The following is a 50,329-nucleotide window of genomic DNA, read 5'->3' as shown; positions in this document are numbered from 1 at the left end:
TTGGAACAGTGAAAACAGACAGCATATTTTATCGACTTTTTCAAGAATTTCCCAGCACCTTCTTTGAACTGATTGGTAATTCACCTACCACAGCCAACAATTATCAATTTTCCTCGGTGGAAGTGAAACAAACAGCCCTGAGAATTGATGGTGTATTTCTACCTCAATCCACCACTGAACCACCAATATACTTTGTGGAGGTACAGTTTCAAGCCGATGAAACGATTTACTCCCGGCTAATAGCAGAAATATGTTTATACCTGCGGCAAAATCAACCACGGAATAACTGGAATGCAGTGATTTTATACCCCAGGAGAAGCATAGACATAGCGGACACTAAACATTACCGGGAATTCTTCACCAGTCAAAGAATTAGACCTATTTACCTAGATGAACTGGGTGAGTCAAGATCCTTGCCCATTGGAATTGCTACAATTCAACTAATTATGGCATCTCCGGAAACAGCCATGAGAGAAGGTAGAGAGTTAATCCACAGAACTAAACAAGAAATTAACTCGCCACCGCAACAACAGCAATTACTGCAATTGATAGAAACAATTTTAGTGTACAAATTACCGAGAATGAGCCGGGAGGAAATAGAAGCTATGTTTGGACTAAGCGAGTTAAAGCAAACACGAGTTTATCAAGAAGCTTTTCAGGAGGGACAGGAAGAAGGAAAACGCCAGGGACAGGAAGAAGGAAAACGCCAGGGAGAGAGAGAAGGTGAACGCAAAGGAAAATTAAAAGCAGTTTCAGCAATGTTAGCCGTAGGTTTAACAGTAGAACAAATAGCCGCAGCTTTAGAATTAAGTGTAGAAGATGTCAGACAAGCTACACAACAGCCACCTGGTGGGGAGTAGAAAGAAAGCAAAAAAACATAACGTTGAGTTAATTATTGTTAATATTGGAAGCAGTGTTAGTACTTCGTTCTTGACTATCCATACCCTACCCTACCTAAGAGAAACTTGATGCTGCGACTAGAACATATCAGTAAAATTTATCCTACAGGCGAGGTTCTCAAAGATGTTAACTGGGAAGTCAAACCAGGCGATCGCATTGGCTTAGTTGGCGTTAATGGTGCGGGAAAATCCACCCAGCTAAAAATTATCACTGGGGAAATTGAACCAACCGCTGGCGAAATCATTCGTCCCTCCAGTTTGCACATAGCCTATCTCAACCAAGAGTTTGAAGTAGATCCAGCCCGCACAGTCACAGAGGAATTTTGGACAGTCTTTGCAGAAGCCAACCAAGTACAAATGTCCCTAGGGCAAGTACAGCGCGATATGGAAACGGCTACCCCAGAGGAACTGGATCAACTGATTAACAAACTAGATCGCTTACAGCGTCAGTTTGAAGCTTTGGATGGCTACAACTTAGAAGCACGCATTGGCAAAATTCTACCAGAGATGGGTTTTGAATCGGAAGATGGCGATCGCCTGGTCAGTGCATTCTCTGGTGGTTGGCAAATGCGGATGAGTTTAGGGAAAATTATCCTGCAAAAACCAGATTTATTGCTACTGGACGAACCAACTAACCACTTAGACTTAGAAACCATTGAGTGGCTAGAAAATTACCTCAAAGGTCTAAATACACCAATGGTGATAGTTTCTCATGACCGGGAATTCTTAGACCGCCTCTGCACTCAGATTGTGGAAACAGAACGGGGCGTTTCTACCACCTACCTAGGCAATTACTCGGCATACTTAGCACAAAAAGCGGAAAATCAACTAGCACAACTTAGCGCCTACGAACGCCAGCAGAAAGAAATAGAGAAGCAGCAAACATTTGTGGACAGATTTCGCGCTAGTGCAACTCGCAGTACCCAGGCAAAAAGCCGTGAAAAACAACTAGAAAAAATCGATCGCATAGAAGCGCCAGTAGCAGGCGTGAAAACCCTGCAATTCCGCTTCCCCCCCGCACCCCGTAGCGGAAGGGAAGTCGTGGAAATTAAAGATTTAACTCACATCTATGATGATAAAATCCTATTTTTGGGAACAAGTCTTTTAATAGAAAGAGGCGATCGCGTGGCATTTCTCGGACCAAACGGTGCCGGGAAATCTACGCTTTTACGGGTGATTATGGGGATGGAGTCACCCACAGAAGGCAGGGTCAAATTAGGGGATCATAACGTCATCCCCGGCTACTTTGAACAAAATCAGGCGGAAGCCTTAGACTTAAAGAAAACAGTCATGGAAACCATCCATGATGAAGTCCCAGACTGGAAAAATGAAGAAGTCCGTAAGCTACTAGGACAGTTTTTATTCACAGGTGATAGTGTATTTAAGTCAGTGGGTGCATTAAGTGGAGGGGAAAAAGCTCGTTTAGCATTGGCCAAGATGCTGTTACGCCCAGCTAATCTGCTGATTTTAGATGAGCCGACTAACCATTTAGATATTCCAGCCAAAGAAATGTTGGAAGAATCCTTACAAAACTATGATGGCACTGTGATTATAGTTTCCCACGATCGCTATTTTATCTCTCAAGTAGCCAATAAAATCGTAGAAATCCGGGACGGTGAATTTCGTGTTTACCTAGGAGATTATCATTACTACCTAGAAAAAATCGCCGCGGAAAAGGAACAAGCCTCATTAGCGGCAATAGCTGCTGAAAAGGCTGCTAAAAAAGCTGCTAAAGCCGCCAAGTCCTCTGGAAAAAGAAAATAACCAAACTGCTTATTAATAGCGGTTAAATAAGCAGAAATTCACTTGCGCTGGCGATTAGCAATGGTATTATTCGGATATTACAAAAAGTAAAGGGCAATTTGACTATGACCAAAGCACCTGTTGCTCCTGTGGTGCTAGTCATTTTAGACGGATGGGGCCACTGCGAGGACCAGCGAGGAAACGCTATTTTCGCCGCTAAAACTCCTGTGATGGAAAGCTTATGGAAAGCTTACCCCCACACCCTCATCAGCACATCAGGAAAGGCCGTAGGGTTGCCAGAAGGTCAGATGGGCAACTCGGAAGTAGGTCACTTAAATATTGGCGCTGGACGAGTAGTACCTCAAGAATTGGTACGCATCTCCGATGCGGTAGAAGATGGTTCCATCCTCGCTAACCCGGCACTTGTTAAAATCTGCCAGGAAATTCGCTCTGGCAATGGCAAGCTGCATCTAGTGGGGCTGTGTTCAGAGGGAGGGGTACACTCTCATATCAACCATCTCTTTGGACTACTGGACTTAGCCAAAAAACAGGAAATTTCACAAGTTTGTATCCATGCCATCACCGATGGTCGTGATACAGCCCCCACTGAGGCGATCACAGCAATTAAGCTATTGCAGCAGAAAATAGAAGAAAAGGGAATTGGGCGCATAGTCACCCTCAGCGGCCGTTACTACGCTATGGATCGCGATCGCCGTTGGGATCGGGTAAAACGCGCCTACGATGTGATGACACAAGATACTGCCATTGATGGTCGTCAGGCGGTGGAAATCCTAGAAGCATCTTATGCAGAAGGTGTCAAGGACGAGTTTATTAATCCAGTCCGCATTGCCCCTGGGGCTATAGAACCAGGGGACGGTGTGATATTCTTTAACTTCCGCCCAGACCGCGCCAGACAGTTGACACAAGCTTTCGTCAGCCCTGAATTTACAGGTTTTGCCAGAGAGCAAATTCAGCCCTTGTCTTTTGCTACTTTTACTCAATACGATTCAGACCTACTAGTAACTGTAGCCTTTGAACCGCAAAATTTGAGTAATATTTTAGGTGAAGTAATTGCTAATCATGGTTTGCGGCAGTTCCGCACTGCTGAAACCGAAAAATACGCCCATGTCACCTATTTTTTTAATGGCGGACTAGAGGAACCTTTTGTTGGGGAAGACCGAGAACTGGTAAGTAGTCCAATGGTAGCCACTTACGACAAAGCCCCTGCTATGTCGGCAGAAGCAGTTACAGATGTGGCCATCGCTGCTATTAATCAGGGTATCTACTCTTTGCTGGTGATCAACTATGCTAACCCAGACATGGTAGGGCATACTGGTCAAATAGAAGCCACCATCACAGCTATTCAAACCGTGGATCACTGTTTGGGTCGCTTACTTGGCAGTATCAGTAAAGCAGGAGGCACAGCAATTATTACAGCTGACCATGGTAACGCAGAGTATATGCTAGATGAAGAAGGTAATCCCTGGACAGCCCACACTACCAACCCAGTTCCCTTTATCTTAGTGGAAGGAGAAGCTATAAAAATCCCTGGACATGGTACAAACGTGCAAATGCGAAGTAATGGCAAATTAGCGGACATTGCACCCACCATTCTGGAGATTTTACAGATCCCCCAACCACCAGAAATGACAGGGCGATCGCTATTGATCCCAGCAGGATATGAGGTGCAGCGCACTCGCACCCCGGTCCAAGTGGGAATCTAAACAGCTTAGGAGTGAAGAGTGTTCTCACTCCTACACTTTTACTTGTCATACCAAGAAAGAAATTTGTTATAAGAGGGATTTACCATGACAATTACAAATGTTGTGCAAAGCGTTTGGGCACTTTCCGCCATTGGTTTAATTATTTTGGTGCTACTACATAGCCCCAAAGGTGACGGTATTGGAGCCATTGGCGGACAGGCCCAATTATTTAGCAGCACTAAAAGCGCAGAAGACACATTAAACCGGGTTACTTGGGTGCTGACGGTAATTTTTATGGGGCTAACAGTGGTTTTGAGTGCGGGTTGGTTACCCAAGTGAAAATAGGGAAATAGGATGATGGGCAAAAAAATCAATACCCAAAATCTAAAACCCGGTTAAAAATCAATACATTACCCTTACTAGCAGTTCTGGCTATATTAATTAGTGCAGGATTGCTAGTTGTTTCTATTAACCTGCCTTCTGTAGCCATCCCAGCAAGCACCGGCTTAAAAGTTTCTCCCCCCCCATCTGCTCATCCCCTACCGCCCACACTGGCGCAATGGCAAGATCAAAAAAATAGTGGTGACTACTTTGACCAAGTGGAAACAACCCAAGTAGGTTATTTAGTCTGGTGGCAATTTCCTGTGAAACTGTATATAGAAACACCAGAAATAAAAAATAATACTTATGCTCAAAAATGGTTTAACACTGTTTTTAAAACTGTGCAAGAGTGGAATGCTTACTTACCCTTAATGGTGGTGCAACAGCGGGATATTGCTAATATTGTTATTTTACGAAAAGCCCCGCCCCTGCAATTTTCCCCCGGTGATGGATTTCCCCGGGCGCGTTCAGCACAAACAAGTTATGAATTATATACAGATGACAATGTTTTATGCCACCGCTTTACTATTTTATTAAGTCCTAGCCAAACAGGGGTATATCTAGAAGCAGCAGCCCGCCATGAACTCGGTCACGCTTTAGGAATTTGGGGACATAGTGATTTACCAACAGACGCTTTATACTTTTCTCAAGTTAGCCACCCACCCCCTATTTCTCCCAGAGATGTGAACACCCTAAAGCAGGTTTATCAACAACCCACTTATTTGGGATGGTCATTGGTCAAAATAGAGGGAACAGGGAATTAGCGATTGCTTCCCGCACTGCGCTTCGCTTTAGTCATTGGCCATGAGCAAGATGGATATTTCATGCTCTGGGAATTAGAGACATAGGCTGCTGTGCTAGGACTTCTTGATATAATTCTTCTAGCTGGCTAATATTTTTACTCAAAGTATAGCGCTCTAATACGCGCTGTCTAGCTTTCTGCCCCAATAGGGCGGTTAACTCAGGATGATCTTGGAATAGTGGTAATAATGTTCTTAATTGCGATCGCGCAGTTTTAGTACTCAAAATCACACCAGCACCCCCCTCTAAAACTTCTCCATCTGCACCCACATCTGTGGCTAAACAAGCTATTCCACATGACATTGCTTCTAACAAAGACAAAGACAACCCCTCCACCAGTGAAGGCAAAATAAATACATCTGCTCCGCGTAAAATTTCGATACGTCGCTGTTCCTCGGCCACAAATCCCAACCAGATAATCCCTGACTCTAAACCATAGAATGGTTCCAAAGAAGACTTCAAAGGACCATCTCCCACAATCAGCAACTTACTGCTACTCTTCATTTGTGATTGCTTCCAGGCCCGTAACAGAGATTCAACGCTTTTTTCTGCTGCTATGCGACCTTGATAGACAAACAAACGTTCTGCTTGAAACTCGGACTTAACTGTAGAATCTCCCGGAGAGAACTTAGCAGTATCAACTCCATTGGGAATTACAACTACCTTTTTTTTCCTTACACCCATACGGGCTAACAATTCTCGCTGAATTTGGGAAAATACAATCACGCGATCGTAATGACCCAGAAAAGGTGCGTAGAGTTGATAAGCTAAAAGCTGTGTTCCGGAAATAAATTTTGCTCCTTTTCCCGCGAATGGTGTGTGAAAAGTAGCAATCAGAGGTAAATTCAATTGTTCACAAATTTCCGGTAGCACAAAGTCCAGGGTAGATAAAGTCAGGGAAGCATGGACTATATCTGGCTTAATTTCCCGTAACGACTCGGTTAATAATTTGGTCGCCTTAAAACTGGGAATTGTGTAAACCTGAGATTTATAGATAAAGGGTAGGGAAACTTCTTGGAAATTTGGCCAATTGTCAGGTTCAGGTTCTTCTTGGGCGAAGTGAAGAAAACTAACTTGGTGTCCCCGGTCTAGCAAGGCATTTGTAACTTCTCGACCGTAGGTGACATTACCACAAAAAGGTGATTTCTTTCCAATCCAGGCTATACGCATTCTTTATTAGTTATCAGAAAAGCAGGTTTGATATATCATTTTTGAGGTGCTTGTCTTTAATCCTGTTGTAATTTTCGGCTGCTTAAATTGCATAAAAATCCACACTACCCCAGTTAATAAGCCAAGCTTTTTTATGATTAAATCACTACGTTGACGCAATGTAATTATAAATATTAACTTGTTAATGACTTAACTCTAATAGGATATTAGTATGACTAATATCAAGTTGATAATTAGCAAGTCTATTGATAGTCTATGAAAATTTTTCCTTGAACTATTCTACCATGAAAGTACAAATTTTTTAGCAACTTGTGATCGCCGGAATGTATTGAATTATAGTTACCTCAATGACGACAACTACTGAGGGGAGTTATATAGTGTTAATATACCTCCTAAGAACACAGTGCCAGCCAATAGCAAAAAAACTGCCTGTAATCCCATCAAGGTTTCAGCTACACCAGCTAGTGCTAATGGCAAAGTCAGGGCAATATTAATGACATTATTTTGCAGACCAAACACCTTACCACGCATTTCTGGAGGAGTTTCCGTTTGGATAGTGGTTTGCATGGGAATACCCACCAGCGCCCCAAACACACCTAACAAAGCTACTAACAGCAGAATGATTGCCAACTGTGTTGTAAATATTGATAGACCCATCAAAGTTCCTGACATCCCTAAGCAACCACAGAAACTTATTTGGGAGTAGGAGAAGCGTTGACCAAACTGACCGAGAATTGTCGCCCCAGCAGCCATACCAATCCCACCAAATGCCAGTAAAAAACCAAACTGAGATGGTTTTAAGTTAGGAATTATTTCTGCCATCCGCACAGCGAGAACAGTTAAGGCTGCAAACACAGAAAACAAAATAGTCAGTTGTAGTAAAGCATTACGAACACGAGAATTAGCTTTGAGGTAAGAAAAACCATCCCGCAGGTCAGAGAAGACGTGAGGAAATTCTGTCTTGGGGGGGTGGGGTTTTTCTTTAGTTACCAACAGCAATAAAATAAATCCTGCCATGGCATAAGCACCACCTACTAACAGTTCTTTACCGAGTCCATCAATACCACCAATTTGTAGCCAAATTTTATCAGCGATCGCTAAGAGTGGTTCACCAATGGCAAACCCCACTATCACCGATGCCATCATTGTTGTAGTATACAGGGAATTAGCTGAAAGTAAATGCTGTTCTTCTACTACTAAGGGAATTGCTGCTTGTTCAGCAGGAGCAAAAAACTGTGTGAGTGTGGACACCAAAAAAGTCACCGCCAAAATAATGCCAAAACCTACTGGTAAAATACCAATGGGCTGCCAATCATGACTCAACCACAACAAAAAGGGAATAGATAAAACCAAGATCCCCCGCCAAGCATTGGTTGTGACCAGTACAGTTTTTTTCGACCAGCGATCGACAAATACACCAGCCACCGAACCAAACAGCACAGCAGGAATTGTAAAAGTCATCATTAAAGCTGATACCCAACCGCTAATACTTTGATCACTCCCCTGGAATTGAGTATTAATCAAACCAATCATTAGCACCAAATATACTTTATCAGCCATCTGGCAAAAAACTTGACCACCCCAAAGAGCGAGAAAATTGGGATTTCGTAACACGGGTAATAACCCTTGCTGTTGATTATCTTCTGATCCTGTTCCACCATCAGCACCAGACCCATCTATTGCTAGTGGTTCTGTTTCCTCAACCGTGGCTACTGACAAACTCTTGCCATTACCATTGATGAGGGTTAGAGATTCTTTGGTAACATCTGTTTTCTGTTCCTCATTTGGAGTCACATCTTCTCCCGGCTTGTCTTGGTTCTTTATTTGGCTGTTTGTAGACTGAGGAACAGCAATCAAATGATTTTTGCCTGTAGAAGCTGATGTTTTAGTCTGGTTTTTCGTGTAACTTGGTGACAAAGGTAAGATTTTTCTATCCACATCAGAGGGTTGCATCATGGTTAGCAGCAAAATAAGAGTCAATTAAGGTGGCAGAACGAATAGGGCGACCTAAATGATATTGAGCATACTGGCGCAAAATCTGCTCAACAGACAACCAGTTGTAATTTTTGGGGGTATCCATTGGTATTATCTCTGGTTGTGTTAGTTGTTGAAGCATAGTTAGTTCTGTAGCATTTAAGCGACAAGAAATTACTGGTATATCTTGTCGATGAACAACTGTTTGATAACCAGAGGTTGAGTTATGGGCTGATGAAGTGACACAAGGGTTAAGTTGATCTTTTCGCAAATTTTCCCAAGCTTGTAAACAGACTGTACCACCTGCCGGAACACTAAATCCCACTCGCCAGTTCGGGTCTGTAAAATCTGGGCTTAAGGAATGCTGATTTAAGCAACAGACCTGTACTTGAGGTGACAACCCTGCTAAAGCAAAAAATTCAAACACTCCATGAGCCAAGTAAGCATAAATACTAAATTTATCTGAGGGCAATACTTCCAATTTATGAAGATATTTATTTAGTAACTCATAAAGTTCTGTTTGCGGTTGTTCACTCAAAGCCTGACACAGGACTATTTCTGCCAAATACTGACCTGCGGCCAGTTTCCCCAAATCTTGAGCTAGACCCGGATAGGTTTTTACAGTTTGCGCTTGTGTAATTTTGTCAAGCGATCGCCCTTTGGCTATCAGTAATTCATTGACCACAAATATACCAGTCCTGCCGCCCAGGCTAGAGTTTTGCTTGCGTGCCCCTGGTGCCACTGCTCGGATTAATCCGAATTCTTGTGTCAAAATAGTCACTATTTTATCTGATTCTCCCAAGATTTGGGCTTTGAGATTAATCCCAGTTGCTTGATAAGTTCTACTCATTAGTCATTTGACCAAGGACAAAAAAACGCATGATTGGAACCTTAGACGATAAACAGCCCTTAGTTCAAGATATGGGGTTAAGACCTAGGCAATTTTAGGAAATTTTAACTGGTAAAAGTTCCTAACCACTCCACTAAATGTCAGCGAGGACATGGAAAATACTGGTTTAAACTCCTCCCATTGATTGGTGGGGTGTCTGACCCTTTTCCAGGTTATCGCGCTGGCGGAGCAAATGGATACTCCGGGACGTGCCTAATCTAGTAGCACCAGCTAAGATTAACTCCATAGCTTCATTGTAGGTGCGAATACCCCCAGAAGCTTTAATTCCCATGCTCTCTTTTGTGATTTCCTTCAATAGCCGCACATCTGCCACAGTAGCACCACCATTCCAACCCGTACTAGTTTTTAAGAATACTGCCCCTGCTTCCATAGATATTTCCGCAGCCAGTTTTTTTTCAGCATCAGTCAGCAGGTTGGTTTCCAAAATTACTTTGACATTTTGCCCAGTTGCTTGGCAAATTTCCGCAATTTCCCGGTGAACCGCTTCAGTTTTGCCAGCCTTCAACCAACCCAAGTTGATCATGACATCAAGTTCAGTCGCCCCATTTTCCGTAGCTTCTTCTGCCTCATACAGCTTAACAGCGGAGGTTGTCGCCCCCATAGGAAAGCCAATTACCGTACAAACCCGGGGCTGTTTACCGTGGAGCAGTTCTGCTGCTTGCTTCACATAGCAGGGGTGAAGACAAACCGCCGCAAAATTAAATCTATACGCTTCTTCACACCATTGCTCAACCTGCTCGGTGGTAGCAGTTGGCATCAACAGAGAATGATCGATAAATGGCGCAATATCAATATCAGTGTAGTCTGCTGCCATTGTGTGTTTTGCCAATCATAGTCATTGATTATTACAGTTTATAAAAAATTGTTATTTTTTTTATATTATATATTAAAGCATATTTATTACACTCATAGCAAACTTTTCCAAAGTGAGGTACATTTTTAGCGGGACTGTGTTAAGCAGCGAGCAGGATGCTCGCACTACAAGACGATCATTTACATTTGTACCTCACGCTTATTGAGAAAGGCTATATTAAAAAATCAAGAATAGTTTGGGCTAATGCTCTTGATGCCAAATAAGGTACACCATTACCAATGGTTTTAAACATATTGGTCAGCGACATATCCTCTGGAAGAATAAAATTTGCAGGTAAAGACTGAATAGCTAAAGCCTCCGCCACAGAAATGCGCCGGATTTTATAGGGATGTAAATGTACTTCATTATTACCATAGCAAGCTGTGGGAGAATAACGCCATCTGTGTAGACGTTTAAATGATTTTTTATAAACATCTCCCTCATCAACCACAGCAAATCTGGCTATACCAGACCTTGGTTTAAAACAATGTTGAGTATTGGGATGATTCAACACATCATTTTTTCTAAACCAGTGTTCAACTGTTAGTTGTTCAGGTATACCATCAGGGCAAGGTTTGATAGAATCTTGTTGGAAGGTTTCGCACTTCTGCCAAGGACAATTAAAAACCTGTTCTTGAGGATATAAAATTTTATTTTGCCAATTAAAATATCCCTCAGCTATTAGTTTACTCCCCCCCATATCCTTGAGGAAATTGTTTCTGAATCCAACCAGAATAATTCTTTCTCTATCCTGGGGTACACCGTACTCAATGACATTAATTAACTTTTCTGTTAACTGATAGCCTGCTTCCCTTAATTGCTGCTTTAGTGATTCAAAAAATAAGCGATGTTTTTTTGTGCGCCATAAACCTTTGACGTTCTCAAATAAAAAGAAGTCTGGCAAATTGCGACAAATTAATTCTATGTAAGACCCGGAAAGTTTACCGTTATCTCCTAAATTTCCTTTATTTTTTCCCCCGATGGAAAAATCAGGACAGGGGGGTCCACCAATGAAGCCAATCATATGATGAGACTTACGGCAATGTTTAACTAAATCACAGAGGCGTTGTGCTTCCACCCCTTCCATCAGTTGTCTTACATCTCCTGCTTCTCCATCGTGATATCCATATTCTGGCTCTGGGAGTTTCATAATTTCCCGCGAATAGCGGTATGCTTCCATAAATGGTGTAAATATTTCGTTGACGTAGACAATATTAAAACCGCTGGTTTCAAAGCCTAAATCAAGAAAGCCTGAGCCAGAAAAAAAGGAGAAAACACAAGGGTAAACACTCATAAAGATTAAGTTCAAAATTATCCCACAAGTTCAGCCTGTCCTTGTGTTGAGAAACGCTTTACACCTTGTTTGACAAAGCCTGGTAAAAAACCCATTTGCTGGTTGCGCTGAAAAACGCCTGACAAGGTTTGGCGTAAATTGTCAAAATTGAAAGCATTTCCCGACTCTAAAGATACTTCCTGCTGGGCAAAATATTCCACTAAACTTAACCCGGCTACTCTGGTCAGGTAGGCTGCACTCACACCCTGCACTGCACCACCAGCAACAAAGGTAACAGCATTACTTTTCAGAACAGTGCTAACAGCTTTTGTAGAAAGTTCCACTAAACCCAATTTCACTATCAAACTTCCCATTGTTCCGGCTATGGTTTGGGCTTGTTCTAGGGAAAACTTCTGTTGATAGATGTGACCTAAATCTATGACCATTTGAGCGTTAATGGCCGCAGTGGCGAGAATATCTAGGGCTGGTACTGGGTTGGCAAAAGCAGCCGCCGCAGTTATCCATTGATATTGTTCAATAATAGGGGCGGCGCGATCGCTCCTAATTTGATTTAAACAGTTTTTCGCTTCAGCCTTCAACAAGTTGGCTTTTCTCAAAGTAGTTGTCCACACCAGGTGTTGTCCTTGGTTTGCCAAAACTTGAATTAGCTGTTGTGTTAATTGCTGGGTATCTGGGGTTGGTTGTTCCATCCACTCTTGCACAGTACCATTAGCTTCATGTTTCCGGACTTTGATGGAGACGGGAGAGGCTGCGGTGGCTATTACATTTTCCCCCAGGCGCTGTTTTAATGACAGGACAATACCAGCACGTTGATCTGCTAAATACTGGTCTTGTTTGTTTAAAACTAAAATAGCTGGTAGATTTGCGGCTTGTAACTGCTGTAGGCTTTGAAATTCCGAGTCTGTCAAATCACCGTTAGTGACAAACAACAATAAATCAGATTGTTGCACTTCTGTTAAGATGGCTGCATCTGAATCTTGAGCTAATTCTCTAAATAAAGGCTTTGTTTCCCAAAATTTGACTTTTTGCTGTGTTTCTTGCCATCTGCTAGACTCTAGCACTTGAATTAAACTGCTTTTACCTACAGATTTACCACCAGTCACAGCTACTTGAATTTCTTGCCTGTCTAATTCTCCCAGCAGTTGGTCAACTTCTGCTTCTAATTTCTTTACGTCCGGGTGGTGTTCTGCTTCTATTGCCAGTTGGTTGATTATGGTTTTGGTAGTAGCGATCGCACTTGCCACCATTCCCCGCTCTACCACCATACCATTTAGCTGCTCTAAACTTTTTTGTTGGCGATGTTGCTGGAATAACCACCAACCACCACCCACAGCAAAGGCACTAAATAAACCAAATTCACTCAGCTGCACTATAGAATCATGCCAGCTTTGTAATATCCACAGGGAAAAGGATAGTCCCAAGCCTCCCACCAAAATCGGTCGCTGCAACTTCACAACCATGATTCTCCGCGCTTGTTCCAATGGTGTTTCTTTCAGAATAGATCAAAATATAGATATATATTCTGCCTTTTGATAAAACAAGACCCTGGCAACTCCAAGGTTTACAGGGTCTTGTTTCTTTTATTTGGTGGCGGGAAGTGGATTTGAACCACTGACCTTCGGGTTATGAGCCCGACGAGCTACCAGGCTGCTCTATCCCGCGTCGCCTCTTCACTTCTCTAGTATAAACATAAAGTTTGAAGTTTGGCAACTATAAAAATGATAATTCTCCAATTACTTCCAGACGCTTGTATTTTCCTAGAGTCATAAACCTTTCTGAGAGGCTTTCGGCGGCGCTGGGACTAATCCAACCCATTTGTTGGAGCAAGTGAATCGCCACGGCATATTTTGCTCGTTTGGCCCCATCCATGACTTTAATAGTCAATCCCATGCCTTCACCCAGTCTGCCAACACACTGCACTCCTTCTGCACCGGATTTACTAACCAGTTCCCCAGGAGCTAAACGCATCAGTTCCGTGTCGAACTCCCCTTCTCCCGCCACCATTGCTGGATGATGAGTCATGGCCCGGACAATGCGCTCCATATCCACATTGTTACTAGAGGCTAAAATTGCATACAAAGAAGCCATTTGACTGATTTGCATCAGATATGTTGGTGCGCCGCAATCGTCATGAGCGCTGAGAAATTCCTCAGATGGCATTCGCAGCAATTCTGCCACTTTACCCAAAATTAACTGCTGTACTGGGTGTTTACGTTCCAAGTAGTTATTTAGCGGCCAATGACGTTGTTGACAAACAGCTAACATTCCCGCGTGTTTACCAGAACAATTGTATTCTAGTGGGCTTTTTTTTCCTTGAGGAATGGGACATTGCAGTGCTGTGGGGTCAAGGTCAGCCCGCCAAAGAATATTAAATGCCTGTCTTACCTGTTCTATTTTTCCTTGGTGAGAACTGGCGATAATGGCTAAATCGCGATCGCTGAGATTATAACGTTCTAGTGTGCCTGTAGTGGTGACTGCCAGCGCTTGAAATGGCTTCAGTGCTGATCGGACAAATGCAGCAGTTTCTGAATTCCCGGCAACGGATAAAACCCGTCCGCGTTCGTCGCAGACAACAGCCTGGACTATGTGCTGCGATTCCACAATTCCTTCCCGTAGTAGCCGCACTTCTAGGGGTGTGGCTTGAGTTCGTTTTCCCATTGTCATGGGTTAATGCTTATCACCTTTTTTTATTAATTTGTACAATACGGCGGTCATGAAACTACCGTACAAAACCGCCTATTTGACTTTTGACTGCCAAAGGGGGGTATTAGTTGCTATTTACTAGTGATTAGTAGTTAAATACTAATCACAAATGAGGATTTATGACAATAGTTGCCAAACTATAGTACCAATCACGAACATTCCCGCCAAGGCAGCCAAGGTAAATTGTAACCGTTGCAAAATTGGTTTGATTTCGTAGGTGACAATTAAGCGATCGCGGACAATTACCTCTTCTGGCTTAGTCCAAGTTTGGCCGTCATACCAGCCAGACTCTTCATAAAATACCGTGGAATTGTAGAGGCGATCGCGCACGTACATCCAGCCCAACCACAACCGCACTAGTACCAACACCACCCCTAAACTTGCTCCTGCAGCACCACTGAGCAGAAAGTGGGCTAGTTGCTTTTGTGGGGGAAAACTAACCGCTGCTACTGGACCTGCCACCACCCAGGATAAACTCCAAATCCAAAGCATTTTTGTGATATAATCCCGCCTATTTAAGATGCAATCACAAAACAGCCAGGATGTTTTTAACTCTTCGTATTCATTGAGCGGTTGTTGCTCCATGGGAACTGGACAATGATTAACCGAAGGTCTAATCATTTTGGCTTACCCCCGCTTTGATTAGAATTTGCCAGGGAAATACGTTCTGCATGAACCCAGAATGCTTCTAAATTATAAAATTCTCTTTCAGTGGGCATCATAATGTGAACAATCACTTCGCCGTAATCTAGCAACACCCAACTACTATCGGCTTTTCCTTCTGTTCGCAAGGGTCGTCGTTGCCAATCACTTTCTACTTTAGCTTCTATTGCCTCGGCGATCGCCCTGACTTGTACCCTAGAGTAGCCCGTCATGATCACAAAGTAGTCTGCTAGATAAGATACATCTGCTACCCTCAGCAATAAGATATCATCGGCTTTGCGTTCTGCTCCTGCTTCGGCGATAGTAACAGCTAAATTATCACTCACCTCTTGGGTTTCAGCCTCTAGTCCTCGGAGTGCATTCTTGATCTCTGAGACAGACTGTAATGGGAAATTTCCTTGGAAATAATCAGACATTAAACCTCAGGTGTTGTATCCCTTTTGTTACATTTTTTCCAATCACTTACTTGCAAACAACAAAATTGAATGGCAAGTGTATGTGTTGGTTTTTTTGAATACTAACAAAAAAACAGGTGTCTATGGGGCTGGCTGAAGACTAATAGGATATATATCTTAATGGTGGTACAAATCAAGCAATCACCTTGGCAGTGTCTCTAAAGCTGACCCATTGTCAATATATATTCAATATATATATAATTTGAGACATTTCGCCACACCAGGTTATCGATTTGAAATACTGCCAGGATTTGAGTAACCAAGCAAAACCCTAAACCTCCTGCTTGCTCACGACTTGAGACTCAATTCCTTGACTACTTGCTATCACTGAGTAAAACAAATCTTCATAATTATTTAAGGCTTGCTCAAAGGCGTATTGCTCTACAGCATATTGACGACTGTTAAGACCTAACTCTTTTACTTTTTCGGGGTGATGGTACAAGTCTAAAATTGCTGTTGCTAAAGCGTCAGAATCTTCAGGGGGGACAATTACCCCCCCTTTGCTTTCTCTCACAGCTTGTGCTGCTGTGCCATTTTCGGGTATAGATGCCACCAATGCCCTACCACTGGCCAGTAGAGATTGAATTTTTGATGGCATATTGAAAGACACTACATTTTTCTTTTGCACCACCAAACCAACATCCGCAGCTGCTAACATTTCTGGTAACTGCTTCCGGGGTTGAAACGGCAGCAACAAAACGTTATCAGCATCACACTCTAAACAATGTTTTTGTAGTCGCTGTAATCCTTTGGCTTCACCCACAATCACAAAGGCAATATGAGGGATGTGCCGCAACAGAGAAGCGGCTTTAATCACGGTTTCTAAACCTTGTGTCAGACCAATGTTACCAGAATATAGCGCTACAAACTTGCCATTGAGATTATGTGCCGCACGAAAAGGATTATGTTCGGTAGAGAAGGGACGGATAAAATTCACATCAACCCAGTTAGGAATTTGCTCGATTTTCTCTGGTGGTACACCTTTGGATATCAGATTTTCCCTGAAGCCATCAGCAATAACGCTAATTTTTGTAGCGGTGCGATAAGCAAATTTTTCTAATGCAGTAAATATTTTGATCAGTAATTTATTTTTCAGCAGTCCTACATGAATGGCCGCTTCCGGTAGTATATCTTGAAGATTTAACACCACAGGACAACCCCTCACCCATCCTAAAAGGGCAGCGGGAACACACACAGGTAGTGATGGTGAAGTTGAGAGAATCACATCTGGTCGCCAACCCAGCAGGGCTGGTAAAAAGCTGGTCACCACAAAACTAGCATCTAACAATACTCGGTCTAACAAATTGGGTTGGGGACGAATTAATATATAGCAGCGATGGATTTGCACATTATTTTTGTATTCATTCAAATACCACTTACCCCGATAACCCTCGTAAATTTCCCGTTCAGGATAGTTAGGCATGGCAGTAATTACCCGCACCTGATGTCCAAGCTTGGCTAGTCCTTCCGCTAGTTCTGTCATCAGTGGGGCTATGCCAATTGGTTCTGGATGGTAGTTGTAAGAGTAAATTAAAATACGCATAGAAAATTATTGAGAAGTACCCTGGTTGTTTTCGTTCGTGAGCAGATTTTTGGGAAAATTTTTATTTTCCACTTTGATACTGTCATATCTAATTCTCTCTTGAAAGTGTCTCTTAAAACAGCGGTTATCATTGAAGATTCAGTAAATTTTGTAATCCTTACTTAAGTGTTTTTAATTGTAATCTGGTTAACAAAAACTCAAAAAATAGTGTCTATTTTCCGGTTTTATCTCAGTGTTTTACCGAAAAATATGTGAGCCACATTGTGAATATCAATCAATATATATTGACGAAGAGTATAGAAGACCGTATTCAGCCTGACTTTTATTGATGTGTTAAAAATTCGAGAAATTGCTGGTAATAAGCTGAGTAAGAAAATCATTCTTCTATCAATTCAATAGTTGACAGGTTGATTTGTAAATCAGTAAATATATTTAAGTACATTTATCGGTAATACCATAAATCCATGACTGGAGGTCACCAGACCACCCATGTTGCTATGAATGGTGTATTTTCTTCTGTTACACCATGGCTTTTACATACTTCAAAAATTTTGTCAACCGTGGGGATACTGGTCAACAAAAGAGGTGCCGTCAGTTATCATAGAGGATTTTTCCCCACGAATGAGGCGAATCATCACTGAAATAGCTATACTCCAAGGTGATACCCTCACTATATACTGAAGTTTTTTAGGGCTGGATTTTATGACATCCTACGCAACCTCCTTTGCCAAGGCGGAAATGAGTGAACTGCGGCGGTTAAAAGGCTTACTACCGCCAGAATTACAAAGCTGGGTCACGGTTGAAGGTACCACCGAGGTTAATCCACCTATGATCCGTTGCGAAGAAATTGGTAAAGACCAAGTGGAAATTCAAATCGACTTGGTGAAATGGGATGCTCTAGCAATGGATCAGCGTAATCTGCTATTCTGGCATGAAGTTGCTCGCATTCAAAATGATACTATTCCCAAAGATGGCTGGGAAATGGCAGCATTAGCCATTGGTTTAGGCGGTGCTGTGGGCGAATTGTGGGTACAGGATGGATTATTGCTAGTATTAGCCTTGGCTTTATGTGGCGTTTCTGGCTGGCGACTGTATCAAAAAAATAATGGAGAAAAGCAAATGAAAGAGTTGATCCTTGCTGATGAAAAAGCTATCACTCTGGCGACTCGCTTTGGTTATAGTCTCCCTAACGCCTACAAAAGTCTGGGTAGTGCTTTAAAAACTATGATTGATAACACACCCAGCAAGCGCCAACGGTCTCGCTACGAAGCCAGACTGTCTGCCCTCAAACGCAGCGCCAACAAGGCAAAGGCTAAATCTAGGACTACGGATGAAGCTGGACTGTAGAATGCAGTCTATCTCTGGGATGGGAAATACCCATCCCCAAATTTGACTACAGCTGATTTAACATTTTATGGGTCTGGGGGATAACCCGCACTTGTGCCACAAACTGCTTCATTAAAGCTTGCCACATCAAAACTTTTTCTGGAGCAGGTGCTAGTACAGGTGTTTCATTTAGTTGTTCAGAGGCTGGTAAGGGGGTAACAGGTTGTAAAAATACGGGGATATCTGGGCTGACACCTGCCACTAAGTCACCAGAACGTTGTAAATCATCTGGGTTGGTATTTTCAGCAATAATTATCTTGACAAAAACTTCTAAATGTGCATCCCAACATAATTGTAAAAATTTCGTATGTTCTGCCCAGAGGGTTTCGCCACTCACACTAGGCAGTTTTAAATCCATGCCCACAGAGTCTAGGTAGGGTAAAACCATGGACAACTGCTCAAAGCGATGTCCGCCTGACTCTAAATATATGGGTAAATCGGTCAGCGATCGCACTTGGGGCAAAAATTCTTTTAAAAAAGCTGCATGAAGAAGGGGTTCACCCCCTGTCAAGCTAATGCTATCGTGTAGAGAAGGTAAGTTTTGCCTTTCCACCCATTGCATTAAAATGGGCAGTGGGACAGGGTTTAAGTGAATTTCAAAGTCACGCAATCCAGGCGATCGCTCTACCCGACAGGTAGTCGGAGCATTCCAAGTGTAGGCGCTATCACAAAAGTGGCAGCGCAGATCACAAAAAGCAAAGCGAATAAAGATTTGGCGTGTCCCTACATTCAGTCCTTCCCCTTGAATGGCAGAAAAGACCTCAATCAGGCGTGCGGTAGGTTGAACCGTAGTTTTAACAGTCATGGGATAATAACAGCGCCATGGCGCTGGCTAGGCACAAAACAGGAGATAATACTTTACTTACTTCTGCTTCTATTGTGAATTGTCCCTGGCAATTTCCGCTCCCATTGTCATTAACTAACCATTGGTGTTTATACCTACTAATTAATTAATGTTTCTATAAAGTTACGTAAATTACCAGGGTAAAATAATTTTTGGCAGTTTAGTTTAAACTTACATAGCAACGAAAGTGCAGAGCTTCATGACTAGCCAACCCACACAGGAAGACTTTCCAGTTAGTTCCTTCCAGGAAACTATGATAGTGCAGGTTCCAGCGCGGTTAAGCGTGCTTGAAGCAGTAGGCTTTAAGCAGACCTACCAAGATTTAACCGAAGAAAATACACTCCCAAAACAAATTATCATTGATTTTCACCAAACCATATTTATGGATAGTAGTGGTTTGGGTGCTTTGGTGAGTAATTTCAAAAATTCCCAAGAAAAAGGAATCACCATGACTTTGCGGAATGTCACCCCTCAAGTCATGGCGGTGCTAAACCTGACAGGATTAGACAAAGTTTTTTCCATTGAGTCTATCGGCGAAGAATTACCCATAGAAACTGACAAACCTATAAATACTCTCAAAACTCATTCTGCCAAAGTAGAGCCACTACCCACCCCCACCACTCATCCCTCGGTAGCATCTTGGATGAAAAGATTCATAGATGTTATTGGCGCATTAGTAGGTTTGGTAATTACGGGATTTTTGTTTATTCCCATTGTCATCGCCATTCAAATTGATGATCCCGGTCCCATTTTCTTTGGTCAAATTCGCTGCGGTTGGATGGGTAAACGTTTTAAAATTTGGAAGTTCCGCTCTATGTGCGTTGATGCTGAAGCCAGGAAATCCCAAGTTGAGAATCAGGTCAAAGGTGCTTTTTTCAAAAACGATAACGATCCCAGAATCACGCGGGTAGGGCGGTTTTTGCGGCGCACTAGTTTGGATGAATTACCGCAATTTTGGAACGTCCTCACAGGAGACATGAGCTTAGTGGGTACTCGACCACCCACACCTGATGAAGTGGAACGCTACGAAATCCCAGAATGGCAACGTTTAGATGTTAAACCCGGTATGACTGGAGAATGGCAAGTTAGTGGGCGATCTACGGTACGTAGTTTTGAGGATGTAATTCGCCTAGATTTAAAGTATCAAAAAAATTGGAGTTTACTGTACGATGTGAAATTGATTTTGAAAACAGTGGTAATTCTATTTAATAAAAATAGTGGTGCTGTTTAGTTAATTGCTTTCATTTGGCATTTTTAGCGATTCCCAAACTTTTGATAAGTTTGGGTATTGCTGTGTTTGGCTGGATTCAGCTATTGGTTAGGCATTTTCAAAAATTTTAGATTCCCCATGATCGCCCTTACTAAGGGGGACTTTGATAGTTTCAGGACTTACGCAACATTGTGTATTTTTCTGGATTACATTTTGAAATGCGTAATGAAGTGAGTCATTTGGGCTTACTTCTAGATCATCAGGTATTTTATTAATATTTCTTAATATTTCTTAATATTTCTTAATAATCCATTAGGTGATTTGATATATTTTCTGCTATTATACAAGGAAGTTTAGGTATAAAAAGAATTATTCACAACTTCAAATAAAATGGTCAATCAACTTTACTATGGGGACAATTTAGAAGTTTTAAGACGTTACATTAAAGATGAGTCTGTTGACTTATGTTATATTGATCCGCCATTTAATTCTAAACGCAATTATAACCAAATTTATAACAATGTTGGCAAAGAGGATCAAGCCCAAGCTCAAGCATTTGTTGACACTTGGCAATGGGATGATCACGCTAATCAGGCGTTAAGTGAAATTCTTACCAATTATCATGGTTTATTTACTAAACAATGTGTTGATTTAATCTCTGGTTTAAAAAAAGTTTTAGCAACAGGAAGTTTACTTGCCTATTTAGTGAGTATGGCTTTAAGAATAACAGAGATTCACAGGGTTTTAAAACCGACGGGTAGTTTTTATTTACATTGTGATCCTACTGCTAGCCATTATTTAAAGTTAATTTTAGATGCGGTTTTTTGCTCTCAGGGTGGGGATTTTCTGAATGAAATTGTCTGGAAACGTACATCAGGTCATAGTGATTCTGGTAGGTACGGTAATGTTCATGATGTTATTTTTTACTATTGCAAAAGTCCAAAGAATACCTGGAATCAGGTGTATCAACAATATGATGAAAACTATATAGAAAAATATTACAGATATCAGGATGAGGATGGTAGAAAATGGATGTCAAGTGATTTAAGTGCTGCTGGACTATCTGGTGGTGGTTATCAATATGAATGGAAAGGAATAGTTAAACTTTGGAGATGTCCAAAGGAAACTATGGAAAAACTTGATTCTGAAGGTAGAATTTACTATACAAGAAATCGTATTCCTCGAATCAAAAGATATTTAGATGAAAGTAAAGGATTACCCATGCAAGATACTTGGAATGATGTGGAAGCTTTGCGTTCTTGGCATAAAGAACTACTAGGTTATCCGACACAAAAACCAGAAGCACTATTAGAAAGAATAATCCAAGCTAGTTCTAATGAAAATGATATAATATTAGATGCTTATTGTGGATGTGGTACAACCGTTGCAGTTGCCCAAAGACTAGAAAGACAATGGATAGGAATTGATATCACCTATCAAAGTATTAGTTTAATATTAAAAAGATTAGAAGATAGTTTTGGTTCACAGGTTTTACAAACAGTTAAACTCCATGGTATTCCCAAAGATATGGAAAGTGCAATAGCATTAGCCAATAAACCAGACGATCGCACACGTAAAGAATTTGAAAAATGGGCAATCCTAAACTACACTAATAACAGAGCAGTGATTAATACTAAAAAAGGTGCAGATAAAGGTGTAGATGGAATTGTTTACTTTCAGGGTGATCAAGATGAGCCTGAAAAAATAATTTTTCAAGTTAAATCGGGTAAAGTTAAGTCAGGGGATATCCGAGATTTACTAGGAACAATGACCATAGAAAATGCTAGCATAGCCATATTTATAACTTTAGAAAACCCCACTAAAGAAATGCTGAAAACAGCCAAATCTGCGGGGATATATCAAAGTAAATACATGAGTCATAGCTGCGATAAAATTCAGATTGTCACAGTTGAGGATATTATTAATAATAAACAAAGATTAAATATTCGTTTAAGTTATGAAGTTCTTAAAAGTGCTGAAAAACAAAAAGAAGTAAAAGTTCATCAAACAGAGTTAGATATTTAATTGTACAGAAAATACATATATAGTATTTCTCAATAAGCGTGAGGTACAAATGTAAATGATCGTCCTGTAGCGCAAGCCTACTTCGACTGCGTTCAGCAGAAGTCCTGCTTACTAATGATGTACCTCACTGGGGCAAAATTCGCCTTAATTTGTATAACCAGGTGTTACCGCATATCGTAGCCGAACAAATTGGGATCTACCTCAGTTAAGTTTAAATCTGCCAAACCATATTCAGCCCATCGTTGATCTACTAAGGCTGCTGTGTCTGGATCTGATTCTAAGGGGGAACCCCAAGGATGATCCGTTTCTGGTGGAATTTTGGTGGTAGCATCAATTCCCATCCGTCCACCTAAACCAATTTTCTCACTGGCAAAATCTAAGCTGTCAAAGGGAGTGTGGGGGAGAATGAAAACATCCCTGGAGGGGTCAACTTTGGAACTAATAGCCCATACCACTTGACGCGGATCACGAATGTTGATGTTTTTATCTACAACAATGACAAACTTAGTATAGGTAAATTGGGGTAAGGCACTCCAAAATGCTAAGGCCGCCCGTCGGGCTTGTCCAGGATATGCTTTGTCAATGGAGATAATGGCTGCTTTGTAACTCAAAGCTTCCATTGGTAAAAAGAAGTCCACAATTTCTGAGACTTGTTGTCGTAATATAGGGGTGTAAATGCGATTAAGTGCAATGGCCATCATTGCTTCTTCTTTGGGTGGACGACCGCTAAAGGTAGTTAAATAAATTGGGTTTTTGCGGTGGGTCATGCACTGAAAGCGCACCAATGGCGAATCTTCTACGCCTCCGTAGTAACCCATGTGGTCACCAAAGGGACCATCTGGTAAAACCTCCCCTGGGGTGATGGTTCCTTCTAAAACAAATTCCGAATCTGCGGGAACTTCTAAATCTACGGTTTTACATTTTGCTAAGTTAACACCAGAACCGCCATAAAGTCCCGCAAATAACCATTCTGATAAATCTACAGGGATGGGTGTGGCAGCAGCCATGATAATTAAAGGATCTACACCCAAAGCGATGGCAATTTCTAATTTTTTGCCACATTCTGCGGCTTTGCGTAAATGCCTCGCCCCTCCCCGCACTGATAACCAGTGAACAGTCATGGTATTTTTAGATTGCAGTTGCAAGCGATATACACCCACATTAGGTGTACCCGTCTGACAATCCTTGGTAATCACTAATCCCAAGGTGATAATCTTGCCTGCGTCACCAATATAAGGACGTATTAAGGGTAACTTGTTTAAATCTAAATCATCGCCTGTAGTAACCACTTGCTGACAAGCCGGGAAAAGGTCTCTTCCTGGTTTGGCCTTAAGCACATCAAAGAGGACTTTGCCGAAATCAATGGCTTGGGAAATCTTTTTGGGTGGTTTTGGTTGTTGCAGCATACTCAGCTTTTGACCCAAGGTTTCTAACTCTTGTGGATGCTGCATATTCATAGCCCAACATATCCTTTCTACTGTCCCCATTAAGTTCACCGCTACGGGAAATGATGCCCCTTTGACGTTTTCAAATAACAACCCTGGACCACCTCTTTGCAGCATTCGGTTGGAAATTTCGGCAATTTCTAATTCTGGGTCAACCAAAGCTGGAATTCTCTGTAATTGTCCTCTTTCTTCTAGAATTTTGATGAATCCCCTTAAGTCTCTTGCCATTTTTCTTATAAATGCCATATTTTATACATTTTACTATGCTTATTGTACCATAAAGCTTTTATTTATCTAAAAAATGGGTTGAAAACCCCGTCCTTATTCCAGCATATGATGGATTTGGGATTTTACTTAAGTAAAGTTATTTATATAACATTTACTCAACACATAAAATACAAGTATAAAATAAATTTTGTAGTGCAGGCATCTTAACCGCTAGTGTATTTATTTACGTAAAGTTTTTTGTATAACATTTTTTAAATACATTAAATACACATATAAATAAAATAAATCTTGTGGTGCGGGCATTTTACCCACTGATATACCTAACTTAGGTAAAATTCTGCATACTACAAGCTATTTACATAAAGTGGTACTTTTTTTTGACCAACCTTAAACTGTTCTTAAACAGAAATAATTGCACTTATTGCATGATATAAATTGAACAAACCAATCTACACAGTTAGAGGTACTATGAATTTCTCAAGCACCACTTTGTTACCCAGAGCATTTACTACTTCAGCACTAACAACTGCTGCTGTACTCGGCTCTCTCCTGGCTGCACCGGTCCAAGCTCAAGCTCAAACTATCAGTGGCGCGGGAGCGACTTTTCCAGCACCCTTGTACGAAAGATATGCTCGTGAAGTAAGAAAGAAATTTCCAGACCTGAAAGTTAACTACCAATCAATTGGTAGTGGTGGTGGTATTCGTCAAACCATTGCTGGAACCGTTGACTTTGGTGCTAGTGATGCTGCTATGACAGACGCGGAAATGGCCAAAGTTAAGAACGGTGTGATTTTAGTACCCACAGCAGGTGGTGCTGTTTCTGTGGTTTATAATCTACCGGGTGTCAATAACCTGAAATTATCTCGTACCACTTTACCAGGTATTTTTTCTGGTCAGATTACCAACTGGAATGACCCAAAAATTAAAGCTGATAATCCTGGAGTGAATCTACCCAACCAACCAATTAAGTTTGCGGTTCGTGCTGATGGTAGCGGTACAACCTTTATCTTCACCAACCATTTGAGTTCAATTAACGGTTATTTCAAGGGTAGAATCGGAACTGGAACAGCCCCTAAATGGACTTTGCCTAATGTTCTTAAAGGTAAGGGTAATCCTGGTGTGGCTGCTTTGGTTTCCCGTACTCCTGGTTCTATTGGTTATGTGGAATATTCCTACGCTGTGCAAAACAAGCTGAAATCTGCACTGCTGCAAAATAAGTCTGGACAGTTTGTAGCGCCTTCTTTGCAGACTGCAAACGCAGCTTTATCCTCTGTGAGTTTCCCTGATAACTACCGCATTTTTGTAGGAGACCCCAGCCAAGGTTATCCTATCGTTGGTTTGACCTGGATGATGGTTTATAAAAAGTATCCTACTCCCGCTAAGGCTGATGCGGTGAAAAAATGGATTAATTGGGTGTTGAACGATGGTCAACAATTCAATGATGACCTGAACTACACCAGAATTCCCTCTGCAGTCACTAATCGGGTATTGCAAACAGTAAATAGCACTGTTAAATAATCACCTCAGTTATTTTCTTTCAGCAGGGTGGGCTTATGGCTCACCCTACTAACACCAAATAGTTTAATGTTTTGGCTTTTTTATGGCAAATTCATCTAATTCAGACACAAATAATTCATTAGCTCTAAATAATGAATTGATAGCTAACGACGGGATCAAAGGTTGGTTTGACCAAGGGTTTACATGGCTGGTCTATAGTTTCACGACAATTACTGTGGCGGTGCTATTTCTGATCACCTGGATCATTTTTCAAGAGGCTAAACCGGCGATCGCACAGTTTGGTATACAGTTCTTGTGGGGGCAAGATTGGGATGTCAGCAATGAAATATTTGGTGCTTTACCTTACATATACGGGACTGTGGTCAGTAGTGCCATCGCCATTTTCTTTGCTTTTCCGGTGGGAATAGCAGTAGCATTAGTAACAACTGAAAAATTTTTACCGCCTTCCATACAAGCATTTCTGGCATTTACGATTCAGTTAATTGCCGCAATTCCCAGTGTGATTGTGGGTTTATGGGGAATTTTTATTTTTATTCCTGTCATAGAACCATTACAAAAGTTGCTGGGGAGTTATTTCCGATGGATACCGCTATTTAATACAGAATCTCCAGTGGGAACAAATATGTTAACTGCAGGAATGATTTTGGCTATTATGATTCTGCCAACTATGGCAGCAATTAGCCGTGATGTCCTACTAGCAACGCCTAAAGAATTACGTAGTGCATCTATGGCTTTAGGTGGTACTCGTTGGGAAACAATTTTCCGAGTGTTGCTACCTGCTGGGTTTTCTGGGATTGTTAGCGCCACTATGCTGGCTTTAGGGAGGGCTTTGGGGGAAACCATGGCTGTGACTATGGTGATTGGTAATTCTGGTCAAATTAGTCTTTCTTTATTAGATCCGGCTTATACCATCCCTTCTGTGATAGCCAATGAATTTGCCGAAGCTACCCCAGGATTACACATTGGTGCTTTGAGTTATCTGGGATTGGTTTTGTTTGCGGTGACTTTGGCTGTGAATATTGGTGCTGTTCTGTTGGTAAAGTGGGTGGGTAAGACCAACCGCTAATATGTGTTGAGTAAATTGAAACAAAAGTATTGATAAATATGGATGGTTCTCAGAATTCACAAATACAACAATCTTTGGGTGCTGAATTATTTAGCCCTTTACCCAAGTCTAGGCAGTTATTTACTTACTTAATGAATGGGATTGCCTGGGGATTAACAATTTTGGCTGTGGTTCCCTTAATATCTATTTTGTGGGAAATCCTGGTTAGGGGAATATCTGGTTTAAAGCCAGAAATGTTTGTCAATTCTGTAATTGATTTTGGATTTGGCAATGCGATCCTAGGGACGGCAAAAATGGTGAGCATTGGGGCATTATTAAGTATTCCCCTAGGCATATTAACGGGGATATTTTTAGCGGAATTTGGACGCACTCACCCGGCAGCCAATTTTGTCCGCTTTATTACTGGTATTCTCACGGGGATTCCATCAATTATTGTGGGTGTATTCGCTTACGGTGTTATAGTTCTAGTAACTAAAAATTTTAGTGCGATCGCGGGTGGATTTGCTCTAGCCACAATCATGCTCCCTGTGATTGTCCTCACAACCGAAGAAGCGTTAAAACTCATACCTACAGACCAACGTCTAGCTTCCGCAGCTTTAGGGGGGACTCGCTTTCAAACCACTTTTCGCATTGTAGTTACCGCGGCTATTCCTGGAATTACCACAGGTGTTCTCCTCGCAGTCGCTCGTGCTGCTGGGGAAACAGCACCGCTACTGTTTACAGCTTTGTTTAGTCTAGATTGGTCATCAGGATTACTCAGCCCAACAGCTTCTTTACCAGTATTGATTTTTAATCTCTACAACGACCCTGATCCCCAGAAATATCAGTTAGTCTGGACAACTTCCATAGTTTTACTGGGCTTGGTTTTGTTTGTCAATATCATCTCTCGTTTAGTTACTCGTCGAAAAAAGAGTAGATAAACCTCAAAAATTGAACTTTCGGTAGTAAATCAGTCGGAAAACAATGAACACAAACACATTAAATACTGCGATTCAAGTCAAAAACATCAGCTTTTACTACGGTACCAATAAAGTAATTGATAAGGTTTCCTTAGATGTTTATCAAAATCAAATAACTGCACTGATTGGTCCTAGTGGTTGTGGTAAATCAACCTTCCTTAAGAGTCTAAATCGCATTAGTGAATTGGAAGGTTCGGTGAAAGTCGAAGGGAATGTAGAATTTTTTGGTCAGAATATTTATGACCCCCGGATTAACTTAAATCGACTACGCCGCCAAATTGGTATGGTCTTCCAAAGACCAAATCCTTTTCCCATGAGCATTTATGAAAATATCGCTTATGGTATGAGAATAGCTGGTCAGTCTTCTCAGACCGAATTAGATGCTGTGGTTGAATCTGCTTTGAAAGGTGCTGCTCTTTGGAGTGAAGTGAAGGATAAGCTGAATAAATCGGCTTTAGGTCTTTCTGGTGGTCAACAACAGCGTCTTTGCATTGCTCGTGCTTTAGCCGTTAAACCAAAAGTGTTGCTAATGGATGAACCCTGTTCGGCTCTTGACCCCATCGCCACCATGAAAATTGAGGAACTAATCCATGGTTTGCGCTCTGAATTGACCATTGTTATTGTGACTCACAATATGCAGCAGGCGACTCGAATTTCAGATTTTACAGCTTTTTTCAGCACTGATGAAAGTCGTATTGGTCAAATGGTGGAATTTGGCCCTACACATCAAATGTTTAACAATCCTCTAGATTCTCGGACTCGGGATTATGTTTCCGGACTTTTTGGTTAAAAGGTTTTTTAGCCTGTTGCATTGTAACTAATTAACCAAGTTGTTGACATACTCACCGCCAGCCCCTCTCCTCCTAGGAGAGGAAAGTAAAATAAATAAATCCTCAAAACCCTGTTCCCTGTTCCCTTTGATGGCATAGGTAAGCTGTTGTACTCGATTCTCAGGATTTATGAATATTGATCACGTTCATTTCTATGTAGAAGATGCCCAGGTCTGGCGGGATTGGTTTGTATCCCACTTGGGGTTTACAGCAGTGAAGAGTAACATTGTTTCAATTCATACTCGTACAGAAGTAGTGAGGAGCGGGGTTGTTTGCTTTTTACTGTCTTCAGCTTTATTACCTACCAGTCCAGTGGCTGAGTTTCTGTGTCAACATCCACCAGGGGTGGCAGATGTGGCTTTTGCTATGGAAGATGTGGAAGGTGCAATGACACTAGCCCAAAGCCAGGGGGCTAGAGTTATCCAACCCATCCAGTCCCAGCAGTGTGGTGATGTGTCCCGCAAATGGGGTAAAATTGCCGGTTGGGGCGGGTTGACTCATACGTTGATGGAAAATTTACCAGTAAAAACTGATTATGCAGCAAAAACAACAAATCATACTTTTACTGCCATAGATCACATTGTGTTGAATGTACCCGTGGGTGAGTTGGAATCTGCTGTTGCTTGGTACGAAAAAATTTTAGATTTTCATCCCCAGCAAAGTTTTAAAATTCAAACCGATCGCTCTGGATTACATAGCCAAGTTATGGTTTCCCGTCAAGGTGGGGTACAGTTTCCAATCAATGAACCTGCTTCTGGTAATTCCCAGATTCAAGAGTTTTTGGATATTAACCGGGGAGCAGGAATTCAACATATCGCCTTGGGGACGGCTGACCTGCTTAGTGCGATCGCTCAACTTCGCGCCCGTGGTTTATCTTTTCTCTCGGTTCCCCAAACTTACTACTCACAGATTCAACAGCGCTCTGGATTTCCTCTCTCCATATCAGCACTAGAGGCCATCGCCCGACAGAAAATTTTAGTGGACTGGAAGGAAGATACTGAAGATGCAGTATTATTACAAATTTTTACTCAGCCCATTTTTGCAGAGCCGACCTTTTTCTTTGAGTTTATTGAGCGTCGTTACCAAGCTCAAGGTTTCGGGGAAGGTAATTTTCGCGCTTTATTTCACGCTATTGAAACTGAACAAATTAAACGCGGTACTTTACAGTTTTAGATTTTGGATTTTGGATTTTCGTTGGCAGTGAGATTTTGGGAAGATGCTCTCACTACAATATCCTGTTCCCTGTTCCCTTTTTTAATGTTGATTGGTCAAAAAGTGAGATAATCGTTATCAAAATTAACAATTTTTGCCGATGCTAAGATTAATCACTGACTTCGATGGACCGATTATTGATGTGTCTGAACGGTATTACCGGGTTTATCAGTTTTGTTTGGAGAAAATCCGATATCCAGAACAATCTGTAAAACAACTTTCTCAAGCGGAATTTTGGCAACTCAAGCGATCGCGTGTCCCTGAAAAACAAATTGCTTTAAACTCTGGTTTGGATGCTACCCAAGCACAAGAATTTGCTCAGTTACGCCGAAAAACAGTACACACGGACGGTTATTTTCAGTATGATACCCTGGTTCCAGGTGCTGTAGATGCACTGTTACAAATTCAACAAGCTGGTATTGATTTGGCTGTGATGACCATGCGTCGAGTACGGGAACTAGATTATGCTGTCAATAAGTATCAATTAGGCTGTTTTTTCCCTAAGAGTCGCTGTTACTGCCTGGAAAATGACTATGTTAAGACTAGTGATATTGAAGATAAGCCATTATTGATGGAACGGGCATTGGCAGAATTGCCCATGGCAGCCGATACATGGATGGTTGGGGATACTGAAGCGGATATTGCTGCTGCCAAAAAATACAATATCAAGGTCATAGCTGTGGAGTGTGGTATTCGCGATCGCGCTCAGTTAGAAATTTACCAACCTGACTTGATTGTTGAGGATTTGAGTACGGCTGTCAAACTCATCCTGGAATCTTAATTAATCGCGTTTGGCTAAAGCGTGAAAGCTTACCGATGGATAAATGCTCCTATGCTAGGGTTGAAGTAAGAAGTAAAGTCTAGCTTTGTCTAGGTTTTATATAGCAGTAATAGACAAACGATCAAACTAACTTGTCCATTACTCCTGATCAATCTACAATCGCAAAAGTTCATGGACTTAACGCAGAAAACTGCTAATCAGCCATAACAATGTAAATGTCAAGACTGTAGATAACTGTTCATCTGTTAGTTGCCAGTTTATCTGGGGCAGTAGCCAACTAGCAAGTAAACCTCCGACAATTAAACCGACAATTAAACCAACCAGTGTTAATAAAACTGCCCTACCAAACCTACCCTCCTTACGTTGTAGGAAGTAAATACTGATGCCTACACCCAAAACCAAAGCCAACTGTAAAACCTGGTTGCCTCCTGCTTCAGTAAGTACACTAATAGCAGTTAATCCCAAATACCAAGCTCCTGGTAAGAGGATATCTCTAGGGGTGGGTTGATCCAGCATTCGTTGCAGCCATGCTGGTGACTGCTGGGGAGGGATGGAACTTTCTTTTGCAGGTAACTGCACTCGCAATTCCGGAAACCTGATTCGTTCCGGTACTTTAATTTTACCTTCTTGGCGCATCCGGAGGCGATCCATTAAAATCGCATCGTAAGCCATTTCAATGAGTTCTAAACTCTTGGCATCGCCACTGTGTTGCTGCAATTGGCGATTCCGAGCATCCTGAATTTCATCGAAGCTAGCATCTTCTGGTACCCCAAGTTTTTCGTAGGGATTTTGATCGCTCATGGGAGTTTATACTTTTTTTAGCTTTGGTCAGCAGCAATGTTTTGCTTTTGGAAAAACAATTTTAGATTTTATCTTAATCCCAACCAACGGACTAACCAATATTTGTAGCCTACCAGCATACTATCACGGATTAGTTGGATTGAGTGAGAATCTTTAACTATGTCAAGTTTAACATATTGCCATAAGCCCGTGTATACGCTCACGCCTGTGGCTAGTAAGCCATGTACTCTATAATTTTAGCTAGAGATGACTAGAACGCATTTTTTCTGAAAAGGTTAACTTCTATGTTTCACAACTTGGCAATGACAGAGTATGTTAGGGAAGTGTTCACTTCAAACTGTCACTATAACTTGTGGTATGTGTCCATTATGGATTTAAAATTAAACAGTTTTCAATTTCCACTCTGATGGGGAAAATCAACTCTAGTAGGTGAATGAAATGCTGTAGGAAACTTCAAAATATCTGTTTAGTACACATCAAGTGTGATAATCACAATACTTGTACTTAAGTATATGTGTGACTAGCAAACTTTTCTGAGTGTCATTTTCCTCCAATTCTGATGCCACTATTATTTTATTGTGGATCATCAGGAAATACATTCCTCACCCCTGTAGAGTCTTAAACAACCCCCAAAGTGGAAACCGCGTTTTTACGCTGTCTTTCTTCCTGTTAATCTTACGAATTTTTTGCAAAGTGATGGTCATGGCACCAGCCAAGATTCTTGTAGTTGATGACGACCCTGCTGTCCGCAATTTAATCCAACGCTTTTTGATTAAGCAGACCTATGAGGTGGAGGCTGCTGAGGATGGTAAAACAGCCTTAGCTATATTTGAGCAATTTAACCCAGATTTGGTAATTTTAGACGTTAATTTGCCAGATGTGATTGGGTTTAACCTCTGCCAGGAAATGCAAGGTCGTAATGGTGTTTTTGTTTTGATGCTGACTAGCCGCGCCGACGAAGCCGACAAAATCCGTGGCTTTTCTAAAGGCGCTGATGACTATCTCACCAAGCCATTTGGTCTGGGAGAGTTAGAAGTGAGAGTAGCCGCAATTTTGAGACGGCAACGAGTTGTTACCAATTCTGAACAAAAACGTTTAGTTTTTGAAAAATTAATGATTGATCCAACACGACGGGAAGTGGCACTAAACAACCAAGCAATACCTTTAACTGCTTTGGAATTTGATTTATTGCACTTTTTAGCCAGCCATCCCGGTAGAGTCTGGCGACGAGCAGAACTGATTCAAGAGGTCTGGGATTATGAATATGTTGGCGATCAACGAGTTGTAGATGTGCATATCGGTCAAATTCGCAAGAAGATTGAAGCCGATGCTAGCCAACCTGCACTAATTCAAACTGTACGTGGCGTAGGGTATAAGTTTGAATGTCCCACCCACTCTCAGTAGTGGGAATGTTATTAGTCTTTTGGGTCTAATACATCTGCACCATAAAAGTTTCCTGTGTGTAACAGTTTTAAATTTTGAATTTTAAATTTATCCCTTGCTAGCTGTAATCAACATCCATCAAAAGGGCACGGTTACCGTGCCCATGGTTAATAACAACAAGAATAATCAATCAATAAGCTATGGTTGGCGCTGGGCTAAGTCCTTTCACCTCAACCCTTACCCGTGTAATGGGAGTCTCCTGGGGGGGTGAGATGAAATAAAGTTTCTAAATATACTCTTGCAGCCCGGCGATCGCTCTCTCCATTTTGCAGTAAAAACAAGGACAATGCGGCTGTGAGGACTCGGTTTTGATCCCAATCCGGGTGTGTTTCTAGGTAGTTTTTAAGTGATTCATGTAGTGTTTCTGGGATTTCCGTAAAAATACTAACTGTTGCGTTCATGAGTTTTTCCTTCTCTGAGGTAAATCAAGAGAGACAAGTTGCTTTTAAGGAGGATTGGCTTTACATAGTCCTGGAGTTACCTGACAATCTATATCAGGGTCTAAGGTGATTTTTGCTGTCAGTGGTTGAACAGACTATCAAAAGCTAGTCGAATCATTGTGCGCCAAGAGGGGGTGGGTTTGTCAATGCTGCGAAATGTTAAATTCAACCGAATGAAAAACAAACCTTGACCCAATAATCAATATTATAGCCACTTTTTTGTTACTGAACTTAACACAAACTCAGTGGCATAGGCTCATGGCTATTGTTGCTCAAAAATCCCCAGTAAAACGGCAAGTGCCTATTACCTCGTACAACATCTGTGGAAAACTACTAAAATACCTGTGGAAAAGCTGTGGAATGGGTGAGGAAAATTTCAGGTAATGATAAGAATTACAAAAATATCAATCCTTCTACTTCTAGCGGCGACGCTCTTGTAATTGGCGATATACTGACTTTATGTCTACTTGGTGATGAGCTAAAGCCACCAATGTATGGTAAAGTAGATCGGCAACTTCACCAGCTATGGACTCTGGATCATCGTCCTTAAAGGCCATGACTACTTCAGCACTTTCCTCGCCGATCTTTTTTAAAATTTTGTTATCGCCACCAGCCAATAACTTACAGGTGTAAGAACTGGCCACGGGATGCTCACGGCGATGGCATATGACTTGAAAGAGTTGAGATAATGTATCCCCTGGGGGTGCAACAATTGCCCCCTCTACTTGATGAAAACAGCTACGTTCACCAGTGTGACAGGCAATATCTCCCACTTGCTCGACCCCTATCAGCAGGGCATCACTATCACAGTCATAACGGACACTCCGCACTTTTTGAATATGTCCAGAAGTCGCGCCTTTATGCCATAATTCCCGGCGGGAACGACTCCAAAACCAAGTTTCCCCAGTGTCTAAGGTTTTTTTTAAGGATTCTTGATTCATCCAAGCCATCATTAAGACAGTACCATCTAGATAATCTTGGATAATTGTCGGCACTAAGCCTCGTTCATCGTAGCAAATCTGATCAACAGGAATGGAGTGTGATGGTGAATGGGGATTAGTAGAAGACATATTAAATCTGATAATTATAGATTCACGATACCATTTTGAGCAGGGCAAGGAGCCAACATTTCCATGGACAACCATCTTCATGGGTTGTTTTTCTAGTTAGGATAACTTTATAAGGTAGAATTTCTAAACAGTTTTTCACCATATCCTCAGATAGACCTTTTTATTTATCGTTATTTAGGAGAGAGCCTTGGTAAACACCACTATTAAAACCACAAAATCACAAGAAATCTTTGCGGCAGCCCAAAATCTCATGCCAGGAGGGGTTAGCTCTCCTGTGCGTGCTTTCAAATCAGTTGGCGGACAACCCATTGTTTTTGACCGTGTTAAGAACTCCTATATTTGGGATGTGGATGGCAACCAATATATAGATTATGTCGGTACTTGGGGTCCGGCGATTTGTGGTCATGCCCATCCAGAAGTAATTGCAGCCCTTCATGAAGCCTTGGAAAAAGGTACAAGCTTTGGCGCTCCTTCAGTGCTGGAAAACTTACTGGCAGAAATGGTCATTGATGCTGTTCCCAGTATTGAAATGGTCAGATTTGTCAATTCAGGCACGGAAGCTTGTATGGCAGTGTTAAGGTTAATGCGGGCTTTCACCAACAGAGAGAAAATCATCAAGTTTGAAGGCTGCTACCACGGTCACGCCGATATGTTTCTAGTCAAAGCTGGTTCTGGCGTAGCCACACTAGGATTACCCGATTCCCCAGGAGTACCTAAGTCAGCAACTAGCCATACTCTCACCGCTCCCTACAATGACCTGGAAGCTGTCAAAGCCTTATTTGCAGAAAACCGGGACGAAATCGCCGGTGTGATTCTAGAGCCTGTGGTTGGCAATGCTGGGTTTATTACTCCGGATGCTGGTTTTCTGGAAGGTTTACGGGAACTTACCCATGAACATGGGGCTTTACTAGTCTTTGATGAGGTGATGACTGGTTTTCGCATTGCCTATGGCGGCGCTCAGGAAAAATTTGGTGTGACACCGGATCTAACAACTTTGGGCAAGGTGATTGGCGGTGGGTTGCCTGTGGGAGCCTACGGGGGTCGTCGGGATATTATGTCTATGATTGCCCCGGCAGGTCCTGTGTATCAAGCGGGGACTCTTTCGGGTAATCCTTTGGCGATGACAGCTGGGATTAAAACCCTGGAACTGCTGCAACGACCTGGTACTTATGAGTATCTTGAGCAAATTACTCGTCAGCTGGCAGATGGGTTACTGCAAATTGCCCAAGACACTGGACACCCCGCTTGTGGTGGCAACATCAGCGCCATGTTTGGCTTATTTTTCACCTCTGGACCAGTTCATAACTACGAAGATGCCAAAAGGTCAGATATGGCTAAATTTGGTCGTTTTCATCGCGGGATGTTAGACCGCGGTGTTTATTTAGCACCTTCTCAGTTTGAGGCAGGTTTTACCTCTTTGGCTCATACTGAAGCTGATATTCAGGAGACTTTGACTGCGGCACGGGAAGTGCTATCTACTTTGTAAGTGCTGATGACTGAGTGCTGGGTTAATGGTGATATCTGTTGTACTCAGCACTCAAGATACGTTAGTCAAATTTAACACTCGCATCCATGATGTCCACAGCCTTTGAGTGTTTTATGTCCTTCAGCACAGCCTTCAGAACAATAGTATTTACCCTCTTTACTGATGGCATCCTCAAGTGTAACGATACACAAGCAACTAGGGCAGGCGCATTTCATTTCGGTTACAGTTGTCATATTTCTCTCCATTATTTATAATAAAATTATAACATCTGAACAGTTGTTCAAGTATTATATATAGTATTCCTTAAACACGTGATATCCAAGTATTGCCCGCTCATGATGTACCTCAATTGGGCAAAGTTCGCTATATATGATGTGAATGCGTAGGTAAGTGGTCGATACTGTCATAACCTATTTGCCAGAATTAAAAATAACAAGTAGAATATAATTAACCAAAAATATACAGGTAACTGGAGGAATTGTTAAGAAAATTGAGTTTTCCGCAAAATCATCTAGTCAGAGTTAATTGTAAGTTTTAATAACTAAAAGAGAGTGTAACTATTCCAGTCGTTATTCGTGCAGCGAGTTGACAGCGCATGAGCTATTGCTTAAATCCTACTTGTACCAATCCCAAAAATGTGGCAGACAGCACCAAGTGTCAGTCATGTGGCTCTCCATTAGTATTACGCGATCGCTATCGGGTAGTTAAACCATTAGGTAAAGGTGGCTTCGGAGCAACATTCTTAGCTAAGGATCAAACATTACCGGGAGAACCGAGTTGCGTGATTAAGCAGCTACGTCCTTCAACGACCACACCAGATGTTTTAAAAATGGCGCGAGAGTTATTTGCCCGGGAGGCCAAAACCCTGGGTAAGATTGGTAATCATCCCCAAATACCAAGGTTACTTGATTATTTTGAAGAGGAAGAACAATTCTTTTTAATTCAAGAATATATCAGTGGTTGGACTTTGGAACACGAGGTTAAGGTGAATGGCGTTTTTAGCGAGGCTGGAGTCAAACAATTTTTGAGCGAACTTTTACCGTTGTTGCAATACATCCACAAGCAGAAAGTTATTCACCGTGATATCAAACCAGCCAATTTAATTCGTAGGTCTCTAGATGGAAGAATGGTGCTGATTGATTTTGGTGCGGTGAAAGATCAAGTCAGACAACCCACCATCAGTCAAACGGGACAAACAGCATTAACAGCCTACTCCATCGGTACTCCTGGTTTTGCACCTCCAGAGCAAATGGCCATGCGTCCAGTTTACTCTAGTGATATATACGCCTTGGGGGTCACTTGTATTTACTTGTTAAGCGGTAAAACTCCCAAAGATTTAGGTTACAATCCGAAAACAGGAGAGATTGTGTGGGAGCCTTTGGTACAGGTGAGCGATAACTTGATCAATGTCCTGCGGAAAATGTTGGATGTGTCAGTACGCAATCGCTACCAGTCAGCACAAGAAGTGCTAAAAGCCTTAGACATGGAACCCTATTTAGAAAGTTTAGCCCAGAGTTTGCTAGTTAAACCTCATAATACTGTTGAGCAGCCTAAATATAACCGTCGGCAAAACTCCACTAGAAATTCTACTACTTTGTCTAACAACCCTTCTGCTGGTTCCACTGGGGGAGAAAATGTAGGACAAATAGCATCAGCAATTCGAGCTAGACGAGCTAAGTCAGAGTCTGGAGAAGTCGATCAGTTGTCTAGCGCAGATAAATCAGCCAATTTAAGTACTAACAGTAATACTACTTCACAGTATAAGAATACTCAAGCGCGCAAAATAAATGCCCAAACTTTATTAACAGCTTATCTGAAGGGAAGAAGAGATTTTGCTCTGCATAATTTAAGTTTCCTCAAGTTACAAGGTGTTGATTTATCAGAAACAAATTTTCATTCTGCTCAACTGCAAAGCACTAATCTCCAAGGCGCTAATCTTCATGATAGCGACTTTACTAGAGCTAATCTCAACCGAGTAAATTTGAGAAACGCTAATGTCAGTAAATCTTACTTCCACAATGCTGATTTAGAGGGAGCAGACCTGCGCGGCGCAGACCTTAGCCATGCTCATTTTAACAGTGCCAATATCCGAGGTGCTAATTTGTGTGGCGCTAATCTCACAGGTGCTAAGATTTCTGATCAGCAGTTAGCGTTAGCGAAAACCAACTGGAGGACAATACGCCCCAATGGTAAACGAGTGTTCTTTGGATGAGGGATTAAGGAGATTGGTGTGGAAAAAGACACAAAAAGCTCCTGAGAGCCTTTTGTGGTTTGGGGGAGAGGTCAATTATACTCAGGAATGATTGAATATTTTAGCTGCTGCTGCTACACCAGCACCGGGGGTAAAGTTTTCGTGACCGAGTTCGGTGAGAGTAACTTCTAAAGCTGCTATACAGCTGAGAATATCGCGATCGCTGACAAAGCCCAAGTGACCAATGCGGAAAATTTTGTTTTTCAGATGGTCTTGACCCCCTGCTAGAGCAATGTCAAAGCGCTTATTCATTAATGAGCGAATTTTATCCGATTCAATCCCTTGTGGGGACACTGCGGTAATTGCTGGACTAGCATAGTCATCTGCTGCAAATAACGGTAAATTTAAACCTCTAACCGCCGCGCGGGTAGCATTTTTCAGCCGTTGATGTCTGGTAAATATAGAATCCAAGCCCTCATCTTTCATCATTCGTAAAGTGGTGTGTAAAGCCACAATCAAGTTTACTGGTGGAGTGAATGGGGTAGTATTTTTGGCTGTAGATTTGCTATATTTGCCCAAATCTAAGTAATATTTTGGTAATTTCGCGGTTTTATAAGCTTCCCAAGCTTTGGGGCTAACCGCAACAAAACCTAGTCCAGGGGGAATCATGTAACCTTTCTGGGAACCGGAAGCAACTACATCCAAGCCCCAGGTGTCTATGGGCAAATTGAATGCACCCAGGCTGGTGACTGCATCCACCATAATTAAAGCTTGACCATGTTCTTTAACTAGGCGGTTGATGGTTTCTAAGTCATTCAACACCCCTGTTGAGGTTTCGCTGTGGGTAATAATTACAGCTTTGATTTGCTTTTGAGTGTCTGCTTGCAGTTTTTCGGCAAACAAGGCTGTGTCTAAAGGTTTACCCCATTCTGCTGTAATGGCTTCCACGTTTAAACCGTAGGCTTGGCTAATTTCTACCCAGCGTTCTCCAAATTTACCATTGGAGCCAACTAAAACGCGATCGCCCGGAGAGAGAAAGTTAATAATTCCTGCTTCCACTGCCCCTGTACCGCTAACATTCAGCATTAGTACATCATTTGTGGTTTGATGCAGCCATTTGAGGTTTTCTGTCACCTCCGCCATGATGTTACTAAACTCACTAGTACGGTGTCCTATGGGGTGTTTGGCTAGTGCCAACAATGCAGTTTCTGGTACTGGTGTGGGACCAGGAATCATTAGCATGAGCTTGTCCATATGTTTGTCCTAAGTCAAATAAAATTTCAATCTGTGGGCGGCTAGTTTTTTCATGTGGTGAATTTTAGATTTACCTGCATATACATACAAAGTACTTTGCTATATCCTGCATATCTTTGACATCTATTCTCTGATGTTGCTACGCGGTCATCAGACACGCTATGCAGCGTTTACGATATGATTGGATAAATCATATTGTCTTGGGAGTGTCAAAGCTCGTCTACTCACCTTGACTAAGATTATACTTAGGTGTGTGACTAGTTGAGTTGGCATCTTATGGGTTTTTCACCAATTTGTGGATGCTTTTTTTGATTGTAACTGAACACAAATGCTTTTAGAATACCCATCGCCCTTTGTTAAGGATACGACGGGATAAATCCTGTTGAGCCGCGTTTTATCTACAAGAGTGTTGATGGGGTTATTCAATCAGGGGTTATTGATTAACCTACTTGGGGAGGAAAATTTACAGAAATTTACTAAACAGATTAGCGATGGCGGAACCCGGGTCTGGTTGTTTAACTAAAGATTCGCCAATCAATACAGCTGCTGCTCCTGCTTGTTGTACTATCTGCAAATCTTCTGGGGTGTGTAGCCCTGACTCACTCACAACTAGGAGGTTCTGCTCTTGTAATTGACTCCCTCTTGCTGCTAATAATTGGCAAGTTGTGTGGAGGTTAACAGAAAAATCTTCTAAATTGCGATTATTTATGCCCACCAAAAATTCACCCTTTAAAGCCAATACCCGATCCAGTTCTGCCAAACTATGAACTTCAATCAAAGCCGTCATGTTTAGGGCTTTGGTGATTTTGATAAAGTATTGTAAATCCTGATCGCTGAGAATAGCGGCAATTAATAAAACTGCATCTGCGCCCTGAAGGCGAGCTAAATACATTTGGTAAGGATAGATAATAAAATCCTTACATAATAAGGGTAAATCTACCGTGGCACGCACTTGAGCTAAGTTGTCAAAACTGCCTTGAAAAAACTTGCTATCTGTCAACACAGAAATACAACTAGCACCGCCTTTTTCATAAGCTGAAGCAATGGCTACTGGGTCAAAATCTTCACGGAAAACACCCTTACTAGGAGAAGCTTTTTTAACTTCAGCAATCAAGGCTGGATTAGTTCTACCTTGTCTGAGTGCGGCAATAAAATCACGAGTTGGCGGTGCTGAGAGGGCTTGCTTTTGCAATTGTGCCAAAGGTCGCCTGTCCCGCATTTGCTCCACCTCAATTTCCTTATGCCAGACAATTTCCTCCAAAATGTTATTTGGTTCCATATCTGGCAAGGCGGACTGGTAGCGCAAAAAAGAGACATTAATGGTAGTGTTGGTAGAACGACGGCGAATTTGCATAATTAAAGACTAAACACTGGTAACTAGAGATGGGGAAGTTTTCCCCCTAGTCTCTATTTGCTCACTCCTACTTTTTAAACCACGGCTCGTTTATAGGCTTCATCTAGCACTTCTGACAGTGTGGGATGGGCGTGTACTAAATGGGCTAGGTCTTGGACGGCGTGACGATGGGCGATGGCTGCTGATGCTTCGTGAATTAAGTCGGCTGCGTGCATACCAAAGATATGCACACCTAAAACTTCACCAGTATCTTGGCGATATACCACTTTAGCTATACCGTCGGCTTCATTTTCTGCCAAGGCTTTAGAGTTACCTTTAAAGTAACTTTTACTAGTGGCAATGGTAAAACCTTCAGCTTGTGCCAATTCCTTGGCTGCGGCTTCTGTTAAACCCACATAGCTAACTTCTGGGTGAGTAAATGCGGCAGCTGGGATACTGCGATAGTCTACCACACGCGATCGCCCCACAATATTTTCTACAGCAACAATGCCTTGAGCTGAAGCTGCGTGTGCTAACATCATTTTGCCGGTAGCGTCACCAATTGCCCACAGATGGGGGACTACTTCCCCTGCTGACAGCACAGCCAGGCGATCGTCTACGGGGATATAATTTCTTCTATCTAGTTCCACACCTAAAGTTTCTAAACCCAGGTTTTTAGTGGCGGGGATGCGTCCTGTGGCTACTAAGCAAGCGTCCACCTCCATTACCTCAATGTCTTTTTTGGTTTTAAAATCTGCCAGTTCAATTACCACTGGTGAACCGGGGATAATTCTTTTGGCGTATATGCCTACTTTGGTTTCAATGTCCCGGGGGGTAATTAAGACCCGTTCTGCTAGTTTAGCAATATCCCGGTCGAATCCTGGCATTAATTGGTCTAGGGCTTCAATCATGGTGATTTCGCAGCCCAAAGCCGAGTATATATCAGAAAATTCTAAGCCGATGTAACCACTGCCAATAATTGCCACCCATTCTGGCAGAGATGGTAGTTTTACCCCTTGGTCGCTAGTAAAAACGGTTTTGCCGTCTACTTCAATTCCTGGAGGAACAAAGGGTACTGAACCGGGGGAGAGAATGATATCTTTACCAGTGATGGTTTTTTCACCACTATCACTATTAATAGTTACTTTTTGGCTCCCGGCGATTTTCCCCCAACCCCTGATGATGTCAACTTTTAGACGTTTGAGGCTGTTGGTTAAATCCCCTTGAATTTTGGATACTAAATTGCCAGCATGATCTGCGATCGCTTGGCGGTCAAATGCCACATGATCAATTTGAATCCCTAATGATTTGAGGTGGTGGGTATTACGTAACTCCCGCACACGTCCAGATGCTGCTAACAAAGCCTTAGAAGGGATACAACCACGATTAACACAGGTTCCTCCCATATCCCCAGCTTCGATAATTGCTGTTTTCAGTCCACAGCTAACCGCGTGTAGAGCCGCACCGTGTCCGCCCACGCCCGCGCCTATAATAATTAAATCGTAATCAAATCCATGACTCACGTTAGTTTCCCCGTGTGCTTCGCCTTAACAATGTAAAACCTGCTGATGCGATAGTATTGCTTCCTGGTTGGTAGCAACAGTTTCAATCCTGGCGACTTCAGCCCGGATTCAGTTAATATTATACTTTATTTTCCCGCTTATGCACATTTTCTCTACTCAAAGATTCCGCTTCACATTAGTTGTTGCTGCTTTATTCTTAGGGGGTGTGACTATTCCTAGTGTAGCTACCCAGTGGAAAAAAACACCCCTTGCCGAACCATCGGCGGAAAAAAGTTTATTTTTTCCCAAAGCACAGTTATCAGGGACAAGACTAGCCAGTATTTTTCATAATTCTGTTACAACAATCACTCCACAATTAAACTCCGCATCTAGGCAACATACAGCATCAGCGGCTATTAGTTATCCAGTAGTGGATGAGTGGCAGAACTATAAGTTTAGCATTCCGGGTAGTCGGGTTTTCACTCCAGGCAAACTACCCAAGTCTAATATTAATTTTCCCCAAGGAGATTTATTAACTGTTCTGGTTAATACCAGAAAATATTTTCAAGATCACCCTGGTGAAGATCCCACTGTTTTCCGGAGGGGGCTGCTAGATACTCAAGGTGTAACAGTCCAGGATATTATTAAAACTTTGGATTTCATGATTACTGTATTAAGGGAAGATATTGCCAACAATCGCAATTCACGGTTGGAAAATCCTGAGTTTATTAATAATAATTTTCGAGTAATTAAATGGTCTGCTTATAATCCTGACAACCAGCAGCAAAAGCAAGTGCGAATTACTAAATATGCTGTTTTTGAGCATAGGGGTTCTCGCACTAAAACTGCCACTTATAATATACCAATTTACAGTTTAAAAGCAGACAAAATTGCTGATAAATTTTACACTAGATACACAAAGCAGGATGTTTTATCAGGTATTTATGAGCCGGGGGGAAAAGAATATGGTAGAGTTACGCCCCTTGCTTATTTAACCAGGGATGGCTTAGAAGAAGCGTTGATGCAGGGGACAATCTTAATTAATTTTACCGATGGTAGTCAAAGTTTTTTTAATGTAGATAAAAATAATGGTATTGCTTATGTGCGGGGGTTAAAAGCCACAGAGCAAAAGCGTTATTGGTACTTTAGACAGGTGGATGGTATTAAAGGTTATGGACATAATATAAATGCCAAAATTTCCATCAAGCCAGGAGTAACTTTTGCCGGGGATATTCTCAATATTGGCTTGGGTAGAATTGTTGTGATTGAGTATACTAAAGGCGGGCAAAAAAAATTAAGAATGGGAGTTATAGCAGATACAGGAGGGGCGTTCTTACCTAATCTTGCCCAACTTGATTTGTTAGCAGGAACTTTTAAGAATCGGCGGGAGTTTACCCAGTATATTAGACAGTTACCGGAGTATGCTACAGCTTATTTTTTGGTGAAAAAGTGATATCCTCTTAGAGGATGTTGGAAAAGTCCCGCTAGATGTATGGCATTTCTTAAACACTTGAGGTACTAATGCAAATGATCTGTTAAGATTAATGTCATAATATCTCAACAAGAAAAAATATTTTTGTGGAAGTTACAGCTTGAAAGTTCGTTCTCATTACTGGCAATTATTACCCTACCTTCGCCCCCATTGGCAAAACATTACTAAGGGATTTATCGGCATTATCGGTTATGTGCTGGCAACTTTAACTTTAATTAATTTCGCTGGTAGGTTGGCTACTCCTTTTGGTGAAGGTAATGTAGTGGCGATCGCCCAGTTAGCTGGGGTTTTGGTGGTGGTGTTTTTAGTGCGGGGCTTTTTTCAGTCTGTGCAAGATATGTACATGGCCAAAGTTGCTTTAAGAGTGGCTTTTGACCTCCGCAAACAGGTTTACTCCCATCTGCAAAAACTAGACCTTAGCTATTTTGAAACCGCAAAAGCTGGTGACTTATCTTATCGCCTAACAGAAGATGTTGACCGGGTGGGGGAGGTTGTTAATAAAGTCTTTCACGACTTTATCCCTTGCACTTTGCAATTATTGGCCATACCCATCTATATGATTTACTTAAATTGGCAATTGACACTAGCTACAGTGATTGTTGCCCCAATAATGGGTATTTTAATTGGCTGGTTTGGTGAGAGATTACGTAAGTATTCCCTCAAAAGTCAAAATCAAGTTTCTGGCTTATCCGCAATTCTCACGGAGGTATTTAGCGGTATCCGTCTAGTCCAGGCTTTTGCATCTGAAAACTACGAAATTGCCCGATTTGGCAATGAAGCAGAACGCAGTTTCCAAGCTAAATACTCTGCTGATCGTCTCAAAGCAGTTCAAATCCCCATAGTAGGTTTTTTAGAGGCTTTAAGTGCTATATCATTATTGATGGTGGGAGCGTGGCAAATTGCCCAAAATAACTTAACAGTGGGGGAGTTTTTTAGTTACTTAGCAGCCGCAGGGTTGTTAATTGACCCCATCGGTCATACTACCAATAACTACAACGAGTTTAAACAAGGTGAAGCATCTGTTGACCGGGTTTTTGAATTGATGGCTATTCAACCAACAGTATTAGAAAAACCCCATGCTATGGCCTTACCCCAGGTTAAAGGTGAGGTAGAATATCGTCATGTATCCTTTGCCTACCAACCCGGAAAGTTTGTATTAAAAGATATTAGCTTATTGGCATTCCCTGGACAAGCGATCGCCTTGGTGGGTGCTTCTGGTGCTGGTAAAACCACATTTGTCAATCTTCTCCCCCGTTTTTATGACCCAGCAGCAGGTCAAATTTTCATTGACGGTGTAGATCTTCGGGAAGTGAAGCTTTATAGTTTGCGGCGACAAATTGGCATTGTTCCCCAGGAAACGGTGATGTTTTCGGGAACAATTGCCCAAAATATTGCCTTTGGGCAAAATTCCTTTGACATGGAAGTAGTTGCAGAAGCTGCTAAAATTGCTAACGCCCACCAATTTATTACCCAGTTACCGGAAGGTTACTATACTTGGGTGGGTGAGAGAGGCGTTAACCTATCAGGTGGACAACGCCAAAGAATAGCCATCGCCAGGGCGGTATTTCTCAACCCGCAAATTTTGATTTTAGATGAAGCTACATCGGCGTTAGACTCTGAGTCGGAAGCATTAGTACAAGAAGCCTTAGAAAGATTAATGCAAAACCGCACAGTGTTTATCATTGCTCACCGTTTAAGTACAGTTCGCAGATGCGATCGCATTTTAGTTTTAGAACGGGGGGAAATTGTAGAATCAGGAAACCACTCAGAACTGTTAGCACTACAAGGACGTTATGCCCGATTTTACGCCCAACAATTTAGTTAGGACTCAAGGCTATAAGTTCTATAGTATTTCTTAAACACGTGAGATACAAATGGATATCAAAAATGGATTTATTGGCAGCATTGGTAACACACCACTGATTCGCTTAAATAGCTTTAGTGAGGAAACAGGTTGTGAAATCCTTGGTAAAGCAGAATTTCTCAATCCTGGGGGTTCCGTCAAAGACCGCGCTGCACTTTACATTATTGAAGATGCAGAAAAAAAAGGTCTACTTAAACCCGGTGGTACGGTGGTTGAAGGAACAGCTGGGAATACAGGAATTGGTTTAGCACATATTTGTAACGCCAAGGGTTATAAATGCCTAATTATTATTCCCAATACCCAGTCCCAAGAAAAAATAGATGCACTAACCACCCTAGGGGCGGAGGTGCGCCCTGTTCCAGCAGTCCCCTATAAAGACCCGAATAATTACGTCAAGCTATCCGGGCGAATAGCGGCAGAATTAGATAACGCAATTTGGGCAAATCAATTTGATAATATAGCCAACCGCCTCGCCCACTACGAAACCACAGGTCCCGAAATTTGGACCCAGACCAACGGTCGGGTTGATGCTTGGACGGCCGCAACTGGTACTGGAGGTACTTTTGCGGGGGTATCTATGTATTTAAAGTCACAGAACCCTGGAGTTAAATGTGTGGTGGCTGACCCTATGGGTAGTGGGTTGTATAGCTATGTCAAAACTGGTGAAATCAAGATACAAGGCAATTCTATTACTGAAGGTATCGGTAATAGCCGCATCACCGCCAATATGGAAGGGTCACCAATTGACGATGCTATCCAGATAGATGATACAGAAGCTTTGCGGGTAGTTTATCACCTGTTACGGAAAGATGGGCTGTTAATGGGTGGTTCTACTGGCATTAATGTTGCTGCTGCTGTGGCTTTAGCCAAGCAAATGGGTCCGGGACATACCATTGTGACTATTTTATGTGATAACGGTTCCCGATATCAATCACGCATCTTTAACCGGGAATGGTTAGCCTCAAAAGGATTAATGGTTAGTTAATTAGGGAACAGACAACAGGGTTCTACCAGTAACAACAATGTCAAGTATTAATCAATTATGCCTAATCAAGTACCTCTATTGGTAGAACAGCATTTGCAGGGGGGTCAAAGAGTGGAAGGAATGCTTTATTATCGGTTTCATCCCCAGGGATAAATACACTAAAAACGCAAAATACCACTCAATTCCTGACCAAAGTGAGGTACCTATGAATATTCAGCAGCTACGTCAATCCGTAAAAATTAAGTGGCTGAGTTACTACGAGGAAAATCGTTCTTGGCTAGTTAAAGTGAGGGTTTGGGGTACTTATAATAATCTGCGCCGCCCTTTATCTGGTTTTATTTTAGCTACTTTGTCGGTTTTAGAGCCTGAGTTTGCTCGTATAATTTCTTTTATTTTGGATCTAAATGATAACCCTGATGAAATAGTGGCTGCTTTAGGCCTTAACTTTAATCCTGAGCAAGAGTTACATTTAATTAAGTCTGAGTCTTCCCCCACCACCACAGAGGTAGAAGCAGTACCCGTGGTGACACCTGCTCAAATTACTGCTAATACACCACAGTTACATCAACCAGCGCCATTATCTCTGGGTGATACTCAGGTGACAACCCATCCTACACCTAATACTGTAACCGCTGATGTGCCACCCCAGGGATTCACCGTGGCTGTGGCTTCTCCTCCTCCCAGCCAAAATCTACCACGTCATCACAGGCGATCGCCCTCCCCCCTAGCAATGACCATCAACTTACCAAAACAAACCAAAACCATTACATCTTCAAAAGTCAGGGATTGGGGGTTTCATCATCTACCTATTAAGTTTTGCTCTCTTCTGCTGCAAATAAATTGTTTAACCGGTATTTTATTTTTATGTGAGTATTTAAAATCTCCAGTTTCACATGGTAACTATGGAAAAATACCACCCAAACCAAAAAGTAACCGTCGTTTAGCTAATTGGGTAGATGAGTTTTGTCAGGGTAGCGAATACGACCCACAACAAACCACTAAAATCACTAAATCTAAAATCTAAAATCTACAATTTACTGACCTATGAAAAGAAAAAAAAAATCTCTGCTGTCAGGCTGGAAATGGCTATTACTTGCAGTTACCACATCTTTGTTAATTATCCTCACCCAAGTAATACCCGTAGTTACAGCCCAGGAAACCCCAGAGTCTGTAGTTGTTGAAAGTACCAGCACAACTAATAAAACTTCTGTTGATGAAACTGAACCTCAACAGCCACAGTCTCCAGCAGTCAGTCCAGAAGAAATTAGTCGTCAGCAAACACTCATTAAAGCAGACCAGCTTTTTGTCGCCGGGGAAATTTCAGCCGCGGAAAAACTGTATAGAGAAGTAAAAACACCTTTTACTACAGCAGTTACCACCCAAGAACGCAAACCAGCCATACTAGACCCAGAGCAACTTTCTCCGGCTGGTAAAGTATATTGGCGAGAGTCTACCGCGGGAATTGCCAAGAATCTACAAACCAGAACTTTAGTCCCTCTGCAATTATTGGTTGAACAGTATCCAGAATTTATCCCCGGTCATATTCGCTTCGCAAAAGCTTTAAAACAATATAACCGCTCCCAAGAAGCATTAGATATATTAGAACGTGCTGTATCTCTTTATCCCCATGAATCAACCTTAGTTGATGCTCAAGTCACTGCAATGGCGGAAGCTAAAAAATGGATGGAGGCCTCTTTAACAGCCCGTCAATTTGCCATTCTTAATCCAGATCATCCCCAAGCTTCTAAATTTCAAAATTTAGCTGATGAAAATCTGAAGAATTTTAAATCTTATATGGGAGGAGAGATCAGGGGTAATGCCATTGCTAATATTATCACAGGTGCATTAGGTTATGCTGTTACTGGTAGTCTTCTTGGTCCGGTTTCTGCCATTGACTCCACTGTCATGCTGTTACAAGGTGAAGCAGCCATAGGTGATTCGGTGGCACAACAGGCCAAAAAACAGTTAGATTTAATAGAAGATGAAACAGTCACAGCCTACATTAATGAAATTGGGGCAAAACTGGTGAAAGTAGCGGGCAGAAATGATTTTAAATATGAATTTAATGTTATTGCTCAAGAAGACCTCAACGCTTTTGCTCTGCCCGGGGGTAAAATATTTATTAATGCAGGGGCGATCGCTAAAACCAATTCAGAAGCAGAACTAGCCGGTTTACTAGCTCATGAATTATCCCACACTGTATTATCTCACGGCTTTCAAATAGTCACCCAAGGAAATCTCATTGCTAATGTGACTCAGTATTTACCTTTTGGTGGTACTATTGGTCAACTGTTTGCACTCAATTATAGTCGAGATATGGAACGTCAAGCAGATGAACTCGGTACACGTTTAATTGTTGCTGGGGGCTACGCTGCTGATGGTTTGCGTAATTTAATGGTGACATTAGCAAAAGAACAGCGAAATTTTCTCCCACCTTGGTTATCTTCTCACCCAGGGGGCAGCGATCGCGTTAGTTATTTAGAAAATTTAATTTCCCGTGGGAATTATAACCGTTACGCCTATGAAGGAGTTGAACCACATATAACAGTACAAGCACAAATCAAACAAATTATAGAAGAGAGGAAAAAAGAAGAACAAGAAAAATCTCCCAGTCCATGAATCAAAAATACTAACTTCCTCGTCACTATAATTATTAGCTCTCAAAACTAAACTGGGCAATAATTTATGTTTTTCAAACCTTTAAAGTTGGTATTTTTGAGCAGTTTTGGCTTATCTTTGGTTTTAGGCAATGCTGCGGCACTTGCTCAATCTAATAATTCCACCTTTGGTAGTGTTGTTGTCCCCACCATACCCACAGGCGACACATCAACCCCAACCCCCATAAATATACCCACAACAAATATACCTACAACCACACCCAACCTCACCGGAGATACTCGGTTTAGCTGTCAATTCCACAATGGACAGTACACTGTCATGTATCAGCCCCAAAGTATTCCCGGTCAATTCTTTCCTTGGGCTGCACCAGCCGCTTTAGGTGGTGGTTGGAGTCCAGAAAAACGCTGTCAAGCAATTGCCAGTCGCTTGGAATTATACCGCCCGGATGGGTTACAAGAACTACAAATAGCCAGAGAAAATAACGAGAATATTATTTGTGTCACCACCGAGGCTAACTCATTTTGTCGCATTCTATTAACAGTACCCAGGAATAAAGATCCCTATGTCATCCGTAATAGTGTTTTCCAAAATTTAATCACCGCTGACAGTGGACAACAAACCATAGCAGTTAACACTTTTCGCCATAGGGGTAGAACAGGACTAAATGACTTATATAATTTAGGTCGCAGCCTTCTTGGTGGTGATAAAAATCCCCCTCCTGTTTCTAGAACTGCTATCAATTTAAAACCCTACCTCGCCCCCCAAGATGGGGGTACATTGGGACAGCCCAAACGCCTCAACCCTGGTAGTTTCCGTTGATATCATCTTCGGTAAATCAAGACACTTCCCCGCTTCCGGGGTATGTCTCTAGCGGGTAAGATGCCCGCAATACTTACCTAGAAGGTCGGTGAGTATCACAGTTAAGTGGGTACTAGCCGTGAATTCTATGGTCTCTGGGTAAAAATAATCAAAAACGGTCTGGAAGGGGGTGTTGGCCGCGCTGGTGGTGTTGGCCGTGGTGGTGTGGGTGGCGCTGGTGGGGTTGGCCGTGGTGGTGTGGGTGGTGTGGGTGGTGTGGGTGGTGTGGGTGGTGTGGGTGGTGTGGGTGGCGCTGGTGGGGTTGGCCGTGGTGGTGTGGGTATAGGTGGTGTGGGTATGGGTGGTGTGGGTATAGGTGGTGTGGGTATGGGTGGTGTGGGTATGGGTGGTGTGGGTGTGGGTGGTGTGGGTGTGGGTGGTGTGGGTGTGGGAGG

At 42.0% G+C, this 50,329-nt stretch carries 43 protein-coding genes and 1 tRNA gene; 24 read left to right on the top strand and 20 right to left on the bottom strand.

The genetic code is table 11. The annotated features are described in order from the left end of the window. The first annotated feature begins 8 nt into the window (after positions 1–8). The 5 genes from NWP17_RS13025 to NWP17_RS13005 all read left to right on the top strand — a co-directional run bounded on the left by NWP17_RS13025 (position 9) and on the right by NWP17_RS13005 (position 5,490). Positions 9–860, top strand: coding sequence for an Rpn family recombination-promoting nuclease/putative transposase (locus NWP17_RS13025; protein ID WP_280655324.1), 852 nt, complete (start codon positions 9–11; stop codon positions 858–860). 108 nt (positions 861–968) lie between these two features. Beyond that, positions 969–2,663: an ABC-F family ATP-binding cassette domain-containing protein gene (locus NWP17_RS13020; protein WP_280655320.1), complete on the top strand. Its 1,695-nt coding sequence runs from the start codon at positions 969–971 to the stop codon at positions 2,661–2,663. Positions 2,664–2,767: 104 nt separating this feature from the next. Further along, entirely contained in the window at positions 2,768–4,366 is a 1,599-nt protein-coding gene (gene gpmI / locus NWP17_RS13015) for a 2,3-bisphosphoglycerate-independent phosphoglycerate mutase (protein ID WP_280655319.1), read from the top strand. An 84-nt stretch (positions 4,367–4,450) separates the two neighbouring features. Further along, entirely contained in the window at positions 4,451–4,684 is a 234-nt protein-coding gene (gene secG, locus NWP17_RS13010) for a preprotein translocase subunit SecG (protein ID WP_280652119.1), read from the top strand. Between the two features lie 113 nt (positions 4,685–4,797). Continuing rightward, positions 4,798–5,490 carry a peptidase gene (locus NWP17_RS13005; protein ID WP_425332662.1) on the top strand — a complete coding sequence of 231 codons (693 nt, stop codon included), beginning with the start codon at positions 4,798–4,800 and terminating at the stop codon, positions 5,488–5,490. A gap of 58 nt (positions 5,491–5,548) precedes the next feature. Here NWP17_RS13005 and NWP17_RS13000 read toward each other — a convergent pair whose 3' ends face one another. The 11 genes from NWP17_RS13000 to NWP17_RS12950 all read right to left on the bottom strand — a co-directional run bounded on the left by NWP17_RS13000 (position 5,549) and on the right by NWP17_RS12950 (position 17,092). Further along, positions 5,549–6,697 carry a glycosyltransferase family 4 protein gene (locus NWP17_RS13000; RefSeq protein ID WP_280655318.1) on the bottom strand — a complete coding sequence of 383 codons (1,149 nt, stop codon included), beginning with the start codon at positions 6,695–6,697 and terminating at the stop codon, positions 5,549–5,551. 357 nt (positions 6,698–7,054) lie between these two features. Beyond that, a complete protein-coding gene (locus tag NWP17_RS12995) occupies positions 7,055–8,650 on the bottom strand; it encodes an MFS transporter (RefSeq protein WP_280655322.1) in 1,596 nt (531 codons plus the stop codon). Further along, complete coding sequence (gene recO, locus NWP17_RS12990; protein WP_280655317.1) at positions 8,637–9,521, bottom strand: DNA repair protein RecO; 885 nt, start codon at positions 9,519–9,521, stop codon at positions 8,637–8,639. Before recO ends, NWP17_RS12995 begins: the two co-directional genes overlap by 14 nt. Positions 9,522–9,687: 166 nt before the next feature. Continuing rightward, positions 9,688–10,395 (bottom strand): deoxyribose-phosphate aldolase, encoded by a 708-nt coding sequence (deoC, locus tag NWP17_RS12985; RefSeq protein WP_280655316.1) that lies wholly within the window; start codon positions 10,393–10,395, stop codon positions 9,688–9,690. Between the two features lie 211 nt (positions 10,396–10,606). Beyond that, complete coding sequence (locus NWP17_RS12980) at positions 10,607–11,728, bottom strand: DNA cytosine methyltransferase (RefSeq protein ID WP_280655315.1); 1,122 nt, start codon at positions 11,726–11,728, stop codon at positions 10,607–10,609. Positions 11,729–11,745: 17 nt separating this feature from the next. Further along, a complete protein-coding gene (locus NWP17_RS12975; RefSeq protein ID WP_280655314.1) occupies positions 11,746–13,188 on the bottom strand; it encodes a YcjF family protein in 1,443 nt (480 codons plus the stop codon). A 125-nt stretch (positions 13,189–13,313) separates the two neighbouring features. Further along, positions 13,314–13,390: transfer RNA gene (locus tag NWP17_RS12970), tRNA-Met, on the bottom strand. Between the two features lie 48 nt (positions 13,391–13,438). Then, positions 13,439–14,392: an asparaginase gene (locus tag NWP17_RS12965; protein WP_280655313.1), complete on the bottom strand. Its 954-nt coding sequence runs from the start codon at positions 14,390–14,392 to the stop codon at positions 13,439–13,441. A 156-nt stretch (positions 14,393–14,548) separates the two neighbouring features. Then, positions 14,549–15,052: a CGLD27 family protein gene (locus tag NWP17_RS12960; RefSeq protein ID WP_280655312.1), complete on the bottom strand. Its 504-nt coding sequence runs from the start codon at positions 15,050–15,052 to the stop codon at positions 14,549–14,551. Then, on the bottom strand, positions 15,049–15,510 hold the full coding sequence (gene rsfS / locus NWP17_RS12955) for a ribosome silencing factor (protein WP_280655311.1): 462 nt from the start codon (positions 15,508–15,510) through the stop codon (positions 15,049–15,051). The genes NWP17_RS12960 and rsfS overlap by 4 nt, the downstream gene beginning before the upstream one ends. 310 nt (positions 15,511–15,820) lie before the next feature. Then, positions 15,821–17,092: a glycosyltransferase family 4 protein gene (locus NWP17_RS12950; protein ID WP_280655310.1), complete on the bottom strand. Its 1,272-nt coding sequence runs from the start codon at positions 17,090–17,092 to the stop codon at positions 15,821–15,823. Between the two features lie 702 nt (positions 17,093–17,794). On the opposite strand from NWP17_RS12950, the gene NWP17_RS12945 reads away from it, so the two are divergent. Then, positions 17,795–18,439, top strand: a complete 645-nt coding sequence (locus tag NWP17_RS12945) for a DUF3318 domain-containing protein (protein WP_280655309.1) — start codon at positions 17,795–17,797, stop codon at positions 18,437–18,439. Between the two features lie 46 nt (positions 18,440–18,485). On the opposite strand, the gene NWP17_RS12940 is transcribed toward NWP17_RS12945, so the two are convergent. Beyond that, positions 18,486–19,283 carry a 7-carboxy-7-deazaguanine synthase QueE gene (locus NWP17_RS12940; protein WP_280655308.1) on the bottom strand — a complete coding sequence of 266 codons (798 nt, stop codon included), beginning with the start codon at positions 19,281–19,283 and terminating at the stop codon, positions 18,486–18,488. Positions 19,284–19,497: 214 nt separating this feature from the next. On the opposite strand from NWP17_RS12940, the gene NWP17_RS12935 reads away from it, so the two are divergent. Both NWP17_RS12935 and NWP17_RS12930 read left to right on the top strand, forming a co-directional pair. Further along, a complete protein-coding gene (locus tag NWP17_RS12935; protein ID WP_280655321.1) occupies positions 19,498–20,553 on the top strand; it encodes a sugar transferase in 1,056 nt (351 codons plus the stop codon). A 369-nt stretch (positions 20,554–20,922) separates the two neighbouring features. Continuing rightward, positions 20,923–22,557: a DNA methyltransferase gene (locus NWP17_RS12930; protein ID WP_280655307.1), complete on the top strand. Its 1,635-nt coding sequence runs from the start codon at positions 20,923–20,925 to the stop codon at positions 22,555–22,557. Between the two features lie 164 nt (positions 22,558–22,721). Here NWP17_RS12930 and NWP17_RS12925 read toward each other — a convergent pair whose 3' ends face one another. Continuing rightward, positions 22,722–24,230 (bottom strand): UbiD family decarboxylase, encoded by a 1,509-nt coding sequence (locus NWP17_RS12925; RefSeq protein WP_280655306.1) that lies wholly within the window; start codon positions 24,228–24,230, stop codon positions 22,722–22,724. Positions 24,231–24,698: 468 nt separating this feature from the next. Between NWP17_RS12925 and pstS the strand changes: the two genes are divergently transcribed. From pstS to NWP17_RS12895, 6 genes are all read left to right on the top strand, one after another. After that, positions 24,699–25,748 carry a phosphate ABC transporter substrate-binding protein PstS gene (gene pstS, locus NWP17_RS12920; protein ID WP_280655305.1) on the top strand — a complete coding sequence of 350 codons (1,050 nt, stop codon included), beginning with the start codon at positions 24,699–24,701 and terminating at the stop codon, positions 25,746–25,748. Between the two features lie 82 nt (positions 25,749–25,830). Beyond that, a complete protein-coding gene (gene pstC, locus NWP17_RS12915; RefSeq protein WP_280655304.1) occupies positions 25,831–26,814 on the top strand; it encodes a phosphate ABC transporter permease subunit PstC in 984 nt (327 codons plus the stop codon). Between the two features lie 38 nt (positions 26,815–26,852). Continuing rightward, positions 26,853–27,734, top strand: coding sequence for a phosphate ABC transporter permease PstA (gene pstA / locus NWP17_RS12910; protein ID WP_280655303.1), 882 nt, complete (start codon positions 26,853–26,855; stop codon positions 27,732–27,734). A 43-nt stretch (positions 27,735–27,777) separates the two neighbouring features. Further along, positions 27,778–28,563, top strand: coding sequence for a phosphate ABC transporter ATP-binding protein PstB (gene pstB / locus NWP17_RS12905; RefSeq protein ID WP_280655302.1), 786 nt, complete (start codon positions 27,778–27,780; stop codon positions 28,561–28,563). Between the two features lie 169 nt (positions 28,564–28,732). Beyond that, a complete protein-coding gene (gene hppD / locus NWP17_RS12900; RefSeq protein WP_280655301.1) occupies positions 28,733–29,776 on the top strand; it encodes a 4-hydroxyphenylpyruvate dioxygenase in 1,044 nt (347 codons plus the stop codon). 139 nt (positions 29,777–29,915) lie between these two features. Beyond that, positions 29,916–30,596: an HAD family hydrolase gene (locus NWP17_RS12895; protein ID WP_280655300.1), complete on the top strand. Its 681-nt coding sequence runs from the start codon at positions 29,916–29,918 to the stop codon at positions 30,594–30,596. Positions 30,597–30,773: 177 nt separating this feature from the next. Here the strand turns inward: NWP17_RS12895 and NWP17_RS12890 are convergent, their stop codons facing one another. Next, the gene (locus tag NWP17_RS12890; RefSeq protein WP_280655299.1) at positions 30,774–31,397 is read right to left on the bottom strand and encodes a CPP1-like family protein; all 624 of its coding nucleotides are present in this window, start codon (positions 31,395–31,397) and stop codon (positions 30,774–30,776) included. A 702-nt stretch (positions 31,398–32,099) separates the two neighbouring features. Here NWP17_RS12890 and NWP17_RS12885 point away from each other — a divergent pair. After that, positions 32,100–32,801 carry a response regulator transcription factor gene (locus tag NWP17_RS12885; protein WP_280655298.1) on the top strand — a complete coding sequence of 234 codons (702 nt, stop codon included), beginning with the start codon at positions 32,100–32,102 and terminating at the stop codon, positions 32,799–32,801. 209 nt (positions 32,802–33,010) lie between these two features. Here NWP17_RS12885 and NWP17_RS12880 read toward each other — a convergent pair whose 3' ends face one another. Then, entirely contained in the window at positions 33,011–33,241 is a 231-nt protein-coding gene (locus NWP17_RS12880; RefSeq protein WP_280655297.1) for a DUF2811 domain-containing protein, read from the bottom strand. A gap of 458 nt (positions 33,242–33,699) precedes the next feature. After that, the gene (gene hisIE / locus NWP17_RS12875) at positions 33,700–34,350 is read right to left on the bottom strand and encodes a bifunctional phosphoribosyl-AMP cyclohydrolase/phosphoribosyl-ATP diphosphatase HisIE (RefSeq protein ID WP_280655296.1); all 651 of its coding nucleotides are present in this window, start codon (positions 34,348–34,350) and stop codon (positions 33,700–33,702) included. A 187-nt stretch (positions 34,351–34,537) separates the two neighbouring features. Here hisIE and hemL point away from each other — a divergent pair, with 187 nt between their 5' ends. Beyond that, complete coding sequence (gene hemL / locus NWP17_RS12870) at positions 34,538–35,836, top strand: glutamate-1-semialdehyde 2,1-aminomutase (RefSeq protein ID WP_280655295.1); 1,299 nt, start codon at positions 34,538–34,540, stop codon at positions 35,834–35,836. A gap of 71 nt (positions 35,837–35,907) precedes the next feature. Here the strand turns inward: hemL and NWP17_RS12865 are convergent, their stop codons facing one another. After that, a complete protein-coding gene (locus tag NWP17_RS12865; RefSeq protein ID WP_280655294.1) occupies positions 35,908–36,069 on the bottom strand; it encodes a metallothionein in 162 nt (53 codons plus the stop codon). Positions 36,070–36,431: 362 nt separating this feature from the next. Here NWP17_RS12865 and NWP17_RS12860 point away from each other — a divergent pair, with 362 nt between their 5' ends. Beyond that, entirely contained in the window at positions 36,432–38,048 is a 1,617-nt protein-coding gene (locus tag NWP17_RS12860; protein ID WP_280655293.1) for a serine/threonine-protein kinase, read from the top strand. A gap of 81 nt (positions 38,049–38,129) precedes the next feature. Here the strand turns inward: NWP17_RS12860 and NWP17_RS12855 are convergent, their stop codons facing one another. The 3 genes from NWP17_RS12855 to lpdA form a co-directional block, all read right to left on the bottom strand. Beyond that, positions 38,130–39,263, bottom strand: a complete 1,134-nt coding sequence (locus NWP17_RS12855) for a pyridoxal-phosphate-dependent aminotransferase family protein (protein WP_425332663.1) — start codon at positions 39,261–39,263, stop codon at positions 38,130–38,132. Positions 39,264–39,744: 481 nt separating this feature from the next. Beyond that, entirely contained in the window at positions 39,745–40,635 is an 891-nt protein-coding gene (gene trpC, locus NWP17_RS12850) for an indole-3-glycerol phosphate synthase TrpC (protein ID WP_280655291.1), read from the bottom strand. Between the two features lie 74 nt (positions 40,636–40,709). Further along, the gene (gene lpdA / locus NWP17_RS12845; RefSeq protein ID WP_280655290.1) at positions 40,710–42,137 is read right to left on the bottom strand and encodes a dihydrolipoyl dehydrogenase; all 1,428 of its coding nucleotides are present in this window, start codon (positions 42,135–42,137) and stop codon (positions 40,710–40,712) included. Between the two features lie 139 nt (positions 42,138–42,276). On the opposite strand from lpdA, the gene NWP17_RS12840 reads away from it, so the two are divergent. The 7 genes from NWP17_RS12840 to NWP17_RS12805 all read left to right on the top strand — a co-directional run. Beyond that, positions 42,277–43,569, top strand: a complete 1,293-nt coding sequence (locus NWP17_RS12840) for a murein transglycosylase A family protein (RefSeq protein ID WP_280655289.1) — start codon at positions 42,277–42,279, stop codon at positions 43,567–43,569. Positions 43,570–43,708: 139 nt separating this feature from the next. Further along, positions 43,709–45,433 carry an ABC transporter ATP-binding protein gene (locus NWP17_RS12835; RefSeq protein WP_280655288.1) on the top strand — a complete coding sequence of 575 codons (1,725 nt, stop codon included), beginning with the start codon at positions 43,709–43,711 and terminating at the stop codon, positions 45,431–45,433. 49 nt (positions 45,434–45,482) lie between these two features. Then, positions 45,483–46,457, top strand: coding sequence for a cysteine synthase A (locus tag NWP17_RS12830; RefSeq protein WP_280655287.1), 975 nt, complete (start codon positions 45,483–45,485; stop codon positions 46,455–46,457). Positions 46,458–46,662: 205 nt separating this feature from the next. Then, entirely contained in the window at positions 46,663–47,481 is an 819-nt protein-coding gene (locus tag NWP17_RS12820) for a DUF5331 domain-containing protein (protein WP_280655286.1), read from the top strand. Between the two features lie 20 nt (positions 47,482–47,501). Next, positions 47,502–49,076 carry a M48 family metallopeptidase gene (locus NWP17_RS12815; RefSeq protein WP_280655285.1) on the top strand — a complete coding sequence of 525 codons (1,575 nt, stop codon included), beginning with the start codon at positions 47,502–47,504 and terminating at the stop codon, positions 49,074–49,076. A gap of 66 nt (positions 49,077–49,142) precedes the next feature. Then, a complete protein-coding gene (locus NWP17_RS12810; RefSeq protein ID WP_280655284.1) occupies positions 49,143–49,895 on the top strand; it encodes a COP23 domain-containing protein in 753 nt (250 codons plus the stop codon). Between the two features lie 105 nt (positions 49,896–50,000). Further along, positions 50,001–50,329 (top strand): hypothetical protein (locus NWP17_RS12805; protein WP_280655283.1); only part of this gene is annotated, 329 nt, incomplete at its 3' end.

The organism is Chrysosporum bergii ANA360D, assembly GCF_029891735.1.
Lineage (GTDB): Bacteria > Cyanobacteriota > Cyanobacteriia > Cyanobacteriales > Nostocaceae > Umezakia > Umezakia bergii.
Note: the sequence above shows the minus strand (reverse complement) of the source record. Positions and strands in the feature narration are given on the sequence as shown.

Bases quoted from the DNA above. Each gene is read 5' to 3' on its own strand.
- NWP17_RS13020 (WP_280655320.1), top strand. From the start codon at position 969: ATGCTGCGACTAGAACATATCAGTAAAATTTATCCTACAGGCGAGGTT.
- gpmI (WP_280655319.1), top strand. From the start codon at position 2,768: ATGACCAAAGCACCTGTTGCTCCTGTGGTGCTAGTCATTTTAGACGGA.
- secG (WP_280652119.1), top strand. From the start codon at position 4,451: ATGACAATTACAAATGTTGTGCAAAGCGTTTGGGCACTTTCCGCCATT.
- NWP17_RS13000 (WP_280655318.1), bottom strand. From the start codon at position 6,697: ATGCGTATAGCCTGGATTGGAAAGAAATCACCTTTTTGTGGTAATGTC.
- NWP17_RS12995 (WP_280655322.1), bottom strand. From the start codon at position 8,650: ATGCAACCCTCTGATGTGGATAGAAAAATCTTACCTTTGTCACCAAGT.
- recO (WP_280655317.1), bottom strand. From the start codon at position 9,521: ATGAGTAGAACTTATCAAGCAACTGGGATTAATCTCAAAGCCCAAATC.
- deoC (WP_280655316.1), bottom strand. From the start codon at position 10,395: ATGGCAGCAGACTACACTGATATTGATATTGCGCCATTTATCGATCAT.
- NWP17_RS12980 (WP_280655315.1), bottom strand. From the start codon at position 11,728: ATGAGTGTTTACCCTTGTGTTTTCTCCTTTTTTTCTGGCTCAGGCTTT.
- NWP17_RS12975 (WP_280655314.1), bottom strand. From the start codon at position 13,188: ATGGTTGTGAAGTTGCAGCGACCGATTTTGGTGGGAGGCTTGGGACTA.
- NWP17_RS12965 (WP_280655313.1), bottom strand. From the start codon at position 14,392: ATGACAATGGGAAAACGAACTCAAGCCACACCCCTAGAAGTGCGGCTA.
- NWP17_RS12960 (WP_280655312.1), bottom strand. From the start codon at position 15,052: ATGATTAGACCTTCGGTTAATCATTGTCCAGTTCCCATGGAGCAACAA.
- rsfS (WP_280655311.1), bottom strand. From the start codon at position 15,510: ATGTCTGATTATTTCCAAGGAAATTTCCCATTACAGTCTGTCTCAGAG.
- NWP17_RS12950 (WP_280655310.1), bottom strand. From the start codon at position 17,092: ATGCGTATTTTAATTTACTCTTACAACTACCATCCAGAACCAATTGGC.
- NWP17_RS12945 (WP_280655309.1), top strand. From the start codon at position 17,795: ATGACATCCTACGCAACCTCCTTTGCCAAGGCGGAAATGAGTGAACTG.
- NWP17_RS12940 (WP_280655308.1), bottom strand. From the start codon at position 19,283: ATGACTGTTAAAACTACGGTTCAACCTACCGCACGCCTGATTGAGGTC.
- NWP17_RS12930 (WP_280655307.1), top strand. From the start codon at position 20,923: ATGGTCAATCAACTTTACTATGGGGACAATTTAGAAGTTTTAAGACGT.
- NWP17_RS12925 (WP_280655306.1), bottom strand. From the start codon at position 24,230: ATGGCAAGAGACTTAAGGGGATTCATCAAAATTCTAGAAGAAAGAGGA.
- pstS (WP_280655305.1), top strand. From the start codon at position 24,699: ATGAATTTCTCAAGCACCACTTTGTTACCCAGAGCATTTACTACTTCA.
- pstC (WP_280655304.1), top strand. From the start codon at position 25,831: ATGGCAAATTCATCTAATTCAGACACAAATAATTCATTAGCTCTAAAT.
- pstA (WP_280655303.1), top strand. From the start codon at position 26,853: ATGGATGGTTCTCAGAATTCACAAATACAACAATCTTTGGGTGCTGAA.
- pstB (WP_280655302.1), top strand. From the start codon at position 27,778: ATGAACACAAACACATTAAATACTGCGATTCAAGTCAAAAACATCAGC.
- hppD (WP_280655301.1), top strand. From the start codon at position 28,733: ATGAATATTGATCACGTTCATTTCTATGTAGAAGATGCCCAGGTCTGG.
- NWP17_RS12895 (WP_280655300.1), top strand. From the start codon at position 29,916: ATGCTAAGATTAATCACTGACTTCGATGGACCGATTATTGATGTGTCT.
- NWP17_RS12890 (WP_280655299.1), bottom strand. From the start codon at position 31,397: ATGAGCGATCAAAATCCCTACGAAAAACTTGGGGTACCAGAAGATGCT.
- NWP17_RS12885 (WP_280655298.1), top strand. From the start codon at position 32,100: ATGGCACCAGCCAAGATTCTTGTAGTTGATGACGACCCTGCTGTCCGC.
- NWP17_RS12880 (WP_280655297.1), bottom strand. From the start codon at position 33,241: ATGAACGCAACAGTTAGTATTTTTACGGAAATCCCAGAAACACTACAT.
- hisIE (WP_280655296.1), bottom strand. From the start codon at position 34,350: ATGTCTTCTACTAATCCCCATTCACCATCACACTCCATTCCTGTTGAT.
- NWP17_RS12865 (WP_280655294.1), bottom strand. From the start codon at position 36,069: ATGACAACTGTAACCGAAATGAAATGCGCCTGCCCTAGTTGCTTGTGT.
- NWP17_RS12860 (WP_280655293.1), top strand. From the start codon at position 36,432: ATGAGCTATTGCTTAAATCCTACTTGTACCAATCCCAAAAATGTGGCA.
- NWP17_RS12855 (WP_425332663.1), bottom strand. From the start codon at position 39,263: ATGATTCCTGGTCCCACACCAGTACCAGAAACTGCATTGTTGGCACTA.
- trpC (WP_280655291.1), bottom strand. From the start codon at position 40,635: ATGCAAATTCGCCGTCGTTCTACCAACACTACCATTAATGTCTCTTTT.
- NWP17_RS12840 (WP_280655289.1), top strand. From the start codon at position 42,277: ATGCACATTTTCTCTACTCAAAGATTCCGCTTCACATTAGTTGTTGCT.
- NWP17_RS12830 (WP_280655287.1), top strand. From the start codon at position 45,483: ATGGATATCAAAAATGGATTTATTGGCAGCATTGGTAACACACCACTG.
- NWP17_RS12820 (WP_280655286.1), top strand. From the start codon at position 46,663: ATGAATATTCAGCAGCTACGTCAATCCGTAAAAATTAAGTGGCTGAGT.
- NWP17_RS12815 (WP_280655285.1), top strand. From the start codon at position 47,502: ATGAAAAGAAAAAAAAAATCTCTGCTGTCAGGCTGGAAATGGCTATTA.
- NWP17_RS12810 (WP_280655284.1), top strand. From the start codon at position 49,143: ATGTTTTTCAAACCTTTAAAGTTGGTATTTTTGAGCAGTTTTGGCTTA.